Annotated in this window: 63 protein-coding genes (1 of these 63 running past the window's edge); 32 read left to right on the plus strand and 31 right to left on the minus strand. The window is 38.0% G+C overall.

Annotation, left to right across the window (positions count from 1 at the left end):
• From VB691_RS09865 to folB, 3 genes are all read right to left on the minus strand, one after another.
• Positions 1-203 carry the start of a DUF3318 domain-containing protein gene (locus VB691_RS09865; protein WP_323291318.1) on the minus strand. It extends 409 nt beyond the left edge of the window, so the window shows 203 of its 612 coding nt (coding positions 1-203); the start codon lies at positions 201-203; its stop codon lies off the left edge, out of view.
• A gap of 27 nt (positions 204-230) precedes the next feature.
• The gene (locus VB691_RS09870) at positions 231-413 is read right to left on the minus strand and encodes a hypothetical protein (RefSeq protein WP_323291319.1); all 183 of its coding nucleotides are present in this window, start codon (positions 411-413) and stop codon (positions 231-233) included.
• A 409-nt stretch (positions 414-822) separates the two neighbouring features.
• Entirely contained in the window at positions 823-1,179 is a 357-nt protein-coding gene (gene folB / locus VB691_RS09875) for a dihydroneopterin aldolase (RefSeq protein WP_323291320.1), read from the minus strand.
• Between the two features lie 150 nt (positions 1,180-1,329).
• Between folB and VB691_RS09880 the strand changes: the two genes are divergently transcribed.
• The 3 genes from VB691_RS09880 (at position 1,330) to VB691_RS09890 (ending at position 4,801) form a co-directional block, all read left to right on the plus strand.
• Entirely contained in the window at positions 1,330-2,013 is a 684-nt protein-coding gene (locus VB691_RS09880; protein ID WP_323291321.1) for a Crp/Fnr family transcriptional regulator, read from the plus strand.
• Positions 2,014-2,016: 3 nt separating this feature from the next.
• On the plus strand, positions 2,017-3,795 hold the full coding sequence (locus VB691_RS09885; protein WP_323291322.1) for a M61 family metallopeptidase: 1,779 nt from the start codon (positions 2,017-2,019) through the stop codon (positions 3,793-3,795).
• A gap of 91 nt (positions 3,796-3,886) precedes the next feature.
• Entirely contained in the window at positions 3,887-4,801 is a 915-nt protein-coding gene (locus VB691_RS09890) for a branched-chain amino acid transaminase (RefSeq protein WP_323291323.1), read from the plus strand.
• Between the two features lie 12 nt (positions 4,802-4,813).
• On the opposite strand, the gene VB691_RS09895 is transcribed toward VB691_RS09890, so the two are convergent.
• Positions 4,814-5,494 (minus strand): TIGR04283 family arsenosugar biosynthesis glycosyltransferase, encoded by a 681-nt coding sequence (locus VB691_RS09895; RefSeq protein WP_323291324.1) that lies wholly within the window; start codon positions 5,492-5,494, stop codon positions 4,814-4,816.
• Between the two features lie 182 nt (positions 5,495-5,676).
• Between VB691_RS09895 and ccsB the strand changes: the two genes are divergently transcribed.
• Complete coding sequence (gene ccsB, locus VB691_RS09900; protein WP_323291325.1) at positions 5,677-6,693, plus strand: c-type cytochrome biogenesis protein CcsB; 1,017 nt, start codon at positions 5,677-5,679, stop codon at positions 6,691-6,693.
• Positions 6,694-6,790: 97 nt separating this feature from the next.
• Here the strand turns inward: ccsB and VB691_RS25830 are convergent, their stop codons facing one another.
• Positions 6,791-7,225 (minus strand): type II toxin-antitoxin system HicA family toxin, encoded by a 435-nt coding sequence (locus VB691_RS25830; RefSeq protein ID WP_416244938.1) that lies wholly within the window; start codon positions 7,223-7,225, stop codon positions 6,791-6,793.
• A complete protein-coding gene (locus VB691_RS09910; protein ID WP_323291326.1) occupies positions 7,218-7,448 on the minus strand; it encodes a type II toxin-antitoxin system HicB family antitoxin in 231 nt (76 codons plus the stop codon). Before VB691_RS09910 ends, VB691_RS25830 begins: the two co-directional genes overlap by 8 nt.
• Before the next feature lie 81 nt (positions 7,449-7,529).
• Between VB691_RS09910 and VB691_RS09915 the strand changes: the two genes are divergently transcribed.
• The 10 genes from VB691_RS09915 to VB691_RS25835 all read left to right on the plus strand — a co-directional run bounded on the left by VB691_RS09915 (position 7,530) and on the right by VB691_RS25835 (position 12,443).
• Positions 7,530-7,796, plus strand: a complete 267-nt coding sequence (locus VB691_RS09915; RefSeq protein WP_323291327.1) for a hypothetical protein — start codon at positions 7,530-7,532, stop codon at positions 7,794-7,796.
• Positions 7,797-7,829: 33 nt separating this feature from the next.
• Positions 7,830-8,048: a type II toxin-antitoxin system HicA family toxin gene (locus tag VB691_RS09920; protein WP_323291328.1), complete on the plus strand. Its 219-nt coding sequence runs from the start codon at positions 7,830-7,832 to the stop codon at positions 8,046-8,048.
• Entirely contained in the window at positions 8,035-8,259 is a 225-nt protein-coding gene (locus tag VB691_RS09925; protein ID WP_323291329.1) for a type II toxin-antitoxin system HicB family antitoxin, read from the plus strand. The genes VB691_RS09920 and VB691_RS09925 overlap by 14 nt, the downstream gene beginning before the upstream one ends.
• Before the next feature lie 81 nt (positions 8,260-8,340).
• Entirely contained in the window at positions 8,341-9,891 is a 1,551-nt protein-coding gene (locus VB691_RS09930; protein ID WP_323291330.1) for a caspase family protein, read from the plus strand.
• Positions 9,892-10,670: 779 nt separating this feature from the next.
• Entirely contained in the window at positions 10,671-11,063 is a 393-nt protein-coding gene (locus tag VB691_RS09935; protein WP_323291331.1) for a type II toxin-antitoxin system RelE/ParE family toxin, read from the plus strand.
• Complete coding sequence (locus VB691_RS09940) at positions 11,056-11,346, plus strand: transcriptional regulator (RefSeq protein WP_323291332.1); 291 nt, start codon at positions 11,056-11,058, stop codon at positions 11,344-11,346. Before VB691_RS09935 ends, VB691_RS09940 begins: the two co-directional genes overlap by 8 nt.
• Before the next feature lie 32 nt (positions 11,347-11,378).
• Complete coding sequence (locus VB691_RS09945) at positions 11,379-11,633, plus strand: BrnA antitoxin family protein (RefSeq protein ID WP_323291333.1); 255 nt, start codon at positions 11,379-11,381, stop codon at positions 11,631-11,633.
• A gap of 169 nt (positions 11,634-11,802) precedes the next feature.
• Positions 11,803-11,982 (plus strand): hypothetical protein, encoded by a 180-nt coding sequence (locus VB691_RS09950; RefSeq protein ID WP_323291334.1) that lies wholly within the window; start codon positions 11,803-11,805, stop codon positions 11,980-11,982.
• 2 nt (positions 11,983-11,984) lie between these two features.
• On the plus strand, positions 11,985-12,254 hold the full coding sequence (locus VB691_RS09955) for a hypothetical protein (RefSeq protein ID WP_323291335.1): 270 nt from the start codon (positions 11,985-11,987) through the stop codon (positions 12,252-12,254).
• Between the two features lie 21 nt (positions 12,255-12,275).
• Complete coding sequence (locus tag VB691_RS25835) at positions 12,276-12,443, plus strand: DUF6888 family protein (protein WP_416244943.1); 168 nt, start codon at positions 12,276-12,278, stop codon at positions 12,441-12,443.
• Positions 12,444-12,535: 92 nt separating this feature from the next.
• Here the strand turns inward: VB691_RS25835 and sixA are convergent, their stop codons facing one another.
• Complete coding sequence (sixA, locus tag VB691_RS09960) at positions 12,536-13,033, minus strand: phosphohistidine phosphatase SixA (RefSeq protein WP_323291336.1); 498 nt, start codon at positions 13,031-13,033, stop codon at positions 12,536-12,538.
• Positions 13,034-13,069: 36 nt separating this feature from the next.
• Between sixA and VB691_RS09965 the strand changes: the two genes are divergently transcribed.
• The 3 genes from VB691_RS09965 to VB691_RS09975 all read left to right on the plus strand — a co-directional run bounded on the left by VB691_RS09965 (position 13,070) and on the right by VB691_RS09975 (position 15,290).
• Entirely contained in the window at positions 13,070-13,957 is an 888-nt protein-coding gene (locus VB691_RS09965) for a hypothetical protein (RefSeq protein ID WP_323291337.1), read from the plus strand.
• A 190-nt stretch (positions 13,958-14,147) separates the two neighbouring features.
• Complete coding sequence (locus VB691_RS09970) at positions 14,148-14,813, plus strand: rubrerythrin family protein (RefSeq protein ID WP_323291338.1); 666 nt, start codon at positions 14,148-14,150, stop codon at positions 14,811-14,813.
• Positions 14,814-14,843: 30 nt separating this feature from the next.
• Positions 14,844-15,290 carry a ubiquinol-cytochrome c reductase iron-sulfur subunit gene (locus tag VB691_RS09975; protein ID WP_323291339.1) on the plus strand — a complete coding sequence of 149 codons (447 nt, stop codon included), beginning with the start codon at positions 14,844-14,846 and terminating at the stop codon, positions 15,288-15,290.
• Here VB691_RS09975 and VB691_RS09980 read toward each other — a convergent pair.
• Positions 15,287-16,117: a phosphoadenylyl-sulfate reductase gene (locus VB691_RS09980; RefSeq protein ID WP_323291340.1), complete on the minus strand. Its 831-nt coding sequence runs from the start codon at positions 16,115-16,117 to the stop codon at positions 15,287-15,289. The genes VB691_RS09975 and VB691_RS09980 overlap by 4 nt on opposite strands.
• Before the next feature lie 622 nt (positions 16,118-16,739).
• Between VB691_RS09980 and VB691_RS09985 the strand changes: the two genes are divergently transcribed.
• On the plus strand, positions 16,740-17,303 hold the full coding sequence (locus tag VB691_RS09985; RefSeq protein WP_323291341.1) for a TIGR04376 family protein: 564 nt from the start codon (positions 16,740-16,742) through the stop codon (positions 17,301-17,303).
• A 9-nt stretch (positions 17,304-17,312) separates the two neighbouring features.
• Here VB691_RS09985 and VB691_RS09990 read toward each other — a convergent pair whose 3' ends face one another.
• The 5 genes from VB691_RS09990 to VB691_RS10010 all read right to left on the minus strand — a co-directional run bounded on the left by VB691_RS09990 (position 17,313) and on the right by VB691_RS10010 (position 22,029).
• On the minus strand, positions 17,313-18,008 hold the full coding sequence (locus tag VB691_RS09990) for a response regulator transcription factor (protein WP_323291342.1): 696 nt from the start codon (positions 18,006-18,008) through the stop codon (positions 17,313-17,315).
• 30 nt (positions 18,009-18,038) lie between these two features.
• Entirely contained in the window at positions 18,039-18,335 is a 297-nt protein-coding gene (locus VB691_RS09995; protein ID WP_323291343.1) for a YkvA family protein, read from the minus strand.
• A gap of 174 nt (positions 18,336-18,509) precedes the next feature.
• Positions 18,510-19,553: an adenosine deaminase gene (locus VB691_RS10000; RefSeq protein WP_323291344.1), complete on the minus strand. Its 1,044-nt coding sequence runs from the start codon at positions 19,551-19,553 to the stop codon at positions 18,510-18,512.
• Positions 19,554-19,637: 84 nt separating this feature from the next.
• Positions 19,638-21,287: a BRCT domain-containing protein gene (locus VB691_RS10005; protein WP_323291345.1), complete on the minus strand. Its 1,650-nt coding sequence runs from the start codon at positions 21,285-21,287 to the stop codon at positions 19,638-19,640.
• A gap of 205 nt (positions 21,288-21,492) precedes the next feature.
• A complete protein-coding gene (locus tag VB691_RS10010) occupies positions 21,493-22,029 on the minus strand; it encodes a gamma carbonic anhydrase family protein (protein WP_323291346.1) in 537 nt (178 codons plus the stop codon).
• A 118-nt stretch (positions 22,030-22,147) separates the two neighbouring features.
• Here VB691_RS10010 and VB691_RS10015 point away from each other — a divergent pair, with 118 nt between their 5' ends.
• On the plus strand, positions 22,148-22,651 hold the full coding sequence (locus VB691_RS10015) for a TIGR02652 family protein (protein ID WP_323291347.1): 504 nt from the start codon (positions 22,148-22,150) through the stop codon (positions 22,649-22,651).
• A gap of 22 nt (positions 22,652-22,673) precedes the next feature.
• A complete protein-coding gene (locus VB691_RS10020) occupies positions 22,674-23,111 on the plus strand; it encodes a VOC family protein (RefSeq protein ID WP_323291348.1) in 438 nt (145 codons plus the stop codon).
• 10 nt (positions 23,112-23,121) lie between these two features.
• On the opposite strand, the gene VB691_RS10025 is transcribed toward VB691_RS10020, so the two are convergent.
• The 4 genes from VB691_RS10025 to VB691_RS10040 form a co-directional block, all read right to left on the minus strand.
• Positions 23,122-23,247: a MarC family protein gene (locus tag VB691_RS10025; protein WP_323291349.1), complete on the minus strand. Its 126-nt coding sequence runs from the start codon at positions 23,245-23,247 to the stop codon at positions 23,122-23,124.
• A gap of 103 nt (positions 23,248-23,350) precedes the next feature.
• The gene (locus tag VB691_RS10030; RefSeq protein WP_323291350.1) at positions 23,351-24,586 is read right to left on the minus strand and encodes an LL-diaminopimelate aminotransferase; all 1,236 of its coding nucleotides are present in this window, start codon (positions 24,584-24,586) and stop codon (positions 23,351-23,353) included.
• A gap of 92 nt (positions 24,587-24,678) precedes the next feature.
• Positions 24,679-25,086 (minus strand): putative toxin-antitoxin system toxin component, PIN family, encoded by a 408-nt coding sequence (locus VB691_RS10035; RefSeq protein ID WP_323291351.1) that lies wholly within the window; start codon positions 25,084-25,086, stop codon positions 24,679-24,681.
• Between the two features lie 2 nt (positions 25,087-25,088).
• A complete protein-coding gene (locus VB691_RS10040) occupies positions 25,089-25,328 on the minus strand; it encodes a hypothetical protein (protein WP_323291352.1) in 240 nt (79 codons plus the stop codon).
• 195 nt (positions 25,329-25,523) lie between these two features.
• Between VB691_RS10040 and VB691_RS10045 the strand changes: the two genes are divergently transcribed.
• Positions 25,524-26,213 (plus strand): hypothetical protein, encoded by a 690-nt coding sequence (locus VB691_RS10045; protein ID WP_323291353.1) that lies wholly within the window; start codon positions 25,524-25,526, stop codon positions 26,211-26,213.
• A 251-nt stretch (positions 26,214-26,464) separates the two neighbouring features.
• A complete protein-coding gene (locus VB691_RS10050) occupies positions 26,465-28,225 on the plus strand; it encodes an ABC transporter ATP-binding protein (RefSeq protein WP_323291354.1) in 1,761 nt (586 codons plus the stop codon).
• On the opposite strand, the gene VB691_RS10055 is transcribed toward VB691_RS10050, so the two are convergent.
• From VB691_RS10055 to VB691_RS10075, 5 genes are all read right to left on the minus strand, one after another.
• The gene (locus VB691_RS10055; RefSeq protein ID WP_323291355.1) at positions 28,218-28,889 is read right to left on the minus strand and encodes a response regulator transcription factor; all 672 of its coding nucleotides are present in this window, start codon (positions 28,887-28,889) and stop codon (positions 28,218-28,220) included. The two genes, VB691_RS10050 and VB691_RS10055, sit on opposite strands and share 8 nt — an antisense overlap.
• A gap of 181 nt (positions 28,890-29,070) precedes the next feature.
• Positions 29,071-29,574, minus strand: coding sequence for a GNAT family N-acetyltransferase (locus tag VB691_RS10060; protein ID WP_323291356.1), 504 nt, complete (start codon positions 29,572-29,574; stop codon positions 29,071-29,073).
• Positions 29,561-29,848 (minus strand): DUF1778 domain-containing protein, encoded by a 288-nt coding sequence (locus VB691_RS10065; protein ID WP_323291357.1) that lies wholly within the window; start codon positions 29,846-29,848, stop codon positions 29,561-29,563. Before VB691_RS10065 ends, VB691_RS10060 begins: the two co-directional genes overlap by 14 nt.
• 421 nt (positions 29,849-30,269) lie before the next feature.
• Positions 30,270-30,719: a YlqD family protein gene (locus VB691_RS10070; RefSeq protein WP_323291358.1), complete on the minus strand. Its 450-nt coding sequence runs from the start codon at positions 30,717-30,719 to the stop codon at positions 30,270-30,272.
• A 60-nt stretch (positions 30,720-30,779) separates the two neighbouring features.
• Positions 30,780-32,696: a long-chain fatty acid--CoA ligase gene (locus VB691_RS10075; RefSeq protein WP_323291359.1), complete on the minus strand. Its 1,917-nt coding sequence runs from the start codon at positions 32,694-32,696 to the stop codon at positions 30,780-30,782.
• Positions 32,697-32,967: 271 nt separating this feature from the next.
• Between VB691_RS10075 and VB691_RS10080 the strand changes: the two genes are divergently transcribed.
• On the plus strand, positions 32,968-34,413 hold the full coding sequence (locus VB691_RS10080) for a bifunctional orotidine-5'-phosphate decarboxylase/orotate phosphoribosyltransferase (RefSeq protein ID WP_323291360.1): 1,446 nt from the start codon (positions 32,968-32,970) through the stop codon (positions 34,411-34,413).
• Here the strand turns inward: VB691_RS10080 and VB691_RS10085 are convergent.
• The 3 genes from VB691_RS10085 to VB691_RS10095 all read right to left on the minus strand — a co-directional run bounded on the left by VB691_RS10085 (position 34,410) and on the right by VB691_RS10095 (position 37,906).
• Positions 34,410-34,937 carry a hypothetical protein gene (locus VB691_RS10085; RefSeq protein WP_323291361.1) on the minus strand — a complete coding sequence of 176 codons (528 nt, stop codon included), beginning with the start codon at positions 34,935-34,937 and terminating at the stop codon, positions 34,410-34,412. The genes VB691_RS10080 and VB691_RS10085 overlap by 4 nt on opposite strands.
• Before the next feature lie 83 nt (positions 34,938-35,020).
• The gene (locus VB691_RS10090) at positions 35,021-35,965 is read right to left on the minus strand and encodes a bestrophin family protein (RefSeq protein ID WP_323291362.1); all 945 of its coding nucleotides are present in this window, start codon (positions 35,963-35,965) and stop codon (positions 35,021-35,023) included.
• A gap of 9 nt (positions 35,966-35,974) precedes the next feature.
• On the minus strand, positions 35,975-37,906 hold the full coding sequence (locus VB691_RS10095) for a penicillin-binding protein 1A (protein WP_323291363.1): 1,932 nt from the start codon (positions 37,904-37,906) through the stop codon (positions 35,975-35,977).
• A gap of 637 nt (positions 37,907-38,543) precedes the next feature.
• On the opposite strand from VB691_RS10095, the gene VB691_RS10100 reads away from it, so the two are divergent.
• Positions 38,544-39,125, plus strand: coding sequence for a PEP-CTERM sorting domain-containing protein (locus VB691_RS10100; RefSeq protein WP_323291364.1), 582 nt, complete (start codon positions 38,544-38,546; stop codon positions 39,123-39,125).
• An 80-nt stretch (positions 39,126-39,205) separates the two neighbouring features.
• A complete protein-coding gene (locus tag VB691_RS10105) occupies positions 39,206-39,772 on the plus strand; it encodes a PEP-CTERM sorting domain-containing protein (RefSeq protein WP_323291365.1) in 567 nt (188 codons plus the stop codon).
• A 186-nt stretch (positions 39,773-39,958) separates the two neighbouring features.
• Here the strand turns inward: VB691_RS10105 and VB691_RS10110 are convergent, their stop codons facing one another.
• The gene (locus VB691_RS10110) at positions 39,959-41,305 is read right to left on the minus strand and encodes a histidine phosphatase family protein (RefSeq protein WP_323291366.1); all 1,347 of its coding nucleotides are present in this window, start codon (positions 41,303-41,305) and stop codon (positions 39,959-39,961) included.
• Positions 41,306-41,442: 137 nt separating this feature from the next.
• Here VB691_RS10110 and VB691_RS10115 point away from each other — a divergent pair, with 137 nt between their 5' ends.
• The 4 genes from VB691_RS10115 (at position 41,443) to VB691_RS10130 (ending at position 47,049) form a co-directional block, all read left to right on the plus strand.
• Complete coding sequence (locus tag VB691_RS10115; RefSeq protein ID WP_323291367.1) at positions 41,443-42,996, plus strand: hypothetical protein; 1,554 nt, start codon at positions 41,443-41,445, stop codon at positions 42,994-42,996.
• Positions 42,989-44,551: a glycosyltransferase family 39 protein gene (locus tag VB691_RS10120; protein ID WP_323291368.1), complete on the plus strand. Its 1,563-nt coding sequence runs from the start codon at positions 42,989-42,991 to the stop codon at positions 44,549-44,551. The genes VB691_RS10115 and VB691_RS10120 overlap by 8 nt, the downstream gene beginning before the upstream one ends.
• 18 nt (positions 44,552-44,569) lie before the next feature.
• Positions 44,570-46,141 carry a CPBP family intramembrane glutamic endopeptidase gene (locus VB691_RS10125; protein ID WP_323291369.1) on the plus strand — a complete coding sequence of 524 codons (1,572 nt, stop codon included), beginning with the start codon at positions 44,570-44,572 and terminating at the stop codon, positions 46,139-46,141.
• Between the two features lie 101 nt (positions 46,142-46,242).
• Complete coding sequence (locus tag VB691_RS10130; RefSeq protein WP_323291370.1) at positions 46,243-47,049, plus strand: hypothetical protein; 807 nt, start codon at positions 46,243-46,245, stop codon at positions 47,047-47,049.
• A 94-nt stretch (positions 47,050-47,143) separates the two neighbouring features.
• Here the strand turns inward: VB691_RS10130 and VB691_RS10135 are convergent, their stop codons facing one another.
• Both VB691_RS10135 and mnmG read right to left on the minus strand, forming a co-directional pair.
• Positions 47,144-47,419, minus strand: a complete 276-nt coding sequence (locus tag VB691_RS10135; RefSeq protein ID WP_323291371.1) for a type II toxin-antitoxin system HicB family antitoxin — start codon at positions 47,417-47,419, stop codon at positions 47,144-47,146.
• A 61-nt stretch (positions 47,420-47,480) separates the two neighbouring features.
• The gene (gene mnmG, locus VB691_RS10140) at positions 47,481-49,400 is read right to left on the minus strand and encodes a tRNA uridine-5-carboxymethylaminomethyl(34) synthesis enzyme MnmG (RefSeq protein ID WP_323291372.1); all 1,920 of its coding nucleotides are present in this window, start codon (positions 49,398-49,400) and stop codon (positions 47,481-47,483) included.
• Between the two features lie 190 nt (positions 49,401-49,590).
• Between mnmG and VB691_RS10145 the strand changes: the two genes are divergently transcribed.
• Both VB691_RS10145 and VB691_RS10150 read left to right on the plus strand, forming a co-directional pair.
• A complete protein-coding gene (locus tag VB691_RS10145; protein WP_323291373.1) occupies positions 49,591-49,977 on the plus strand; it encodes a GxxExxY protein in 387 nt (128 codons plus the stop codon).
• A gap of 468 nt (positions 49,978-50,445) precedes the next feature.
• On the plus strand, positions 50,446-52,695 hold the full coding sequence (locus VB691_RS10150; RefSeq protein ID WP_323291374.1) for a glycoside hydrolase: 2,250 nt from the start codon (positions 50,446-50,448) through the stop codon (positions 52,693-52,695).
• Positions 52,696-52,834: 139 nt separating this feature from the next.
• Here VB691_RS10150 and VB691_RS10155 read toward each other — a convergent pair whose 3' ends face one another.
• A complete protein-coding gene (locus VB691_RS10155; RefSeq protein WP_323291375.1) occupies positions 52,835-53,287 on the minus strand; it encodes a hypothetical protein in 453 nt (150 codons plus the stop codon).
• Between the two features lie 200 nt (positions 53,288-53,487).
• A complete protein-coding gene (moeB, locus tag VB691_RS10160; RefSeq protein ID WP_323291376.1) occupies positions 53,488-54,660 on the minus strand; it encodes a molybdopterin-synthase adenylyltransferase MoeB in 1,173 nt (390 codons plus the stop codon).
• A gap of 132 nt (positions 54,661-54,792) precedes the next feature.
• Here moeB and VB691_RS10165 point away from each other — a divergent pair, with 132 nt between their 5' ends.
• Positions 54,793-56,181: an MFS transporter gene (locus VB691_RS10165; RefSeq protein ID WP_323291377.1), complete on the plus strand. Its 1,389-nt coding sequence runs from the start codon at positions 54,793-54,795 to the stop codon at positions 56,179-56,181.
• A 50-nt stretch (positions 56,182-56,231) separates the two neighbouring features.
• On the opposite strand, the gene VB691_RS10170 is transcribed toward VB691_RS10165, so the two are convergent.
• Positions 56,232-56,762 carry a hypothetical protein gene (locus VB691_RS10170; RefSeq protein ID WP_323291378.1) on the minus strand — a complete coding sequence of 177 codons (531 nt, stop codon included), beginning with the start codon at positions 56,760-56,762 and terminating at the stop codon, positions 56,232-56,234.
• Between the last annotated feature and the right edge of the window lie 30 nt (positions 56,763-56,792).

Below are 56,792 nucleotides of genomic sequence, written 5' to 3' on the forward strand. Positions count from 1 at the left end.
ATCAATAAATCTCGTTGTCCTCTTGATAGCCGTCGCCATAAATCAAAGTTAATATAAATAGGACGACTATCTCGATTCCAAGGGGGCGAAAATGGTGCATCAATTACCTTTGATTGTTGCGGTTTGCTAACAATTTTTGTTAACATCCTGCCCGAAGCTGGCATTACATCTAATAAACGGCTAATCTCAGCATCAATACTCATAGACCAACAGCAGAAAAAATAACTCTCTTATTGAGTATAATGACTTTGGGACGTACTGTCTTTATGTAAGCAGTTTTCTAAGAGTTGAATTTTATATAAATACCAAAAACGATTAACTTCCCAAATCGTGGGACTATTGGCATTAAAAAGGGGTTGGTTAAGATATAACCAGATAGCACCCCCAATATGTCTAAATTTCCATAAATTCATGTTAGGCATCCTTGTTCTAAAATCCCTGATTATTGTTCAATCAAAAACACTGAGTTTTTTTTTGAGAATTGTCGGTGGTTCTTATTTCATAACCTTCCTATTATTAATGTGACAGATCAGGGGACTTTTTAACTTGGTGGGAATTGCGGAATCTTTTGCTAAAATTTACTTAAACTAAGTATTTTCAGGGTATTTTCTCCTCAAAATAGCCCTAAAAAATTGTTGCAATCCTTGATATAAAAGCATCCTATGTCTTAACAAGATAGAATCTTTTCTGAAGTTCTTTCCTCTAAAAACAGGAAGATAGGGGCGAATAATGCCGTAAATATACTCAGTATTCCCCAATCTACTGATTCTTATTTCTTGTCTTAATATTTTGTAATATTGAAGGTTAATTGAGTACAAATAACTAGGAGTAGCGAGTAATATCGATGGTAATTTTCCCACCAAAATCAGGAATGGGGGCCGTTGGTTTAGTCAGACGGACTCTCACCTGTTGAATTTTGTCTAAGGTTAAGATATCCTGAGCGATAACTTCAGCTAAACGCTCAATCAGAGCAAATTTAGCTGTAGCGATCTGAGCTTTAACCATGGCGATCGCCTGACGATAATCTGAGGTATCTTGAATATTATCGCTGGTTCCTGCCCTTGTTAAATCAACTCCAAGAATCAGATCCACTTCAAACCACTGTCCTAAGACTTGTTCTTCGGGTAAGTATCCCACATAGCCATAACAACGAATTCCTGTAATGTAAATCCAATCCATCGGGGAACCCAGATATTCAACAACAAGCAAACCTCAATCTAACATAAAAATCCTTGGGGCTTCCGAGGGTAGTGGTAACTTGTAGAATAACAATTAATCTTTATAATATTCCTTAGCCCCCTTATTCAGTGTCATACTGAAACGCCTTTAATGGAGACTCCAGCAATTACCGAGCTATTCCCCTTGTTCAATACAGCTAACCCAGAGACATTAGAATGGATGCTATCTGTCGTAGATGAAGAAACTTACGCCCAGGATGAAGAAGTTGTCAAAGAGGATGATTGGGGAAAAGCCGTTTATTTTATCGTTTCTGGTTGGGTTAAAGTTCGTTCTCGCTATTCCTATCAAGAAACTACCCTAGAAATTCTAAGCAGAGGTGATTTTTTTGGGGAAATGGAAGTGCTTGATGAATCCCTAAAATATGTGGATGTCATCGCCCTTTCTGATGTTGAATTACTTAGTATTTCAGCCCAACGTTTTCTACAAATGCTGTTTAAAGATCCCCAATTACATCATCGGATGTTGCAATTGAGTGTCAGAAGGGTTCGGAGACTTTATCGTCGTTTTCAATTACATCAACAATCACCTAAAATAAAGCTAACTAAAACCTTAATTAAATTAGCAGAAAATTATGGTAGATTAACCGAAAAGGGTTCAGAAATTTTACAGATTCCAGCACAAGACTTAGCTGATATTGCTGATGTTTCTTTAGAAGATTGTCAACAAATTCTCAGCCAACTACAAAACCAAAATTGTCTTGATCTTGAGCCATCTCGTCAAATTTTATCTCTAACAAATCTAAAACAACTGCATCATCTTTCTAAACAACTGTAAATAATGACTAAAGCTACCCTCATTGAACCCAACCAAATAACCAAAACTTCGCCAAAGATTAGTTATCAAGTGGCGATGTCTCAGCCTAATTCCCATCTTTTTGAAGTTACCCTAGCCCTGCAAAATTGGTCAGATGAAGTTCTAAATTTAAAGTTACCTGTCTGGACACCTGGCTCATATTTAGTGCGGGAATATGCTAGACATATACAGGATTTTAGAGCTTTCTCTAGCCAGAACAAGAAAAAACTTCTTAGCCAAAAAGTAGGTAAGAATCATTGGGAAGTTGAGACAAAAGAAAACAGTGATATTATCATTAAGTATCGGGTATTTGCCAATGAATTAACCGTCAGAACTAATCATCTAGATAGTACCCATGGTTATTTTAATGGGGCGGCTTTATTCTATTTTATTCCAGGCCTAGAAAAACAGCCAATTACTGTAGAAATTATTCCCCCTAATTCTAACTGGAAAGTGAGGACAGCTTTACCATCTATTCCTGGAAAATTCAATCAATTTGAAGCCCAGGATTTTAACACCTTAGTAGACAGTCCCTTTGAAATTGGCATTCATGAAACCTACGAGTTTGAAGTTTTAGGAAAACCTCATCAATATGTGATTTGGGGCAAAGGAAATATTAAACCAAATCAATTAATTGAAGATACCAAAAAAATCATTGAAAGCGAAGCTAAACTTTATGGAGGTTTACCCTACGATAATTACCTATTTATTCTCCATCTCACTAATAATGGGTTTGGCGGGTTAGAACATAAAAATTCTTGCTCGCTTATTTATTCCCGTTTTGGGTTTCGAGATAAACAAAAATATAATCGATTTTTGCAATTAGTAGCTCATGAATTCTTTCATTTGTGGAATGTAAAACGAATGAGGCCGAAAGAGTTAGAAACCTTTGATTATGAACAGGAAAATTATACGCGATCACTCTGGTTTTCTGAGGGAACGACAAGCTATTATGATCTGGTAATTCCTCTAAAAGCAGGCATTTATAATAGGCCGAAGTTTTTAGAGATGTTAGGGAAAGAAATCACCCGTTTTTTGGCAATTCCAGGACGGAAAGTGCAACCCCTAAACGAATCAAGTTTTGATGCTTGGATTAAATTATATCGTCGAGATCTTAATAGTGATAATAGTCAGATTTCCTATTATCTCAAAGGGGAATTAGTCTCCCTTTTATTAGACTTATTAATTAGGGCCAAACATGAGAATCAGCGTTCTTTAGACGATGTAATGGTTCAGATGTGGGAACAATTTGGTCAACCTGAAATTGGCTTTACCCCACAACAATTACAACAGGTAATTGAATCCGTCGCTGATATGGATTTACAAAGCTTTTTTAATCGTTATCTTGATACCACAGAAGAATTACCTTTTGATGAATATTTAGCGCCCTTTGGATTAACCCTTAAACCCGTAATGGAAGCAGAAACAACTCCCTATTTAGGGATGCGAGTTCAGTCAGAAAATAATAAAGAAATGATTAAATTTGTTGAAGCAGGATCACCGGCCGGGTTAGGGGGAATTGATGCAGATGACGAATTATTAGCCATTGATGGAATTCGCGTGAGTGCGGACCAATTAACGGAACGGCTCAAAGATTATCAAACAGGTGATATGATCGAAATAACAGTCTTTCATCAGGACAGACTCAAGACTCTTTCTGTTGCTTTAGCAGACCCCAAACCCAGTCACTATGAAGTAGTCTTAGTTGAAAATCCCTCAACGCTACAAACACAAAATTTAGTGGGTTGGTTAGGGAAAAATTAAAGAAAATTGTTGCTGAATTTATGGGTATAATGAAAATTCAGGACAGAGGAAGCCCTCACGAATTGAAGGATAACTGATAACGGAACTAAAGATGCACACTTTTCTGCCAATTGCTTACTTTGAAAACCAATTCATCCCGTTTGAAAACGCCAAAATTTCTATAGCGACTCATGCACTACATTACGGGACAGCGGCCTTTGGTGGAATGCGTGGAATTCCAGATCCAGGAAATCCCAATCAAGTTTTATTATTTCGTTTAGAGCGTCATTGTCAGCGATTAAGTCAAAGTGCGAAGTTTCTCAATTATGATTTACCTGCTGATAAACTACAACAAATTATTATTGATTTTGTCAAAAAAAATAAACCGTCTAAATCATTTTATATGCGGCCTTTAGTTTACACTTCTGGGTTGGGAGTTGCTCCCCGACTTCATAACATTGAAAAGGATTTCTTTGTTTATGGTTTGGAAATGGGAGATTATCTGTCTCCTGATGGGATTAGTTGTCGGATTAGTTCTTGGACTCGTCAAGAAGATCGTAGTTTCCCCTTAAGAGGAAAAATTAGTGCAGCTTATATTACTTCTGCATTAGCGAAAACGGAAGCGGTAGAATCAGGGTTTGATGAAGCGATTTTAATGAATTCCCAAGGGAAGGTTTGTGAAGCGACGGGGATGAACCTTTTTATTGTGAGAAATGGTCACTTAATTACTCCTGGATTTGAACAAGATATCCTAGAAGGAATCACGAGAGATAGTATTCTGACTTTAGCAAAAAATTTCGGAATTCCTACTATTGAACGGCCAATTGATAAATCAGAATTATTTATTGCTGATGAAGTTTTCTTGTGCGGAACCGCGGCTAAAATTTCCCCTGTGAAACAAATTGAAACCTTTAAACTGCCGGAAACTCGTCCCATTACTGAACAATTAAAAGAAAAATTATCAGCGATTACGGAAAATAAAGATCCAGACTATAAGGAATGGATTTCTGTTATTCCTTTAGAATAAATAAATTAATTATTATTTTCTTCCATATAAACGCGCTAATTGATCAGGAGAAACCCCTAAATAATAACCGATAATAATTAATTGATTAATTATGGTAGTTTTCCATACCCCTAATTTTTGCCAGCGACGACTAGAAGTGGTAACTTTAGCTGAAGCAATGGCAATTTTACCCCGTTTTTTTAGCCGTTGAATTAACTCAAAATCCTCCATAATGGGAAGATAAGGAAACCCCCCTATCTCTCGAAATATGGAGGTTTTGAGAAAAATTGCTTGATCACCATAGGGAAGGGAAAAAAAATGCGATCGCCAATTAACTAACCTTTCAATCAAACGAAAAGAAAGCTGTTGACTATCAATGCCTAATTCAAACGCTCCCGCAAGAGTTTGGGGATCTGATAAGACATTTTTAATAATTGTTGGATAATTGTTAGGTAAGATCGTGTCAGCATGAAGAAATAAAAGAATATCTCCGGTAGCAATAGACGCACCTTGATTCATTTGATAAGCACGACCTTTTTGAGTACAAAAAACAACCTTAACTCCCATATTTTGAGCAATGAGAATAGTTTGATCTTGACTTCCCCCATCAGCCAAAATTATCTCTATCCCAGAGCTATGTTTGAGTCGGAGTAGGTTTTGTTTAATAACTTCTTCTTCATTTAAAACGGGGATAATAATGCTGATTGTTTCCATAAAATCTAGAACTATACTATCTACCCATTGCAGCACAATTGAAACCCTGGGAAAATTTTAAGATTTAGTTTATAATAAGGTTTGTCTAAGAAAGAGAAAACCGATCATAGCAATCTTTAGAATTCACTTACCTAAAGGCGAGTGGAGAAAGTCAACTTAAATCACTAGAGACGGAACTCAATATGGATTTAATCAGCTTACAGAATTTCCTCGATAACAGTTCATTTTTAATCCTATTCCTGACCATGCTTATTTATTGGTCAGGGGCAGCCTTTCCTAGTTTAACCTGGTTGCCTCCCTTGGGAACCGCTGGAGTGGCGATCGCTAATTTATCCATGGCCACCCTATTAGGGGCCCGTTGGATAGAAGGGGGCTATTTTCCCTTAAGTAACCTCTATGAGTCCCTATTTTTCTTAGCTTGGGGAATAACAGCAGTTCATCTCCTGGCCGAAAAAATGAGTCGCAGTCCCTTAGTCGGTGTCGTAACAACCCCTGTGGCCATGGGTATTACCGCCTTTGCGGCCTTATCCTTACCCACCGAAATGCAGCATTCTGAACCCTTAGTTCCTGCCCTTAAGTCTAACTGGTTAATGATGCACGTTAGCGTGATGATGCTCAGTTATGCAACATTGATGGTAGGGGCCGTATTGGCGATCGCCTTTCTCGTTGTAACCCGTGGTCAAAATGTGGAACTCAAAGGGAGTTCCGTGGGAACTGGAGGTTATCGGGATAAGTTAGGGCGACAACTGCTTAATAATAACCACAAAAACCCAACCGTTGCCGTAGCTGAAAGCAATGGTAGTGGCGGGACAGCCGTGTTAAATGCGGTTGCTACTTCAACAATGACCACTAATGAAGTTATTCTTTCGCCTCAACGCCTCAGTTTAGCCGATACCTTGGATAATATTAGTTATCGCATCATTGGGTTAGGATTTCCCTTATTAACTATTGGTATCATTGCGGGAGGAGTTTGGGCCAATGAAGCTTGGGGATCTTATTGGAGTTGGGACCCTAAAGAAACCTGGGCCTTGATTACATGGTTAGTATTTGCTGCTTATCTTCATTCCCGTATTACCAAAGGTTGGCAAGGAAGAAAACCTGCTATCTTAGCTGCTAGTGGGTTTGTTGTGGTTTGGGTTTGTTATTTAGGAGTGAATTTATTGGGTAAGGGTTTACATTCTTACGGGTGGTTTTTTTAGTTAAGTAGGGTGGGCATTGCCCACCTAATATATATACTTTTTATCACATTTAGGTAAACGGGCTGAAATTAGTTTATTGAGTTTATAAACAATATTATTATTCTGAATTATTATATAAGTTTTGATCACCAATAATACGAAAATCTGACGGATCACCTAAAGAGTTTAATTTTCGTCCTAGTGCTGCATTTTCCTCTTTTATAGCAACAGTAACAACAGGCAGTGTTGAACTATCATTAACTGCATCTCTCCAAGCATCTCTATCACCTTGCCAATAAGCTAATATAAATAGGACGATTAATACCAAAAAAACAATGACTAATTCATCTAATAAAGAAACAATAAATTTAAGTAAATTGACTTGAGGCAGTGTTCCTTTAGCAATGGTTCGATGATTAGGAATAGTAACTTGAGTTGATGGATTTTCTCTAACTAAAGTAATATGACTGCCGCGCTGTCGATAAACAAAAAAGTTGATTTTTTTTAATGCTTTGATACATTCTTCACCAGAAATAGCGGGTAATTTACTCATATACAATGGCAGTCACTTCAATGTTATCTTCAGGAATTAATTCGCCCCTTTCTCGTAATACTTCAATATGAAGATTGATAGCTTCTTGAATATTTTCTAAAGCTTCTTTCTTCGTTTCTCCCTGACTAATACAACCAGGTAAACTAGGAACTTCAGCAATAATATAGCCATCTTCATCAGGATAGAGTAAGATGGTACGTTTATGAGAAATTGGGGTTAACATAGTAGTTTTAGGTTACATTAATAGTCTACTTTTCTTAAGTATAGTATAATTTGTTTAAAAATCAAGGTTAAAGTCAAAAATATGAAATTTCTTCTATTCGGTTTAACTCTCTCAGTAATGATTATCTTATCGGTTACAGGACTAATAGTAAATGCGAACACTTCCCCTAACCAAGAAATAGCCCAAAATTCAACCATTACTAAACAAAGAAATCCGCTTAATTTAGATAGTTTGAGTGAGGAAGGATACAGTAGATTTATAAAAAATGCGAGTAAAAATAATGGAATAAAAATGATAATTTTTGATTCACAAAAAAAAATCACAGTCAAAATTCAGGAAGTAAATTGATGATATAATAAAGAATCGTGTTATCGATTAGTAATGCCGAAGAAAATTCGAGAACTCAAACAAATGTTACAACAAGCGGGCTTTATTTCTCGTACTGGCAAAGGTAGTCATTCAAACTGGTTTCACCCTTTGTATGCTGGTAGAATTACTATTTCAGGAAAAGATGGTTCAGATGCCAGAGAATACTTAGAGAAAGAAGTTTTAAAGGCAATTCAAGAAGTTAAAAAGAGAGGCAAAAATGGACAAACTTAAATATCAAATGATTATCCAATGGTCAGACAAAGATAATTGTTATTTAGTAGGATTACCAGACTTTCCAGGACAACAGTGGAGAACTCATGGCGATACCTACAATGAAGCAGTAGCTAATGGAGTAGAAGTTCTAGAATTATTAATTGAAGATTACAAATTAGCAGGAGAATCTTTACCCATACCTACCACTTATTCTACTGAAGCTGCTTAGATTAATTGACCCGAAAAAATCACAGTCAAAATTCAGGAAATCGACTAAACTGTACTCAAGTAAAATTACCCTAAATTTCCCATGTTTCCCCTGAAACAGTTATATCCTGTCTCTATTCTTGCTGGTTTAGGTTTCATTACCTTTACCGTTGCTGTTTCTCAAGCGACGACTCATCAAAGTCTTATCCCTGTTGGGTTTCGTTCCTCAAACGCCACTTCCTCTATTTGGGGAAACCCCAAGACCGGAGTGGCTCCCCAACCTACTCATAATAATACTTTAATTGCTCAAAAACAGTCTAAAATCGCTCTAGTGATTGGTAATGCTGACTATGATGAGAACGCATTAGCGAATCCTGTCAATGATGCAACGGATATGGCTAAGGCGTTGCAAAAATTAGGTTTTGAGGTGACATTGCTGAAAAATCAAGATTTACGGACGATGGAGACAGCAATAGACGATTTTAGCCTAAAATTGCGACAGGGTGGGGTAGGTTTGTTTTATTATGCGGGACATGGGGTACAGGTGGAGGGAGAAAATTATTTAATTCCTCTCAAAGCGAAACTGCTACATGAGAAAAATGCGCGTTATGAGGCGTTAGCTTTAGGAAAGGTTATAAATGCGATGCAAGCGGCGGAAACTCAGGTAAATATCGTTATTATTGATGCTTGTCGAGATAATCCTTTTTATCGTCGCTGGCGTTCTAGTCGTCGTGGTTCATCAGTACGGGGTTTAGCACAAGAGATACCCCCCGAAGGAACAGTTATTGCTTTTGCGACTGCACCAGGGGAATATGCGCAGGACGGAAAAGGACGAAATTCGCCGTTTACTTCCCATCTATTGCGCTATATTAAAGAACCTAATTTAGATGTGGTGTTAATGTTTAGGAGGGTACGCGCTGAGGTTTTGCGAGAGACGGACAGAAAACAAGAACCTTGGTATCAGGAATCCTTAGTAGGTTCATTTTCCTTTAATTCTGTCGATAATTCGCCATCCCCTCAACCTAATCCTACCCCAGTAGTTACGATTCCCACCCCTAAACCTAGTCCTAGTCCCACTGTTGCTGCTGTACCAAAACCAAAACCCCCACCCTCAACCCCTTCTAGTCAACAAAGAAGTACCCTTATTTCTTCAACAACAGGAACAGACTATACACCGCTTCGGGAACTTTTAGCACAGAAAAAATGGAAAGAAGCTGATCAAACAACCTGGGATTTAATGTTAGCTGCTGCTAAGCGACAAAAAGAAGAAAGGTTAGACTACAAATCAATTAAAAAATTTTCCTGCGAGGATTTGCGAATGATTGATCAAGAATGGTTAAAGGCTTCAGGAGGAAAATTTGGCTTTTCTGTACAATTGCGGATTTTTAAGCAGACAGGGAATACTCCCGGAAGCTATAATGACGAAACCTATAGACGTTTTGGAGATGAAGTGGGCTGGCGAAAGAACGGAAGTTGGCAAGACTATCCAGATTTAAGCTGGAGTACCAATGCACAATTGGTCGCACCCCAGGGACATCTTCCTACTGCGGAGTACACGAGGGGAGTAGTTGCTTGGGTGTCAGGGCATGATTTATCTGGAGGGTTTTTGAGTCCGAGTGTAGGGGGTTTTATCTTCTCGCAGTGCGGCTTGTAAATTGTAACCTATAAGGTGTTTCGGAGTTGTTGCAGAATCTTACAATTAGAGAATAGTAATATTAGTAGGGGTTTAACACCGTTAAACCCTCTTAAAACCATCAACTTATTATTGCCATGCCCCTACAAATTGATACGGTAGGGGCATGGCATTAGTAACCTTACTCTTAAGACCATTAACTTATTATTGCCATGCCCCTACAAATTAATGGTGTATTCCAAAAAGTTGCAAACTGCTGTATTTAGGAAACAAAAAGGTTGAGGGCTTAATAGTATTAAGCCCCTACAATGGGTTAAATTAACATTATGATTCTGTAGGGGTTTAACACTGTTAAACCCTCTTAAATCCAGGTTAAATCGAGGATTTAGTTAATAATACAGCAGATTACGAGTTAGTATGATATTAAACGGTAAGGGCATGGCATTAGTAATCTTACTCTTAAAACCATCAACTTATTATTGCCATGCCCCTACAAATTAATGGTGTATTCCAAAAAATTGCAAACTGCTGTAGTTAGGAAACAAAAAAGTTAGGGCTTAATGGTATTAAGCCCCTACAATGGGTTAAATTAACATTATGATTCTGTAGGGGTTTAACACCGTTAAACCCTCTTAAATTCAGGTTAAATTGAGGATTTATTCAATAATAGTTAGGAAACAAAAAGGTTTAGGGCTTAATGGTATTAAGCCCCTACAATGGGTTAAATTAACATTATGATCCCGTAGGGGTTTAACACCGTTAAACCCTCTTAAATTCAGGTTAAATCGAGGATAGGGAATGTGCCGAAAACCAAAATCATCTTTTATCAAGAAACAGAAGGCATCTCTCCCGTCATTGAGTGGCTTCAAAAGTTACTAAAAACTGATAGAAAAGGATTTGCTAAATGTGTTGCCAGAATTGAACAGCTTGCCTCACAGGGACATAAATTACGCCGTCCTACTGCCGATTATCTAAGAGATGATATTTGGGAATTAAGAGCAAAACAAGGAACCGTTCAGTATCGAATTTTCTACTTTTATTATGGTCAGAATGTAGCCATTATTGGTCATGCTATTATTAAAAAAAGTTCCGCAGTTCCCCCTCAAGATATTGAGAGAGTTATAGATAGAAAAATCAGATTTGCACACGATCCACAATTACATACTTATCAAGGAGAAATAAACGATGTCTAAAACAACTGATGCAGTAAAAATTATTAACCAAATGATTGCAGATGATCCTTCAATACAAGAACTAATTGCTATAGAATCCCTCAATATAGAAGTCTCACAACTTATTTATGAATCTCGCATAAAAGCAGGATTAACTCAACAGCAACTCGCAGATTTAGTCGGTGTTAAATATGACATTATTGTAAGTCTTGAAGATGCTGATTATGAAGGAAATTCTCTCGTAATGTTACAAAAAATTGCCACAGCACTCAATCAACGAATTAAAGTTAGTTTTGTTAGCTAAAAATTGAACATCAACAATATGAAGGATAAATCATGAAGGATCAATACGATTTTAGCAAAGGAAAAAGAGGAGCAATAGATCATATTCCCAAAGGAAAAACTCAGATTACGCTATGTCTTGATGATGAGATTATTGACTGGTTTCGTGAGTCTGTAAATGCCCAAAATGGAGGCAACTATCAAACTTTGATTAATGAGGTTTTGCGAGAATACATAAAGCATAAAGATGAATCTTTAGAAGCTTTATTACGTCGTGTTTTGCGGGAAGAATTAACACCTAAAAATTAGGAACTAAAATTAAGTCGGAAATAGTTAGGAAACAAAAAGGTTGAGGGCTTAATAGTATTAAGCCCCTACAATGGGTTAAATTAACATTATGATACCGTAGGGGTTTAACACCGTTAAACCCTGTTAAATTGATAACATTCTCTCGACAACCCAACCTATCACAAATCAAGTGGAACCAACAGAAGAACAGTATCTTATTTTGAATGCGCTGGAAACTTTGGGACTTTTAACCTTTAAAGTCTATGATGAAGATAATGGAGCCTGGCTACTTATCACTTCCAGTTTAACACTGCCTCAATCATACTTATTACCCAACGGCGAAATTGTCCCCTTAGAATGGATGCTTTAACCATGAAAAAACCGACAAAGCTTCAACAACACCAGTCCGAAAGAATTAGCGAAATTACAGCGAAAGGAAGACAGCGTTATTTAGAAGCGGGAGGGGACCCAAAACGTTGTCCTAGCGGAAGAAAAGGCAATGATTATTTAACAGATGAAGAACGCCAAGAAATTTTAGAATTATCTCGTCAGATTTTTGGAGTTCAGATTAAAGATAATCAGGTTGACTGTCAAGGAAGAACTTGGGAATTATCTAATAAAATAGAAATAACTCAAGCATGAAATATTTGTTCCTTTTATAAGATGATACAAGGAGTGAATAATTCATTGCCTACCGATCAACAGAAAAATACTGCAATCTTTATTTGTCAGCTACTCTCAAATCTTTATCAACCCATCAACCTATTCCGTAGGGGTTTAACACTGTTAAACCTTGTTAAATTCAGGTTAAATGGAGGATTTAGTCAATAATAGTTAGTAAACAAAAAGGTTTAGGGCTTAATAGTATTAAGCCCCTACAACTGTAATTCTAAAATATAAATTAGTCATCGACAATTTTTTGATTAAATTAACCATTTAGGAGAGGTTAATAAAAACAATTCTCCCTGACCTATTGGTGTTACTTGATCAGGTAAATTAATACCAATAATTCCCGCTTTTTTGACCACCAATTTACCATAATTATTTCCCCAAACTAAGATCTCTGCCCAATCTCCTAAATCGGGTTGATGCCCTACTAAAGCCAAACAACTTTCAGGTTTATTATAGTGCGAATTTGCCCACCAATCGGCCCAAGAATCAATGTCTCCTCCCGGTGCAAGAAAGCTAAATTCTTCTAATTTGTCACTTAAACCCACCGTTTGTAAAATTTCAGCCGTTTGACGCGCTCTGACCAAAGAACTTGTTAAAATAAGATCAAAATTAATTCCCATTGCTCGTAATCGTTGAGCAACTTTTAGGGTTTTTTCCCGCCCAATTTCAGTCAAAGGACGGGCTTTATCATCCATATCGTTTTCTCTTTCAACGGCAATGCCATGACGAATTAAATAAAGTTGTGTCATTGATTTATCCTTTCATCCTAACTAGAGGTAACTATTGTGAGCAAACCAATTTATGAATTAGTGAACGAATTACCAACCGATAATATGACGGTGAAGGTATTACGAACTCTTGATTTTGTTGTTCCTGGAGAATGGGATAATCTCATAGGTTTTGAGAATACTATCCGTAAAGTAACGGGAGAAACCGATGAGGAAATGATACAACAAATCGGCGATCGCGCGGTTCATTTATTTAATGATAAATCCCAAGGGTATCAACGAGCATTATGGTTATATCAAACCGTTGATCGTAGTGATAGCGCGTTAGGAGCAGCCGCTTTAGCCAATAAAATTGGGGAAAAAGTCTCTTTTCTAGGATTTTTAAACAACATTACTCCTAACCCAGATAAAGCGCAATCTATCGATTTATCCTTAAAATTAGTGGTCGAATTAGTGGCTTTTTGTCAAATTAATGGCATTCCAGGGGATAGTATTGGAGATTTTGTTGCTTCTTTAGGAGAGTATAGTGGAGAATCTTTAATGCGGATGGCTGCCTTAGTTTGTTTAGATGGTTTAATTCCCTTGGGGCCTGATTTTATCTTAAAAGTTCAATCGAGTTTAAACAATCTTTCTCCCAAAGAATTAGATAATAATGGCACCTTTGGCAATATCAAAAAGCTGATTCCTGGGAATAACACCAGTAGTCAACTAGATTTTATTGGCAATAGTTTTGATTCCGTTAAAGGTTGGATGTCAGGGTTTGTCGCTGAAAGAGATTTAACGCCTCAACAACTTTTTAAGAAGTTGGGGAGTTTTATTGAGTATTCAGAGGACAAATTAGATTATTTAGCCGCTTTTCTCGATATGGCAACCAATTATTATGAACATACAGGGACTCAAACCCTAGCCAGAAGGTTAATTGAACGGGCAGTGGCAGAAATTTAATAATTGACTGTGTGGGCATAATATTATTATGCCCCTAACCTTAAAATTCAAAGCTAAGAGCTTATTTATAGACAAAATTTTCATAAAATCATCATTCAAAAAAATCAACTCGATTTCTTTACCTTTTTTGGCTAGAGTTAAGACGTAGTAATCTTAAAACTTCTAAATTTTTTAAGTAGGAAATTGAACCATGAAACGCACCCTAATTCTTTCCATAGCGACTTTAAGTATTCTCCCCTTGGTGGGATGTGTTGAACAACCATCGTCAACCACAGTAGAATCCATAAAACCCACCACAGAAGTCGCTACCAATGATCCTAAGTCCCTCACCCTCAAAAATCTACAATCAGCTTACAATGGGGAAGCAAACGCCCATCAAATGTATCTTTCCTATAGCCAAAAAGCAGACCAAGAAGGATATAAAGGGGTGGCGAGTCTCTTTCGTTCCGCAGCAGGGGCCGAAGCAATTCACCGTGATAATCATGGTGTCGTGATCCAATCTATGGGAGGCACCCCCGAAGCCAAAATCGCCGAACCCCAGGTTAAATCAACCCAGGAAAATCTAGAAACAGCGATTAAAGGCGAGTCTTATGAACGGGACACCATGTATCCTGAGTTTATCGGCCAAGCCAAAAATGCAGGAAATGCAGCCGCTGTTCAGACATTTACCTACGCTGGCGAAGCGGAAGGTGAACACGCTAAACTCTACACAGAAGCCTTAAAAAATTTGGACGGCTGGAAAACACCCAAAGCCTTTTATGTTTGTCAATCTTCTGGACAGACTTCAATGAAGGTTAGTGACATGGGAAATTGCCCAAAAAGCAATACAAAAGAGCAATTTGCAAAAATTCTCTAATCCTTGATTAAATCAGGAGTTATCTGTACAATGATGAACCGTCGTGAATTTATGGGTTGGGTTGGAGTCGGAGGAATTGCCAGTTTTCTCCCTGTGGCGATCGCCGCCTGTTCTCCTCAAACAAAATCCCCTGCTACTGCCCCCACATCGTCCTCAACGGGCGAATTTCAAACGGTTGGGACTTTGACTGAATTAAAAGAAAAAGGTCAAATTCTCAACGAAAAATTCCCTGGTGGTGCCGTTTTGGTGGTGGAAAATGGTACTGATGCCAATGGGTTGATGGTAGTTAACCCTACCTGTACTCATGCAGGATGTACCGTGACTTGGGAAGCTGATAACAAAATTTTTGATTGTCCCTGTCATGGGTCTAAATTTGGGGCAGATGGTAAAGTAGTCGAAGGGCCAGCGAAAGATCCCCTCAGTACCTATCAATCTAAGCTAGAAGGAGATCAGATTTTAATTAAAGCCAAGGCTTAAAGGGTACTAGAATCCAAACTTTGGGCCGCTTCTGGGGTGAGGGGCAAATGTAAGCCACATTCTTGTTTAAGCCCGTGAAAACGGCTATCCCGTTCATTTTCATCTCCGGCCATCACGGGACGACTCGAATGCCAATCACCCACTGACACATAACCTTTGTCAAAATAGGGATGATAGGGAAGATCATAGGCCGTTAAATAATGGTAAATATCGCGGGAATTCCAGGTCAAAATGGGATGAACTTTGTAGTATTCTCCCTGTTGAGCGACTTTATCCAAGGATTTCCGATGATTTGTTTGGTCACTGCGGAGGCCCGCTAACCAAGCGGTTGCCTTGAGTTCTTTTAAGGCCCGTTGCATGGGTTCTACTTTACGAATCAAATCATAGCGGTTGAGAGACTCAACATCTTGCTGACTCCAGAGTTTGCCGTAAAGGGCCTCCATTCTTGCTGGAGTGAGGGAAGATTGATAAACTTTTAAATTGAGGTTGAGGCGTTCAGTTAATTCTTGAGCAAAATGATAGGTTTCAGCAGGTAGATAGCCCGTATCCACCCAAATTACCGGAATATCAGGAATCACTTGGGTGACTAAATGAAGCATAATCGCGGCTTGAATGCCAAAACTGGTACTCATCACCAGTCCTTCCCCAAAGGTGTCTGCTGCCCATTCTACCAACTGTTGAGCATTGACATTTTTTAGGGTTTGGTTGACTTCTTCTAAGGATAAATCGGGTTTCTGGGGTTGATAAAAGCTGGTATTGTGGCGATGCTCAGAAACCTGATGGTTATCTACATGGGAGTTGACGAGATGTAGATTGGATTGGGGCATACTGTAACTTTTCCCTTACGTTCAGTAATCTGGATAATAATATTGACTATCACTAATCCTATGTTGATTGTATCCTGGTTTAATTGAAGAAATCGTATCAATTAAGGGATTTTTATCGTAAAATCACTATAAGACAGAAATGATTCTTCAGGACATATTATGCCAAAATGTTAGCGCAAGCCAGAGGGCGCAAGCATTGCGCCCCTACAAGCGGACAAATTGGAAAGTAGGGGCGTATGGCATACGCCCTCTCTTTGATAAGTAATAGTTTAGCATAATATGTCCTGAAGAACCGAAATTATCAATGGACAATGGACAATGGACAATTGACAATTGGTTAATTTGGTTTAAAACCTCCTCTTTTAAGGGGAGAAATTAAAAAATTTTTCCTTATTTTCAATCCTCTACCTAAAAGGTAGAGGTAATTGTCAATTGTCCATTGTTCATTGTCAATTGTTGAACCCATAGTATTTAAAAGAAGTGAAAGTATTCGGACGAAATAAAACAATAAAAGCCTTTAGAAACTTGGTAAAGGAACAAGATAAAACCGTTGACACTCTTGAATATTTATCAAAAGTATTTCACAATAAAGATTAAATAAATCCCCTTACCTCTATTCTCCATGAGCTTATTTGATGATTTTAGCCAATTTCTAGAAACCAGACTGGAAGAATTTCTTCGCAATAATCCCCATCTGGAGTTACAAGCACTCTTAGAACAACTCAGAGAGCAAGAACAACAGGCCATTAAACTCATTTTAGACAAAGAAACACAGAAAAAACGCCTAGAAAGTGAAATTTTGACCTTAGCTGAGGAGATTCAAACCTGGCATAAAAGAATTGCTAAGGCCAAAGCTGCTAACCGCTTAGATTTAGCCCAGCCCGCCCAGGAAAGGGAAGCGGCCTTACTGCGTCAGGGAAATCAACTTTGGGGACAGATGGAAGGGGCTAAACAGCAAATTGCTCAAACCCAAACCCTATTAAGTCAAATTCGGCAACGCAAACAAGAAGTTCAAACCCAAGCGACACAAGCAAAAACCAGCCAAGCTAGTCCGAATTCGGATACAACGGGTTGGAATCAAGGGATGAATTATCAAACTTATCGTAATGCAAATGATCCCTTGGAAGCTGAATTTAAACGCTGGGAATTAGATGATGAATTAGAACAGTTAAAACGCAATTTATAAAGAAGATTGTCAGTCTGTTAGTCCATGTTTAAGGGCAAAACGCACTAATTCAGTGCGACTATTTGTTCCAGTTTTACTAAACAAACGACTTACATATTTTTCAACATTTCTGACACTTGTATTTAACCGGGCCGCAATTTCTTTATTCATTAACCCTTCTGCCACTAAATCTAACACGCTTTGTTCCCTCGGAGTTAAATCAATTTTCATCGGGGGTGGCGTTGTAATTAAGTGAGGTTGTTGCCCAAGTTTTTCCTTTAATTCTCGGATTTCTTGGGCAATTTCTTCTAATTTTGCTGACTCACTATTGGCTTGAATATTGACCTTACGACGTTCTAATAAATTTTTAACAATCGCTTCTAATTCTTCAGGATCAAAGGGTTTTGATAAATAAGCATCACATCCTGTATGATAACCTTGAATGCGATCAGATGTCATACCTCTTGCCGTTAGAAAAACCAGAGGAATCGCTTGAAAACGGCGATCATTCCGCAGTTTTTCCAAAAATTGATAGCCGTCTACTTGGGGCATCATAATATCAGAAATAATTAAATCAGGAATTGCTTTTTCAAGCTGTTCCCATGCTTCCGTTGCGTTACTTGCTACCTCAACCTTTAAGTCTCCACTGTACTCTAAATAAGCTTGTACAGATTCACGCACCCCAGGTTCATCATCAACCAGTAAAATTGTAGCAGGATCAGACATAATTTTTGCCTAATATAGTTAGTTTAATACTTAGGATTCATCAATAGAAACCGCCTTAACCTCTATTGTCTCACCTTCAGGAGATTCTTCCACAATTATTTCAGAATTATTTTGAAAACGTTCAATAATCATTTGAAAGATTTCAGTCATCAATAGAGTAATGAGAACAAAATCATCAATTTGTCCCGCAATGGGAAAGACATCAGGAGAAATATCAAGGGGACTAATAAAATAAACTAATGTGCCTAAAATTACCCACCAGCGATATTGAGGGTGACGAATAGCATTACGATACCAATCATAAATAAATTGTAGAGGAAATTTCATTGACCGGGGTTTCCTAACTGATTTGATGACTATTTCTATTTTACCTTAGATGATTTGGAATTAGTTAGGTACGGATAACCGATAAATCATCCTAACTATTTTATTTTCCTATTATTACTGATTTTTGAATTAGCTGCAGAGACGTTTTAAAAGCGTCTCTACAGTCAGACTAATTTACACAGATAATAATGCTTCTTCAGGGGAATTATCTTTAAGTAATCCCATTAACAAAGAAGCAGGTGGTTCTTTATAAGGCCAAGCAAAAGCATGGCGAAATGCCGCATCTTGACAAGCTTGTAACTGATGAAAATCAATCACATCTTTTGTCAAAAGGTTTTCGTATTCAAAGGGTAAACGGACATTATGTAATCCTGCATTATCGGTACAAATGGCAATATCAACCCCTGCCTCAAAACAGCGATCAAAAACTACTTTTAATGCCGATAAGTCCTCTAAAGTTCCTGTCTTCAAATAAGTGGTCGGACACACTTCTAAACACTGTTTAGCTTGGGCAATTTCTGGCAATAATTCAGGATATTTCAAAGGAATTTGGATGCCGTGACCAATTCGCATTAAATAGGGGAGTAATTCGGGATAGCAACCGTCGGGGGTTTCATAGAGATGGCCCGTTGTTTTTAGTCCTAGCGATCGCGCGTATTTATACAGACTAATAAACTCATCTAACCGTTCCCGATAATGGGAGTCACCCCCCGCAACATCAATAGCACAAACATAGTCTTTCTTATCAGCAGCTAAGTCTACAATTGCCTTATTTACTTCATAGGGTAAACGAGAATGGGTGCAAAGAATTTGACTAATAATGATCGGATATTCTGAGACTTGACTCGCTTTTCCCACAATTTCAACAATATTAGTCATGGCCTCAATTCTTTGGGATTGATTGAGGTGTTCTGGGGTGCGAAGATAGGGAGTGTAACGCAATTCTAAATAGGCCAAATTCTCGAAAATATAGGCCCCACGAATTAAGCGATAAATGAAATAAGGAAGGGTTTGTTCCGTTTGCACACTTTCCACTAAGGTGTGTAATTCTAAATACTCATCTAGGGTGTTCCGTTTGCGGGTGTAAAATTCCTCAAAACCAGGATATTTGGGGAACCGTTGCGCCATCTCTTCGTTATGACGCTTAAAATACCGCCAGAGAACGCGGGGAACCACAGATCCCCCTAAATGGCGATGTAAGTCCGCATATAGTGCCACAGAAACCTCCTGATGTTGTATGTTAAGTTTTATTTTAGAAGGTATTGGAAAGTGTGGGGAGAATTAATCGTAATCTTGAGGGTTCTATGCTTTCTCAGGAATTGTTACCCCCGCTATTTCTAATGCTTCGATAAACTGCGCCTCTGATAGCTGAGAAATGCCTAATTTTTGCGCTTTTTTTGATTTATCCCCTGGTTCTTTTCCAACTACGATATAGTTGGTTTTTGAACTGAGGGAACTGATAATTGTTCCCCCTGCTTGTTGAACAAAAATCTTTGCTTCTTCCCGATTTAAGTGAGCAAGACTGCCAGCAATTACTATCTTTTTGCCTGATAAAATATTCTCAGGTTTTATTTTTTCTTTGCTTTCTTCTTCTTTTTTTTTCTCCTCCTTGGGAGAACTTTCTTTCTGATTTACTTCAGTTTTATCTTCAGCTTTCGGTTCAGTAGTTTTGAGATCGGTTAGCTGTTTTGTTAGCTGTTCTTTTTCTTGAGTTAAGGCGGTGATTTGTTGCTGTAGCTGACTCTCTAATGTAGTTTTTTCCTGTTCTACTGTTTGCAGTTGCTTTTCTAGAGTTGAAACTTTTTCTTGTTGTTTCTCTAGTTTTTTATCTAGGGTTTCATTGCCCTTCGTAACTTTTTTAGCTTCTTTGAGTTCTGTTTCTAGAATCTCTTTTTCTGTTGCGATCGCTTCGAGTTGCTTTTCTATAGTTTCTTTTTGCTGAATGACTGTGGTTATTTGCTTTTGCAATTCACTTTCTAACGTTAGTTTTTCTTGTTCAATTGTCTGTAATTTCTTAGTTACAGATGATGTTTGTTCTTGTTGTTTTTCAAGATTCTTTTCTAATTCATCTTTTTCTTTGGTGATGTTTGTAATTTGCTGTTGCCACTGAGTTTCTAAAGTTTCCTTTTGTTTTTCTAGGGTTTGCAATTGTTTTTCTAATTCATCTTTTTGCTGTAATTGACTTTCTAAGGTAACTTTTTCTTGCTCAATGGTTTGTAATTGTTCTTCTAAGGAAGTCACTTGTGATTGTTGCTTTTTCAGACTTGCTTCTAAAGTTTCTTTTTGTTGGGTTACTGTTGTAACTTGCTGTTGTAATTGACTTTCTAAGGTAACTTTTTCTTGCTCAATGGTTTGTAATTGTTCTTCTAAGGAAGTCACTTGTGATTGTTGCTTTTTCAGACTTGCTTCTAAAGTTTCTTTTTGTTGCTTAACCGTTGTTAATTCTCGCTGTACAGAAGCAGCCTTTTGAATTTCTTGTTGTAATTGAGTGGCCGTGTTTTCTTTTTCTTGACGTAAACTATCGAGTTGCTTTTCAAGAGAGGATAAATCTTGCTTATATTTGCCGTCTAACTGTTCTTTTTCTCTGGTTAAATCCTGAGCCGTTTTTTGCAAAGAATTTAACTTATCTTGCTCTTGCTCTAATTCATCGGATAAACGAATTTTTTCCTGATCTAATTCAGTAATGGTTACTTGCAGCTTGTTAATTTGTTGGGTTGCGTTACTAACATCTTGGGTTAGTTGCTGATTATTTTTGAGCAGAGATGAATTCGTTACTGCTAAATCATTCAGTTTTGCTTCTAAGGTTGCCTTTGCTTTGGTAATATCTTGTTGTTGTGCGAATAATTTCGCCTCTTTTTTCAGACGACTATTACGAAGCTGCCGATAGTTGAGACTAGAAGCACCCAAAACAAGCATTAAAGTAGCAATTTCGTAAACGATTTCATTAGTCATCTTTCTTACTCCTGATAAAAGCAGCAACTACCAAATTCTTATGTAGAGCTTATGTAGCGTAGAAACTGATAAGATTGTTCTATGATGTCTATCTTACCATTAAGGGGAAAATTTATCGCCTCCCTCGAAGTCAGAATTCAGCAGGAGCTTAATATGGCTTAATATTATTAAGCCCCTACTGAAGTCAGAAGTTTTGATAGGGAGTTTAGGAAAAGCCTAAATCTGTGCCTTTTCCTGCATGAACAAGGGCTAATTTCTCGTAACGTCGGGCGTGTTCTATAATTTTTTCGGCTTCTTGATCAGATAAATCTCTAACCTTGCGGGCCGGAACTCCGACAACTAGAGATCGCGGGGGAACATCTTTATTAACAATAGCACCCGCACCGATTAAACTTCCGCTTCCGATCCGAACTCCTTCTAAAATAACAGCCCCAATGCCAATCAGACAACCGCTTTCAATATGGGCCCCATGAATGACAGCCCGATGGCCAATCGTGACATAATCTTCTAAACAGGTCACTTTTCCAGGATCACCATGTAAAATGACTCCATCCTGAATATTCGTATAGGCTCCAATTTCGATGCTTTCGACATCACCCCGCAGCACAGCACCATACCAGACACTTGTTCCTGTCGCAAGGGATACCCTACCCACAATCACCGCATTGGGGGCAATAAATGAAGCTTGAGACAGATCGGGAGAGGGCCAATAAGTGGGAATGGGAAATAAGTTGTCTTGCATAAATCTAAGCCAAATCTAAAATCTCACGGTAGCATCTGGGCCCCAAGGATTTAGTCGATATAATATCTACTAGCAACTGGTCTAGACCACCAAATGCCCTATAGACAACTTAAAACAGATGACTCTAAGTTTACAATACCCCATTTATGGCCCAGACATTCAATGTCCTCATTGTCGTCAAGTGATTCCGGCCTTGACTTTGACGGATACATATCTATGTCAGCGTCATGGGGCCTTTGAGGCCGATCCCCATGCTAATGAATTAGTTCATTTACAATCGGGTAGGCATTGGCGACGCTGGGAAGGGGAATGGTATCGACAACATACCCATCCTGACGGAATTCGCTTTGAAATTCATGAAGCGTTAGATCGCCTTTATACTCAAGGATATCGCGCTACTAAGGTCATTATTGCTAGTCGTTATAAGGATTTAGTGAGTACCTATTTGGAGCGTAACACTTCTTGGCGGGACAATTCTGAATTGGTTCCTCGGTTGTATGGCCTTCCGGTGGAATTTAGCGCGGATTTTCAGTCAGATTCTTGTTGGAATGTCATTAATTTCGACTTAGAAAAGGAACCTGGAGTTCCCAAACGTTATCCTTATTTTCGTTTGTTTGAATAACTGGTTAAACTGAGTTAAATTCATGCACCATGCTTCCATTCGCACGGCTAATATCCATCACGCGATCGCCTTTTATGAATTGTTAGGATTTACGGTTCAGGAACGCTTTACGACGGGTTATACTTTAGCCTGTTGGATGGAAGGGTTAGGGGGCAGAATTGAGTTAATCCAAATTCCTGAACCCAAACCGGCCCCTGATGCTTTTGGAGATGAGCATTATGTGGGTTATTATCATCTCTCTTTTGATTTAAGCGATCGCGTTTCGGATCTTTCTGGTTGGTTGGGCCAACTTAAACTTAAGTTGCTTGAACTTTCTCAAGAAGATCCGACGCAATTTAATCCTTTGACAATTTTACTGGAACCTCATCAACAAATGATTGGCGATAAAGTTTATGAGGTGGCTTTTATTGCTGATACTGATGGTTTGCCCTTAGAATTTATTCGGGTGTTGAAATCCTAATACTGGCCAATTACTTCCAGCCAGGAAACAAAGAACTTAAGCCATCGGTCATAAATTCAACTGCGATCGCCATTGTAATTAATCCCATGATCCTACTGACAATATTCATCCCTGTTTTACCAAGTAAATAAGGCAATAAAGGTATTAAGATACTGGGAAAGTTCTGTCATGATTTTATTTCTTATTAAAAATTTCATAAACACGGGATTTTGTCTGTATCCCGTGCTGTTTATTGGAGGTTAAGCCTTAAACTGGGCTGTAATGCGTTTCATGGCTTCTTCTACATTGGCCCGACTATTAAACGCAGAAATGCGAAAATAGCCTTCTCCTGCGGCCCCAAACCCAGATCCTGGGGTTCCTACAACATTCGTAGTTTGTAATAATTTATCGAAGAAATCCCAACTAGAAAGGTTATTCGGGGTTTTTAGCCAAATATAGGGGGCATTTACCCCACCATATACCTCAAATCCGGCTGCTGTGAGTTGATTACAGATAATTTTGGCATTTTCGAGGTAAAAGCTGACTAAAGCCTTAACTTGGGCTTTTCCTGCCTCAGAATAGACGGCTTCTGCTCCCCGTTGCACTAGGTAGGAAACCCCGTTAAATTTGGTAGACTGACGACGGTTCCACAATTTCCATAATTCTACCTCAGAGCCGTCTGATGCTTGGGCTTTCAAGGTTTTGGGAACCACAGTTAAGGCGCAACGAGTCCCTGTAAACCCGGCATTTTTAGAAAAAGACCGAAATTCGATGGCGCAGTCTCTGGCCCCTTCAATTTCATAGATAGAATGGGGTAAGCTAGGATCAGTTATAAAGGCTTCGTAAGCGGCATCAAAGAAGATAATTGAACCGTTTGCCTTGGCGTAGCCTACCCAAGCTGTAAGGTACTCTTTTGTGGCGGTGGCCCCAGTCGGGTTGTTGGGGAAACAGAGATAAATGAGGTCAACTTTTTGACTGGGAATGGCTGCGGTAAAGTTGTTTTCGGTGGTGATCGGTAAGTATACTAAACCGTCATATTCTCCTTTTTCGTTCATGTCTCCCGTATGGCCCGCCATGACATTGGTATCAACATAAACGGGGTATACGGGGTCTGTTACCGCAATTTTGTTATTTTTGCCAAAAATATCGAGAATGTTGCCTGTATCGCATTTAGAGCCGTCTGAGATGAATATTTCTGAGGCATCTATATCACATCCTCTGGCTTGGAAGTCGTTGGCGGCGATTTTTTCCCGTAACCAGCCGTAACCTTGTTCGGGGCCATAGCCTTTAAAACTGTTGCGATCGCCCATTTCTTCTACAGCTTTAATCATAGCGGTACGGCAAGCTTCGGGCAAGGGTTCGGTTACGTCGCCTATGCCTAGTTTAATGATTTTAGCATCGGGGTTGGCTTCAATAAAGGCGTTTACTCGTCTTGCTATTTCGGGAAAGAGGTATCCTGCTTTGAGTTTGAGATAGTTATCGTTGATGGTTGCCATATTTTAATCGTTACAAATGCCTTTACTTAGCTTACTGCTAATGATTACCCCTTATCTACATTGGGGTTAAAAATAGTCTTAAGGATTATTCTTTAAGAAATTAAATTTTTAAATTCTGTAGCGTTAATAATAGTTATACCTTGATAATTCTTAAGGGGTAATAAATGTTTTTTGTCCCCTGTAATAATATAGTTAGCTTTTCCTATTATCCCACATTCTAAAATAACATCATCATCAGGATCATTCTCAATGACTTTTAGGGTTTTGTTAATTTTTATAATTCGACTAAAACTTATTAAATCAGCAATTGTTTCTATAATATAACGATCTGGAAACTTAAGTTTAACTTGCAATTTTTCAACAAGCTCATCTAGAATTTCTTGACAAGTAACAGATTCAATAATTCCTTGACGAGCTAATTCTACACAAAAATAAGGCGTGCCTTTCCAACCAATGGCTGATATTAAAATATTTGTATCAAACACAACAACCTTACTCATACTTACTTTTCATGAACTAAATCATCAATAAACAATTCTCTTTCTTCTTCAGTCATTTGTTCCCAGTTTAAGCCTTTTTCTTGAGAAATTTGTTTTAGCTGTTTCTCTGCATATTCCATTCTTTCTTGCCGTTGTTTGCTGGCTTCATGACTTAACTCTAATAATAATGAATATTGATTTTCAAGAGGTAATTGTTTAATTAATTCGATCACTTGTTGATTAGTCAGAGTCAGATTAGGCATTAGTTCTATTTAGATCTCTACTTCTATAAGTATAACAGCATCTTTTAAAAAGATTGGCAGAAAATAGCGGGAATGGGAGACACTTTAACTCATAAAGAAGAATCATAATATGATGGGCAATACCCACCCTACTGGCAAATTTTTGTTAAGAACTGTAACATAAAAAGAGTAAACCCCTTAATCTCAGTTGCAGTTATGGAACAGACTTCATTGAATTTAGTGGCGATCGCAGTCTTTGTGATGACTCTATCTGCGTTACTCAGTCCCGCGTTGAATATATCACCCTTCATTCCCGCAGGAACCACCTTGGGCATTTTAACACTAGCAACCCTCGATAGTGTCAGTTGGGGAGGGAGAGGGTTAACCATATTCTTAGACTTGTTTGCTACCCCGCAACAACGTCAACGAGTCATTCATCATGAAGCAGGACACTTTTTAGCCGCTTATTGTTTAGGAATTCCCATCACTAGCTATACTTTATCAGCTTGGGAAGCCTTTAAGCAAGGACAACCAGGGTTAGGGGGTGTACAATTTGATCTTACCCTTTTATCTGATACTAAAACTATCCAAAAAACCCCTTTAATTATTGAACGAACTTTAACGGTTTTAATGGCGGGAATAGCAGCAGAAATGATGATTTATGATAACGTAGAAGGAGGAGAAGAAGACAAGAAAAATTTACGGGCAATTATGAGAATTATGGGCATTTCTAACTCCCTTTATCAACAAAAAGAAAGTTGGGCCTTATTACAAGCCAAAAATTTAATTATTCGCAATCAAACCGCTTATGATGCTTTAATTGAAATGATGGAAAAACGGGCTTCTGTTGAAGCTTGTCAGTCCTTAATTCAGGAAAAAATCAATCAAATAGAAGTAATGACATAACTGCGATCGCTAACTCTGATGGCTCTCCCGACATCTTGGTATAAAATGTATAATCAGATACAATACTTAAGATGGTGGGTTACGACGCGGATTAAAACTTATTAGTTTTTCCTCAAAATCGTTGCCGCGTCTAACCCACCCTACGAATTATAAGCTTTACTTATCACCACAGGTACGGGAGAGCCACTCTGATTAGAGATTATACAGTAATCAATAACTAAACGTTTAATCAAATATTTGAAACTTATTTTATGGCAACTGCAAGACTCCGACAACTGGCCGCTTATCTTCGTCCCCATTGGCGAATTGTTACCCTAGGAATGGTATCTCTTTTGGTTGCTAATGGGTTAGGGGTTTATATTCCCTTATTAATTCGAGATAGTATTGATGATTTACGTGAAATTTTGAATTTCGGTTTTAATCAAGTTTTACGATCTGTGATCCTCATGTTTATTTTAGCTTCAATTATGTGGGGAATTCGGATGTTATCTCGTCTCTTAATTTTTGGCATTGGACGGGATGTAGAATTTGGTTTAAAACAACGAATCTTTGAGCATTTATTGACCCTAGAACCTGCCTATTTTGCCACTAATACCTCTGGAGATTTAATCAACCGCGCTACCAGTGATGTAGACAATATTCGCCGTTTGGTGGGGTTTGCTTTACTAAGTTTAGCGAATACCTTTTTTGCCTATGCTTTGACACTTCCAGTCATGTTATCTATTAATGTACATCTAAGTTTATTAGCGGTTGCTGTTTATCCTTTAATGTTAATTACGGTACAGGTATTTAGTGGAAAATTGCAAGAACAACAATTGAAAGTACAAGAAAAACTTTCAGAGATCAGTGAATTAATTCAAGAAGATATGAGTGGCATTGCTTTAATTAAAATTTATGCCCAAGAGGAGAACGAAAGACGAGCTTTTGCTCAGAAAAATAACCAGTTACTCACCGCTAATTTAACTTTAGCTAAAACCAGAAATTTTTTGTTTCCTTTAATTGAAGGATTGTCCTATATTAGTTTATTGTTATTGTTAATATTTGGGACATCAGCCATTAATCAAGGTATAATTAGTATTGGGGATTTTGTCGCCCTAATTATCTTAGTAGAAAGATTAGTTTTTCCCACAGCTTTATTAGGATTTACCATTACAGCTTATCAACGAGGAGAGGTTAGTGTTGATCGGGTAGAGGCAATTTTTTACGCAGAACCCAAGATTCAAAATACAAAAGAAAGTGAAATATTACCGAAACAAGTTGTTAACGGAGAAATCATCGCCCGTCATTTAAGTTATACTTATCCAGGGAGTAAAACTCCGGCATTAAACGATATTAACTTTACCATTTATCCAGGGGAAATGGTAGCAATTGTGGGAGAAATAGGCTCAGGAAAATCAACTTTAGCCAATGCGTTACCCCGTTTATTAGAAATAGAAAAAGGACAACTTTTTCTCGATGGTTATGATCTGACTCAGTTAGAATTAGAAGGGTTACGATCAGCTATAGCTTATGTTCCCCAAGACAGCTTTTTATTTAGCACAACTATTCTTAATAATCTTCGTTATGGTGATCCCATTAAAGAACAATTTGAAGTAGAATATGCAGCTAAACAAGCACAAATTCATGAAGAAATTTTAAACTTTCCTCAACAATATGAAACCCTAGTCGGAGAGAGAGGAATTACCTTATCAGGGGGACAAAGACAACGGACAGCATTAGGACGAGCTTTATTAATGAATGCTCCTGTGCTAATCTTAGATGATGCCCTTTCTAGTGTTGACAATAAAACGGCAACACAGATTTTAGAGAGTTTGTCAGGGGAGAAAAAAAGAACCGTGATTTTTATTTCCCATCAACTATCTGCTGCGGCCCAAGCTGATCGGATTTTGGTTATGGAGCAAGGTAAGATTGTTCAAATGGGAACCCATGCAACCCTATTAAATCAACAGGGAATCTATCAATCTTTATGGAAACAACATGAGTTAAAAGAAGTTCTCAATGACCCTATTTAATCAGATTATTATCCAAAGCAAAACGAACTAATTCAGCGCGGTTGCTGGTTTCTGTTTTTTGGAATAAACTACTCACATATTTCTCGATAGTTCGAGGACTCAGATGGAGTTTTTGACCAATTTCTCCGTTAGAAAGTCCGGTGCTTAGTAAGTCGAGAACCTCTTCTTCTCGTCGGGTTAATTGTAAAAAATCGAGTTCTGCTTGAATGGAAATTTTGGCTGCTTCTTCTCGCGCTAAATCTTTTTGATTTTGGGACTTTTGTTGAGAAAAACGCCATTCAGATTGAACAATTTGCGATCGCTCTAGTAAATTGCGAATAACTGCCTTTAATTCCTCCATTTCAAAAGGTTTAGGCAAATAAAGATCACATCCCACTTGATATCCTTGAATTCTTTCGTCTGTGGTGCTACATTCGGTTAAAAAGACCACAGGTAACAGGCGAAATTCGGGACGTTGTCGCAATTCCTTGACTAAGGTATAACCGTCCTTTTGGGGCATTTTTATATCGGACACCAATAGGTGAGGGCGATAAGTTTGGACGAGGGACAGGGCATCTTGTCCATTTTGGGCGGCAATTACCGCATAACCCTGGAGTTCTAGGTAATCTTTCACGGCAACACGAATTCCTAGGTCATCATCAGCAACTAAAATCAATAAAGGCATAGGTTGAGTCTATCTCACTACCCCTAGGATATCATTTTTTTGTCTTGCCTGGAGACTGTGATGGATTTAATCGCAATTATTATTAATTTTTGAAGTTAACCAGGTTTTTTCTTCTGGGGTTGATAGAATTTTAAGATGAGAAATTTTTATTATTCAGATAAAATGTGTTACAACATGGAAATCATTTAATATCAATAAAATCTTTCAAACCAGATAAAGGCAAAAATAATAGCAAAGGATTTTCCTTCGTTCCTTCAAATCCATAACGCTCATAATAAGCCTTAACCGCAACATCTTTGGCATCCACAAATAAGCCAATGACTCCCGCATTTTCGGCAATGACTAAAGCGCGTTTCATGGCTTCTACTAACAAAATTCCCCCAATGCCTTGCCTTTGCCAATTCAAAGATACCCCTAACCTAGCTAACTTCACCCCAGGAACAACCGAAGGATATTTCTTCGCCCAACGGGGAGGAAGACACTCAAGCTGTACCTCGCATAAAGATAAGGTGAAAAAGCCAATAATCAGTGATGGTTGCTCACTATCAACCAAAACAAAAGTACGAGACAACCCTTTCTGGATATGCTGTCGTGCTGTGCGCTGCAAAAACTGATTTAGGGCAACCTCACCACAGTCAAAGCTATCTCGTTCATGAGTTTTACTCAACAGTTCAATGCGTTTCACTGAAAAAAGCCTGATGTCGTGCGATCGCCTCCTTTAAATGGTCATTAGGGGCGGGAGGGTTCTCAATAAGACTAAAAATTTTATCCGCATCCGATGATGATAAGCTGATCACCTGTTGCTGCTTAATCACTTCTTGGGCTTCTTTGACTGCCGCGGCCACCAGAAATTGGTTTAAGGTTGCCCCTGTCAAGTCTGCCGCCTTTTCTAACGTTTCTTTGACTGATACAGGCACTCTAGCGGTGACACGGACATTATTAGGCAAGGGATTTGACATTTTTTTATCCGAAAACACCCTTTATTGTAACACAAACGGTGTCATTTTCTCACCAAATTTCCTTGTTTCTTAGAAGTGATTAAAGAAACACCGAAAATTAGGACATTTAATCCCAATTATTTATTCTTCAACTCGTCGTATAATGTTTTAATAAGTCTAGAAAGTTTATAGCTAACTCTCGAAAATGGATAACTAATGTAATCAGATGACAAAATAAAAAATTATTAGACAGACCTACGGCTATTGCGTAAAGTACAGTAGCTATAGTAAATAGCCATATTATTCCGTGCAGATTTCAGCGAAAACAATGAAGAATAATGGCGTTTTTCCCTTTATCTCATACTAAATGGTATTAATACTATTGTCACCAACAAAGATAAAAAGAAATGGCCACGCGCAGAAAGCAACGTGGCTATTTTAATTAAATGTCGCCGCGAATTTCTTCTACAACCCCATCCCGCAGGACAATTTCTACATTCAATTTTTTGACTAAATTATCTCCTTGTTCGAGACGGAAAAAGCTTTCCATTTGTGCTTGCACAACCTCTTGATCCAATTCTAATAATTGAACTTGTTGCATTTGTTGCAAAAATTGGTTTTTTCGTTCCAGAAACTCACTTTTTTTCTGGTTAACCTGAATTTGAATATTGTCAATTTGTTGAGAAACTTCGGGCCCTGGGGGAGAAATACTTTGTTTTTGAATTTCAGAGATCGCCCTCTGTCCTTGCATTTCTAATTGTTGCATTTGGCCATCAATTTGGGTAATCTGTGCTTGCAGTTGTTGCTGCATTTCATCTTTCCAGCGAGTCGTTACAATTACCTTGACATTGATTGGCCGTTTTAGCATTAAGGTGGTGTTTGCGTCTTCCATAATTCGTCTATCCTTTGGTTAACTTCGTTATTTTCTAATGATTTTGACCAGTTTAGTCATCTAGGAATTAAACATCCCGTCAATCATACCCTGATACCGTTCCGTCACCACAGGACGTTTGACTTTTAAAGTTTGGGTCATCATGCCATTTTCGGCGGTAAAAGGTTCTAAAATCAACTCAAATACCCTGATTTGGTCATCAGCGCGGTATCCTGGGCGATTTTTAACCTCTCGGTTCAATTCTTGACGGAATAAGTCTTGAACAGGTTTCCCAGACAGATCACTGTTAACAACCCCTTCCCTAGATGCTTCTTGAGGAGGTAAATTGAGGGTAATTTGTTGAGTTTTTCCCCAAGTTTGCAACGCATCTAAATTGGGAACAATTAATGCCCCTAATGCTTTTTGATCCTGTCCCACCAACATAATTTGGTCAATATAAGGACTTCTGATACAAGCGTCTTCAATGGGTTGAGGTTCGATATTTTCCCCATTACTTAAAACAATGGTATCTTTGGCCCGTCCGGTAATAACGAGATCATTCATAGGAGTGATCCATCCCAAGTCCCCACTATCAAACCATCCTTGGGGATCGATCGCTTTGGCCGTTGCTTCGGGTTTTTTATAGTATCCTTGCATTACTTGGGGGCCACGAATCAGAACAAGTCCGGTTTTCCCTTGGGGTAAGGGTTCGCGGGTATCAGGGTGAACAATGCTTATTTCTGTACCAGGAATGGGTTGACCAGAAGATCCCCGTAAGTTATGACTATGGGTGCGGGCATTGGTGACGGGAGAGGTTTCTGTCAGGCCATACCCAACTAAAACGGGAAGATTGACAATTTCGTAAAAGTTATCAAGATGTTTGGCCAAGGAACCTCCCCCACTGACTAAGGTTTCCATATTTCCCCCTACACCATCCCGAATTTTTTGATAGACTAATTTATCCCCCAAGGCGTGTAATGGGGCGAGAAAAGCTGCTTTAAGTTGCGCTGTGAACCGTTCTAGGGCAGAGGCATCAAAGTGATCTAAGCTTAAATTATTAGCAATGCGTCGTGACAGGATGAAGGTTTCTGAGATATTTAAGAAAAACTGCACAATTTTTTGTTGAGTGGGACTTTGATCCCTAAATTGCTTCTGAATACCTTCATAAAGAGAGTCCCAAAGACGGGGAACTCCCACCATGTGATGAGGTTTAAAACGTTTTAAATCGGTCTTAAAGTTGCGGATATTGGTATAAATGAGGGTGCATCCTTGAGACAAGAGAAAATATTCGCCACTGCGTTCGTAGGAATGCCAAGAGGGTAAAATACTGAGGGCGCGATCGCCTGTTTTGGGTTCAATAACGGCATCTATATTCTTGACCTGATGTAATAAGTTACCATGGGATAACATGGCTCCTTTGGGTTGTCCGGTGGTTCCAGAGGTATAGATTAAGGTAGCTAAATCTTGGCTATTTTTGGAGATAGGTTTTAAGCTATTTTCCGCCCCTACTTCCATCAATTGGCTATAGTTTAAGGTTTTGATGGGATCTTCTAGGTTAGGTTTTTCGTCACTCAATAGAATGATTAATTGTAGAGGAATTTCATCACAAAAGGCGCGAATTTTGGCTAAGGTTTTCAGGTTTTCAACAATGAGGACACGACTATCACTATCTCTCAGAATATAGGCGATTTCATTGCGATCGGCCTGTGACGATCTTACAGCATTAGCTGCACCTGCTAACATTGATCCTTGATCGGCAATAAACCAACGGGGACTATTATCAGCAATCAAGCTTATTTTATCATCTGCTGTGACTCCAAGAGCCTGTAATCCGGCGGCAAATTTTTCTAATTGTTGATATAACTGACTATAGGTAAGTTTAACTTCGGGCTTACTATGGGGGTCATGGAGTGCAACAGTATTAGGGAATTTTTTGGCTGCGATCGTCCAAATTTCAGGTAAGGATTTCAGGGTAGAATATTCAGGTATTGAGGTCATAGGATTTAAGCTAGTAATCTTTTCCTCTATAGACTAGGGAATCATGGGGTGAATGTTCCCATATTAACAAGTTAACCTTTCTGTTTCGGTTAGGTGGGGTGACAGTTTTTGATGATGAACAATGATTGGTTATTCGGGTTTAATAGATTATGATTACTCGAAATTTAAAACAGAACTTAAAACTAATTCATGGCAGTTGAATCCTAACTAATGGCAATTTAGAGGGAGATTGCTGCTACAATCGGTCATATTCTGAAGGTAACATCATTCCATGAGCTTTTTTGAAAAATTAACCCAAGCGATCGCCACCTATCAAACCTTACTCATCATTTGTCTTGATCCTAACCCAGAAATGATGCCTCAAGCTGAAAATTCAGGGGAAGGAGAAGAAGGTTTAATAATTCGCCTAGAAACTTGGTTAAAATCGGTGATTCAACAGACATCGGGTTTAGTCTGCGCTTACAAACCAACTTTAGGCTTTTATGAGGCGTTTGGGGGAGAAGGATTAGATTTATTATTGAGGGTAATTAAGGCAATTCCTGAAGATATTCCGATTATTTTAGATGCTAAACATGGGGATATTAATACCAGTACCATTTTTGCTCAGACGATTTTTGAAAAGTGGCAGGTAGATGCTGTAACGGTAAGTCCTTATGCGGGACAAGATCATGTTGCGCCGTTTTTAGTTTATCCCGATAAAGGGGTTTTTGTCTTGTGTCATACTTCTAATCCTGGGGCGGTTAATTTACAAGAATATCCGACTGATGAAGCTCCTTTTTATTTACAAGTAATTAAGGAAGCAAAAACTTGGGGAACCCTAGAACAATTATTTTTAGAAGTGGGAACAAGCAATTTAGATGTTATTCGTAAGATTCGAGGTGTTGCGTCGGAAAGATTTCTCTTACTGCGGAGTATTTGGAGTAAAGGCAATGATATTACTAGCATTTTAAAAGCGGGTTTAAATCAAGCAGGGGAAGGGGTATTGATTCCAGTTCCCCAAGATTTCTTGAAAAGTGATAATTTAAGAGAACAAGTGACAACTCTCAAGGGAGAAATTAATCAATTGAGAGAACAAATTATTCAAGAATCTCAAAGTTGTGAGCTTTGGAGTTCTAATGTTTGTTTATTAAGTCCTCACCCTTATCAAGATTTAATTTTACAACTTTATGATATAGGTTGTTTGTTATTTGGAGAGTATGTTCAAGCATCAGGAGCAACTTTTTCTTATTATGTTGATCTGAGGAAAATTATTTCTCAACCTCAACTTTTTCATCAAGTTTTAAGTGCTTATGGGGACATCTTAAAAAGATTAAATTTTGATCGCATTGCGGGTATTCCTTATGGAGCTTTACCCACAGCAACAGGTTTATCTTTAATGTTACACCATCCGATGATTTATCCGCGCAAAGAAGTTAAGGCCCATGGCACTCGTCGTTTAATTGAAGGAAATTTTCATCCAGGAGAAAAAGTTGTTGTAATTGATGATATTTTAATTACCGGAAAAAGTGTCAGGGAAGGGGCAGAAAAATTAAAATCTTCTGGTTTAATTGTTGAGGATATTGTGGTATTTATTGACCATGAGGAAGGGGTTCACGATAAACTAAAAGAGCATGGTTATCAGGCTTATTCTGTGTTGAAAATATCAGAAATTACAGAAACTTTATACAAAGCTGGAAGAATTAATGAGAAGCAATATCAAGGCTTAGCAAAACATTAATTAATGTTCATCTCTACTTGATTTTTAATAACTTTCTTTTGTTCCTCATCGTATCCCCATCGTTCTAAAAAAGGAGCATATTTGCCTGATCCTGTGACAATTGTTTCCTGTAATTGTTGCAATTTTTCTTGAATTAAACATAATTCAACTTGTTGAATTAATTTAGTGGTACGTTGACAAACTGTGTCTGATCCTTGGGCCATTTCTTCATCATTATTACGACGATGAGTAATGGCCATTGCGGAGGACATAGCTAAGTTTTTAACTAATAATTCACTGACAATTTCTGGGGAAGTTTTTAAGGCATTAATCACCTCTTTTGTTGGGGTATCAGCTAAATATTTATCACTCGTTAAATAGGTAACAAAAAAACCTCTAGCCCCATTTTCACTACTGACTAATGTGGTAATAATTTCTTGAATTTCAGTCTCTTTTAAGCTTTTGCTTTCCATACCTTCAAGGAAAATTTCACTTAACTGAAGCGCATCTTCAAAGGAGAGATTGTCAGGAACGTGCCAATTCATAATAAACTTAAGTGGTAATTAAGGACTATTTATTAGTTTAAAGCTTTTTGTCTTAAATAGTAATTTATTTTAGTCAATAATATCTATTCAATAAAATCATTCATGCGATCTTTCCAATGTCTGACACAAGGTGCTAGAGTAATCAAGTCTTCAATATTCCTTTCCATGGTTTGACAAATTGTATCTAAGGGTAAATCATTAGCATCATAGCCAAAAGGATTTTCAATTTCAATCCCTATTTCCTCAATACCAAACACAGTAAAGCTAATTAAAGCCACAATGGGGGGTGTTACCCATTTTACATCATCTACAAATTGAAAAGGAAGGGTTAAACAATATAATAATAATAACTGTTTTAAATGGATAGAATAGGCTAAAGGAATAGGGGTTTTAAGGATTCTTTCACAGGCACCAAGGACATCAACCATAGTATCTAAGAGTTTAAAGGTGGTCATCAGTTGATAAGAATCAATACATTTTTTTTCATATTGTTGTTGTAAATAATCCCCAATCCAAAAAGCAATTTCTAGAGGAGGATTATTCATGGTTTGTAATTTTTCATAGCTTTGTTGTGGCATAAATTTGACTAATTCCTCGTCAGGTGGTTCTAAACGTAAATGTAATTTAGTAGCGACAGCAAAAGCAACCAAAAGGCGGAGGATATCAATTTTTTCTTGATGATCTTTAATGCTATTTTCTTGAATCGTTACCCAAATTGTTCGGGCTAGATTTCGCACCGTATTAATTAAAGTTCCCCAGAGTTTTCGGCCTTCCCAATATCTTTCATAGGCAGTATTCGTCCGAAACACTAACAGTAAACCCAACACAATACTAGGCACTAACCCACTATCGATAGGTAAATCCAAATTAATCCCAGACTGATACAAAAGTGTGATTACCACACTAAAAGCCGCGCAGAACATAACACGGGGCAAAATGGCAGGAATAACTGAACCTTGCCATTGCAAAAGGAGACGAAACCACTGTCTACTTTCGACATTTTCTAATAACAATCGTCCCCTTTTCATATTGGCTAATTATTTGGCTTTAGGACGGGGAAATTTAGAAGCAGCATGAAATTGTTTAACGGGTTCATTTTTCAGTGCCTCCTGCATAAATTCCCGCCAAATAGGAGCAGCATTACCCCCACCTGTCACCCCTTTTCCTAAGACGCGGTTAGCATCATCACCGATCCAAACAGCAGTGGACAACTGAGGAACATAGCCCACAAACCAGACATTGCGTTCATTATCGGTGGTTCCAGTTTTTCCGGCGGCGGGACGGCCAAGATTAGCGGCCCTTCCCGTTCCCCCAGTAATCACCCCTTGTAAGACAGAGGTTAAGGAGGCAGTTGCCCAAGGATCAAGCACTAATTGGGGTTTCGGGGTATTGTCTAATAAAACATTGCCCCGACTATCAGTAACTTGTAAAATAATGGTCGGGTCAGCATACCAGCCATTGCTGGCAAAGGTAGCATAGGCGTTAGCCATTTCCAGAGGGGTCAGATCTCCCGCCCCCAAAGGTAGAGAGGTGACGGGTTGCATGGGACTTTTAATGCCGATACGACGACAAACTTCAATCACCTTATCAACTCCCACTTTGCGCCCAATAACCACCGCCGGAATATTACGGGACTGCATTAAAGCGGTACGGATGGACATGGCCCCAGAATAGCCGCCGCCGTAGTTTTTCGGGGTATAGAGGCCACTGCCATCACGGTAACTAACAGGACTATCATTGACCACAGACTCTGGGGTATATTTCCCACTGGCAAAGGCGGTATAGTAAACAAAGGGTTTAAAGGATGACCCTGGTTGACGATGGGCTTGAGTGGCTCGATTTAATTGACTTTTATCATAATCAACGCCCCCGACAATGGCTTTGATAAAGTGGGTACGGGGATCAACGGCGACTAAAGATACTTGTAACTCTCTGGCATAAATGCCCCGTCCCCGTAAATTATTATAGGCACGCTGAACCACTGCTTGGGCCTGCTTTTGCATCAAGTAATCAACAGTCGTTTGAATTCGCATCCCACCTTTCAGGGTTGCTTCTTTGCCAAACTTGTCCCCTAACTCCTGCATCACGGTATCCGTGACATAAGGTAGTTTGCTGCCTTGCCATGAGGTCGGTTTACCGATGCCTAAAGGGGCTTTACGGGCTGTTTCTGCTTCTTGGGGGGTGATCCAGCCTAAATCGGTCATACGGCTGAGAACAACCGCCTGGCGTTCTTTCGCTTTTTGATAGTCGTTAAAGGGACTATAGTTTTCTGGGGCTTGAATTAAACCAGCCATCATGGAAGCTTCCGCTAGGTTCAATTTAGAGGCTGGCTTATTAAAATAGCTTTGGGCCGCAGTTTGGGCCCCATAATTGTTGTGACCCCAATAGATGTTATTGAGGTACATTTCCATAATTTCGTCTTTGTCAAAAACCTGTTCAACCCGAATGGCCAAAACGGCTTCGGAGAGTTTGCGACTGACGGTGCGTTCACTGGAGAGGAAAATATTTTTGACTAACTGCATGGTGATGGTTGATGCTCCTTCTACCACACCGCCACTTTTCCAGTTAACCCAGATGGCCCGACCAATACTGTTGGGGTTGATGCCATGATGTAGGTAAAAATGACTGTCTTCAATGGCCATGACTGCCCGTTTCAGTTCAGGGGAAATGTGATCGAGGCTGACAACTTCTCGGTTGGCTTCTCCATGGAGTCGAGACAGCAGCCGGCCTTTGACATCATAAATATAACTGGTTTCTGTGGGGGCGTAGGTGTTCAGCATCCGTACATCAGGAAGGTTACGAAAGCTGATGGCCAGTCCGACGAGTCCTCCGGCGACAATAGAACTTGCTAATAAACTCAGACTGAGGACGGTTCCTCCAGCAACTCTGAGAACGCCTTGTTGAAATGAAGGCTCAGAAGAAGAAGGCTTCTTCCCTTTGGCCAGTTGTCGAATAGTGCTAAACGACACGATTTTTTTAGTTCCTCACTCCGAAAGATTAATAGAGATTTCAATAAACGGGGATCGATGATTTTAGGATTTTTTCATGTTGATGTTGATATAGTAGCTTACTAGAATTTGGCCGAGAGTCAAGCCATTTTCAATTTGAGATTGACGATTTTGCCTGGCCCCAGGATTAAATCTAAGGGTTTAACGCCTCCTATTATGGCCGTTTTTTCCACAAATTGGTAGTCTCTTCCTGAATTTACCCGACAGGGACTGTCTGTTGCTAAGTCCTGGCTGATAAATAATTGGCTAAAACCTTGTCAAATGAAGGATGTTCGGCGAACCCAGTCGAGCCGCAAAACTTTTTTGGAGCGGGGCGTAAATCCCCATTACAAAAACAAACTTTAATTTTTTGCCCAAGATCTACAGCAATTCTGGGACATAATGTCCAAAAATGTCAATTTTTATACAGGTTGCAGTCTTCTAGAACAGGAATGTTATCGAATTAAGTTATACAAAAAAATTAATAAAATATACATCGAACTCAGTTTCCTATGTTTAAATTGATTTGTGTGCTACAAGACTCGTAGTATTTTTGGGGCTAATCATGGACTTAAATCAATCCATTAGCTCACTTACCAATCGATAGTAGGTTAAAAAAATGAATTCTAAAAGTTTATTGATTCTGGGAATGAGTATTTTGGTTAACTCATTATGGGTGACTTCAGCTAAGGCTTCAACATTCTCTTTCTCAAGAGAATATGACTCCACGACACCAAATGGGTTACTTTCGGGTACCTTCCACGCAACCGACAACAATGATAACGGGTTTATCTCGGCTGATGAGGTTAACCTTTTTGAAGGGACTTTTAGTGATGGTATTTCTCTATTAGAAATAAAAGCATCAGAACCTAAAGTTTTTGCTAATTTTAGATATGAAATAGGAACTAATAACTTGACTTTCAATGTCAGAACCGATCAACCCATCCCAGATCCTACCCGTGACGAAAACATTGAGTTTAATGTTGATTTTGCCAGGAATTTTGATACGTTTAGAGACGGAGATGCTATCCTTGCACCAGAAGATTTTAATAAAACTGGAAGAGTTGAAGAAATACCAGACGAGGGAGTTGAGCCTCAAGCTACAGTTCCAGAACCTAATTCTAGTTTAGCTTTATTAATTTTAGGTGGCTTAGGGATTATATCAATAAGGAAAAAACACCAAATTAGTAAGGATCAATAGGTTTTGCTTAAAAAGTATACCAAAGTAATCTAGAGTTTACACAGCTTAAAACCCTTACCAATCGATAGTAGGTAAAAAAAATGAATTCTAAAAGTTTATTGATTTTGGGAATGAGTATTTTGGTTAACTCATTATGGGTGACTTCAGCTAAGGCTTCAACATTCATTTTTGAGAGACAATACGACTCCACGGAACCTAATTTTTTCCCTGAGAGTATGCTTTATGGTACCTTTCGCGCAACCGACAAGAATAAAGACGGGTTTATTTCGGCTAATGAGGTTAACCTTTTTGAAGGGACTTTTCGTCAGGATAATTTTCTATTAGAAATATCCGCATTAGAACCAAAAGTTATCGATCAATTTAGCTATGAAATAGGAACTAATAACTTGGCTTTCAATATCAGAAGCGATCGACCAAAGCCACCAGAACCCAATTTTGGTGTAGACACTATATTTAATGTTAATTTTGCAAGGGATGGAGATTTCTTTATTTTCACAGATATTGCCTTTGGAGCAGATGATTTGAATAAAACTGGAATAGTTATACTAGATCCTAATCCTAATACTCCAGTTCCCGAACCTAATTCTAGCCTAGCTTTATTAATTTTAGGTGGCTTAGGGATTATATCAATAAGCAAAAAACACTAATTTAGTAATGATCAATAAGTTTGTCCGAAAAAGTATACCAAAGTAATCTAGAGTTTACACAGCTTAAAATCCTTGTTTGGTATACTTTTTCATTTGATTCAGCAAGCCCTAAAAGTCAATCAATTTCCTTGCCAAATAAGAGATTTTTAAGACATTATCAAAACCCTCATCATTTGCGGAGAAATTTCATAAGGCCCCTGCTGCTGTTTTATCAAATACTCCAGCCCCTAAATGGGTGGTTAAATTGATAGCTTGTAAGACGGGAGGCCCGTCTATTCCTTGGGGATAGTCAATGACACTCACTCCACCATTGCCCTGTTTAATATTCCAAAAATTGGCAGGTTGTAACCCTAATAAATCACATAAAATTACTTTATTAATGGCATCATGGGCTACAACAATTCCGGTTTGAGGATGGGATGAATTGCTATAATCTTTGACAATTTCTTGCCAACAAGCAACCGCCCTATCCCACACTTGTTGTAGGTTTTCTCCTTCGGGCATTTGCACCGTTTCCGGGGCATCTTTCCATTCTTGCAGCAGTCCAGGAAATGCGGTTTCAATTTCGCTTTCTAGTTTTCCTTCCCACAGTCCATGACAAATTTCTGTCAATTGAGGACGCAAATCTAAGCTAAGATCAGGATGATATTGTAAGATGATTTCGGCGGTTTCTTTTGGTCTTAATAAGGGACTACTTACCCCAAAATTTAGAGTTACGTCTTTAAGAAAATCAGCGGCTTTTTGTCCCTGTTGTTTGCCATTATCATTGAGAGGAATATCTCGTATTCCTTGAAAGCGAGATTCTCGGTTCCATTGGGTTTCCCCATGACGAATAAATAATAACCTTAATCGATTATTTTCGGCACGAGTTGGAGGAATGGGAATGCCTAAATGAGAGGTTTGGTTAAGAGATTCGAGTTGGACAGTTTCGCCCCAATTACCCGTAAAATTTAACACATTAATACAACAATTAGATTGTTGAATCCGATGATAATGAGAGGGAGGAATACCAATGGCACTCATGATTAAACAGCGATTAATGCCATTATGAGCCACAATTAAAATGGTTTGTCCTGAATGTTTAGCTAGGAGATTTTGCCAAAATTCTTGGGCTTGTTTGTATAAGGAAATGACAGGAAAATGGTCTTTTTGTCCTTCAGGAGTTGCCATAACCATTTTAAATTCATCTGGTCTTTCTTTCCAGCATTGATAGTCTGTGGGAAATTTTTCAATGACTTCCTGTTTATGCAAATTTTCCCAGAGGGGAAGGTCAATTTCTTTAAGTTGCTCACTGGGGGATAAACTGGGTGGCTTAATAAAGCAGTTTTGGATAATCTCAGCAGTGGTTTTTGCCCGTTGCAAGGGACTACAATAAATAGCATCAATGGGAAGGGAACTGAGGGTATGACCAACGGCTTGAGCATCCTGACGACCTTTTTCTGTGACAACGGATTCATCACTACGACCTTGGATTCTCTTTTGAGCATTGTAGCTGCTTTGTCCATGACGCACTATAATAACGCGAGTAGCCAATCTTTCTATCCTCTCTAGGCTCTATTTAATTTCTAGATTACAGGTTATTGGGTCTTTCTCATCACTTGTTTTTTAAGTTGTTAGATTTTTCTTGATATTTGGAAAAATTAATGATTTTACAACAGCCAAAATTTTCTATGTTGTCTTATTTTAAACTCAAACATAATAAAAGTTTTGAACTAGGTGTTCTTGGTTTATTTGCCATTATTATTTTAATTGGAACTTTAAATCATGCCATGTGGCGTGATGAATTAAATGGTTGGTTAATTGCTAGAGATAGTGTTTCTTTTGTTGATTTTTTTCACAATATTAAGTATGAAGGACATCCTCTGCTTTGGTATCTTTGTCTATTAATACTTAATCAATTAACTCCTAATCCCGTCGCAATGCAGCTTTTTCATTGGTTAATTTCAACGGGGGCTTTTGGTTTATTTATTCTATTTTCTCCTTTTAAAAGAATCCAAAAAGTTTTGTTTATTTTTGGCTATCTTCCCCTCTATGAATATTCTTTGATTAGTCGTAATTACTCCATTGGTATTTTATTTGTATTTCTTTTTTGCATCTTTTTTCCTAGTCGTCATAAAAGTTATTTACCTTTAGCTTTCATTCTGGCTTTAATGGCGAATACGAATGCTTATTGTTTGCTGATTTCACTGGCATTAGCATTGACATTGATGATTGAGTATGCTTTTAAAAATAAGCTAAATTATGAGACTAAGGCTAATATTTATAATCTTGTTTATGCTTTGCTATTATTGGGTATAGGCATTATTATATCTGTATTTATGTTATTACCTCCTGGAGATAGTACCTTACAAGGTGGTGCCGATCAATGGTTATTTCAGTTTGATTTTAATCGACTTACCCAAACTATTACAAGAATTTGGAGAAGCTATATTTTAGTGATTATTCCGAGTGATTCTAAACCAACTGATCTTGTTCTTTTTTCTTTTCTTTCTTTAGGTTTATTCGGATTTGCAATTACTATCCTTATAAAAAAACCAATTGCTTTATGTTTTTATCTCATGGGAAGTTTACAAATTCTTCTCTTTACATACCTTAAATTTTTAGGATCTCAGAGACATTATGGACATTTATATATTATCTTAATTACTGCTCTTTGGATCGCTTATTATTATCCTGAATCTGATGTAATTGTTAAATATTTATCTAAACTTCCTGCCCAATTTTCAAGACTTTGGCTAAAATGGTTTAAATTTGTTGAGCTTCATAAACAGACTTTGATTATGATAATATTATGGTTACAAGTCATCGCAGGAATTGTGGCCTTTAGTCGAGATTTAATTACGCCTTACTCAGCAAGTAAAGCAACGGCAAAATTCATCCAAGAAAACAACTTAACAACCAATTTAATGATCGGAACTGAAGATTTTGCTGTGTCTCCTATTAGTGGTTATCTTAATCAAAAAATCTACTATCCAGAAACTCAAAACTTAGGCAGTTATGTCTTATTTAGTCAAGAGAGAAAATTGATCAGTGATGCTGATTTAATGCTACAGATAAATCAATTAATTGCCAAACAGAATAAACCTATTTTATTAATCATAAATAGAGAATTTAATCAACCCATTTCCGAGCTAAATATGCAATTATTGGCAAGTTTCAGGAAAGCATTTATTTACAATGAGAAATATTATCTTTACTTCATTACTCAAAAAAATAATGACTAAATTTGATTTAAGTTATCAGTTTAAAAACCCCTATTTCTGTTTCTTTGTCTTATTGATTTTAGCATTATTTCTCTGGTTTATTGGCTTAGGAAATTTACCCTTAAGAGACTGGGATGAAGGTTACTATGGGACAGTTACTAAGGATATGTTTAAAACAGGAAATTGGCTTTATTTAACTTATTATGGTCAACCTTTTCTCTTAAAACCTCCCTTAATTATTTGGTTAATCAACCTCAGCTATCAATTAGGAGGAATTAGTGAATTTACTACTCGTTTTCCCTGTGCATTACTAACAGCTTTAGGGGTTCCTCTGTTATATTTAGTAGGAAAAAATCTCTTTTCTCAGCAGCTACCAGCCATTTTAAGTAGTTTAGTTTATCTAACATTATTACCTATTATTCGTCATGGACGCTTAGGGATGATAGATGGAATAATTAACACATTTTTTATCTTTTCTATCCTCTGTTTATTAAAATCTCGAAAACACCCTAAATGGGCAATTGGTTATGGTATTGGGTTAGGATTAATTGCTTTGAGTAAAGGCACTTTAGTCATTGCTTTAGCTGCCATTCTAGGGGTATATATACTCTTAGATAAACCAGTAAATTATCTTAAAAATCCTGCTTTATGGTTAGGAATATTCCTCGGATTTATGCCAGTGTTTATTTGGTATTTTATCCAAATTAATCATTATGGACATATCTTTATTCAAGTTCACTTTCAACAACAAAATTTTGATCGTCTTGCAACTGCAGTGGAAGGAAATAGCGGTTCATTTTGGTATTATGGACTTGAATTGATTAAATATAGTTTTCCTTGGTTACTCTTTTTACCTGGAAGTTTAATGTTAGCTTGGCAACAAAAAAAAGAATCTTGGGGAAAATTAGTGTTAACAGTATTTTGTCTATTTTTGGCAATAATAACTCTCATGGGAACTAAACTTCCTTGGTATATTATGCCAATTTATCCTTTTTTTGCTCTAGGAATTGGTGCTTATTTATCTCAATTTTGGGAACCTCATAAATCTACACCTAAAATGTTGTCCTATAGCTTTTTAATGGGAAGTATTGCTGCGTTAATTGGTGTAATTTACTTCTTAATGGAAGGGAAAGAAATCAATTTAATTGTTACTGGTTTAATTCTTTTCTTGACTTTTTTATTGTCTTGGCAAAAAATTCGACAAACTTCTCCCAATTTTGTTATAATTTTGATCATAGGTTTATATATGAGTCTCGCAATATTCATGACCTCTGAATCATGGATTTGGGAATTAAATGAGGCATTTCCCGTGAAACCTGTCGCTACTTTAATTAGACAACACACTCCAGACAATACCATCATTTATACCTCATTTGCTTACAGTCGTCCTAGTTTAGATTTTTATAGCGATCGCCAAGTGCTTGCTCAAGATCAAACCGCATTAGAAAAATTAGCGTTAACATCTTCTTATCTCCTACTCGATCAAAATAGTTTCAAAAATTTACCCCTATCTAATGCTAAAATATTAGGGAAAGCAGAAGGATTTATTTTGGTTCTAACCTCTGAAAATAACTAGCAAAACCGAGGATTTTTAATGACAACAAAGCGATTAATTCTAATAGTCATCACTATTGTTTCAGTGATTCCTTTATTATTCTCAATTATTGGGAGTATTAGTCAACCACAAATTCAATCAAACTTACAACTCTATCAAACAAATTTAGTCCTTCAAGCATCAGAATTATCTGGAGATAATCTAGCTGAATTTAACGAAGTAAGACAAGCTTTATTGGGAAAAAATACTGATAAATTAGCCCTAAGTCAATATCAAGAAGCGCGTGAACTTTCCCAAAAGAATTTAGATAGATTAGAATCTAATTTCAACAGTCTAAATTCTCCATCACTAACTTTAGAAAAAGATGTTAACAACAATCTAAACTCTATTCTCCCTCTGTCTGCTGATCAAAAACAAATACAACAAGAAATCCAAAAACAAGCTGAGGAAATCAATAAATTAGCATTAAAAATTGGTCTACTTGAAGCCCATCAAAAAAATGTTGAAGCTGCCTTAAAAACCTGGAAAAATATAGCCTCAAATCAGTTACAAAATAACTCTAGTGTTTCTCCCCAAATGTTAACTGATGTCCTAATTAATTTATGGAGTCCTCAACCCCAAATATTAGACAATTCAGAAACAATAATTAAAGATGAATTAACCGGGTGGTTTCGTGATTATGCCTTAACTAAACTTTATCAGCTTCAAGATAGTCAAGCTAATTTAATAAGCTTACAAACTCAACAACAAGAAGTCGCTAGTCAAGCCATTATTAAACTAACTTTAGTTGCCATTATTCCCATCTTAGGGGGATTAATTGGCTTTGGGCTATTGATATTTCTTTTAATTCAGTTATTTCTTCCGAAAGGAAATGCTATTTTAGCCATTGATCAACAATTTAATTGGCAAACACCTTGGACAGCAGAAACCTTTTGGCAAGTTTTAGTTGTTGGTTTCTTTTTTGTAGGACAAATTGTCCTTCCCATTATATTTAGTTTCCTAAATATTGATCTGACTAATGCTGACTTACGGGGAAAAGCCATCTATGTATTAGTAAGTTATTTAGCAATGGCTTTAGGTGGACTTGGGGTACTATATTTTTCAATTAAACCCTTTTTTCCCTTACCGAAAGATTGGTTTAAATTTAAGTTGTTTAGTAACTGGATAGTGTGGGGAGTTTCTGGTTATTTAGTCGCCTTACCATTAGTGGTAATTGTTTCCTTAATTAATCAACAAATTTGGCAGGGACAAGGAGGCAGCAACCCCTTACTTTCTCTCGCCTTAGAAGCACAAGATAATGTAGTTTTAGGTATTTTCTACTTTACCGCAGCGATCGCAGCCCCTGTCTACGAAGAAATCATGTTTCGAGGCTTTTTATTACCTTCCTTAACTCGGTATTTTCCCGTATGGGGAGCGATTATTTTGAGTAGTTTAATCTTTGCGGTTGCTCACTTAAATTTATCAGAGGTGCTACCTTTAGCCATCTTAGGAATTGTCTTAGGAGTTGTTTATACGCGATCGCGGAATCTTCTTTCCTCGATGTTAGTCCATAGTCTTTGGAATAGTGGGACGCTGATTAGTCTATTTTTATTAGGGAGTGGTAGCCATTAAGAAAAGTTAACAAATTGTTGAGTAGGACAGACAATGAAGGGTTGATTAAGCTAGGATAGGATTGATGATCTTAATCCTAGTCTTACTCCCAGAAATTATCAATGAAGCTGCAATTGCCACCACAACAGTTAGGAAAAATGATAGGAACCTTAGCCATCATTTCCTTGAGTTTAACGGGGGTTATTTGGCTACAAAAATACCGCCTTAACCCCAACCAAGCCAAGTTAACTACCGCCGAATATAAAAAACAAGAACAACTGGAAAAAGTTCAATTGGATGTTTATAAAGGGGTTCCGAATATTGGGTTTAATAATTTGTTAGCTGATTGGTTTTACTTGCGTTTTATTCAATATTTTGGTGATGGAGAAGCCCGTGGTGAGACAGGATATTCTTTAAGTCCTGATTATTTGGAATTAGTGGTTGATCGAGATCCTCGTTTTGTTGATGCCACTCTTAAAATTTCGGTGTCTACTTCTATTTTTGCGGGGCAACCTGATAAAACTGTGGCCTATCTAGAAAAAAGTTTAAAAGAGACACCGAGTAAAGTCATCTCTCCTGTGTATCCTCCCTATTATCTCTGGATTTATAAAGGGATAGATGAGTTATTATTTTTAGGAGATGTTGAAGCTGCCAAAAACTCAAATACAATGGCAGCTAATTGGGCTGAAACTTATCCAGATGAAGGCAGTCAAAATACTGCTAAACGCAGACGAGAAACGGTTAAATTTTTAGAAAAAAATCCCCAGAGTAAAGTTGCTCAAATTGGTGCTTGGACACAGGTTTTATCGGGATCAGTTGATGCGAAAACCCAAGAAAGGGCCATAACAGAAATTAAAGCATTAGGAGGCGAGATCATTGTCACTCCTGAAGGCCGTGTTAGTATTCGTGTGCCAGAGGGAATTGATTAATGAAATTCAACTAATTTATTGAACATAAACGGATAAATCAGGATGTAATTAATGATTAATTTCCTCAAAAATATGGTTCTTTAAGTTTGATTGTTTATCTTGGTGATAGTTGACGGGAAACTGGAATTGAAATAAAAGTCAAATAAAATTCTTCTCCTTCTGAATCTTGTAATGCTTCTAAATAAGAATCAATTCCTCGTGCTTGAGGTAATTCTTCCATATCTGATAAATGTAATGCTAAGGCAGATTCCATTTCTTTAGTGGTTTCTTCCAAGGTTTCACCTGTAGCAATACACCCTAATATATCAGGTGAATAAGCAGAAAATCCAGTTTCACTTTTTTCGAGAACAATCAAATATTTGTTGATCATTTTAATCCTGCTTGTCTAAGAATACTAGCTATAGAAAATATAACTTCTATAGCTAGTCTCTTTATTCTGATAAAGCTGATAGGGACTGATAACGTGATCGCATTTCTAAATAGACTAATAAAGCGTTAATATCTGCGGGGTTGACTCCTCCAATACGAGACGCTTGGCCAAGGGTTAAGGGACGAATTTTAGTTAATTTCTCCCTAGCTTCCATAGAGAGGGTTTCAATGGTCATATAATCAAGATCTGGGGGTAAATTTCGGTTACTATGACGACTAATTTGTTCAATTTGAATTTGTTGACGTTTTAAGTAACCGGAATATTTAAGCTCAATTTCGACCCCTTCTTTTTCAACAGTAGTTAATTGCTCATTTCCGAGGCCATAATGTTCTAAATTACTATAATGAAATTGAGGACGACGTAACAAGTCTGCTAGGGTAACTGAACCTTTTATTTTTTGTTGAATATCCTTAGCAATAATCATTCCGACTTCATCCCGTTCTTTTATTCTGGTTTCGTAAAGGCGTTCTTTTTCTGCGACAATATTAGCCTGTTTTTGTTGAAATAAAGACCAACGACGATCATCAATTAAGCCAATTTTTCGACCCAAAGGAGTCATTCTTTGATCTGCATTATCAGACCGTAAAATGAGACGATATTCAGACCGAGAAGTTAACATCCGATAGGGTTCTCGTAAATCTTTAGTACATAAATCATCAATTAATGTTCCCAGATAACTTTCTTCTCTGGAAAAGATAATCATCTCCTCATCTTTCACATATTTAACAGCATTAATTCCGGCCACAATACCCTGCGCTGCTGCTTCTTCATAACCCGTTGTTCCATTGACTTGGCCTGCACAAAATAACCCTGCAATTTTTTTCGTCATCAGGGTAGGATAACATTGGGTCGCGGGTAAAAAATCGTATTCCACTGCATAAGCAGGACGCAACATAATACAGTTTTCTAACCCAGGAAGGGTTCTTAACATAGCTAATTGAATATTCTCCGGTAAACCAGTAGAAAACCCTTGAATGTACAATTCAGGGATATTTCTTCCCTCCGGTTCAATAAAAATTTGATGACTTTCTTTATCAGAAAACCGAACAATTTTATCTTCAATAGAAGGACAATAACGGGGCCCTTTTGAGTCAATAAACCCGCCATAAATAGGAGACAAATGTAAATTATCTCTGATTAATTGATGGGTTTGAGCAGTGGTATGAGTTAAATAACAATTCATTTGTTCTCGTTCGACCCAAAGATCCGGGTCAAAACTGAACCAACGCACCTCCTCATCAGGGGGTTGGGGTTCCAGGTTAGTATAGTCTACCGATCGCCTGTCTACCCGTGCAGGAGTCCCTGTTTTAAGTCGTCCCGTCTCAAACCCCAACTGGTTAAGGGTATCCGTTAACCCAACGGCCGCAAATTCTCCTGCCCGGCCTGCTTCCATCGATTTATTACCGATCCAGATTTTTCCCCCTAAAAAGGTTCCAGTGGTCAAAATAACTGCTTTGGCCCCGAAACAAGTTCCAAAGTACGTTTGTATTCCTATTACTTCATCATTGTTCCCCAAAACTAAATCTGTGACCATCCCTTCACGAATGCTCAAATTATCTTGATTTTCGACAATTTCCTTCATCACTGCCGAATATTCCCGTTTATCCGTCTGGGCCCGTAAGGCCCAAACTGCGGGGCCCCGTGAGCTATTGAGAACCCGTTTTTGTAAGTAGGTGCGATCAGCCATTTTGCCGATTTCTCCCCCTAATGCGTCCACTTCATGGGTTAATTGGGACTTTGCTGGGCCACCCACTGCGGGGTTACAGGGTTGCCAGGCAATGCGATCGAGGTTGAGGGTTAACATGAGGGTACGACACCCTAAACGGGCTGCTGCCAGGGCGGCTTCACATCCCGAATGGCCAGCACCCACAACAATGACATCAAATTTATCTTGGAAGTCAACGGGAGTGGTAAGGGGCATGATTTTTGAGTATGAGCAATGGGGGATATTATTTTATTTTATCGGTTAATTGCCAGGATCAGGATTTTGAAGATGATAGGATGAACAGGATTAGGTTATCGATAAGAGGATGAGATTGTTAGAGAATGCTTCCACTTAATCCTGTAAATCTTATAATCCTGATTAATCCTGATACTTATGGGGGAAGGATATGAAACTAGAAGACATCACCTATAAAATTATCGGTTGCTCAATGAAGATTCATAACACATTAGGCAATGGGTTTCAAGAGGTCATTTATCAAAGATGTTTAGTCATTGAACTGCAAAAAACAGGACTGACTTTTGCTAGGGAAAAAGAACAAGCTATCTATTATGAAGGAATACAAGTCGGGATAAGACGAGCAGATTTCATCGTAGAAGATAATGTTATTGTTGAACTCAAAGCTGTTATTAATTTAGAAAATGTCCATCTTGCACAAGCTAAAAATTATGTCGTTGCTTATGATTTTCCTATTGGACTTTTAATTAATTTTGGTGCTACCAGTTTACAGTATAAAAAAGTCTTTAATCCTAAGTTTAATGACCAAAAAGATTAATTATTTACTATTGATTAAGTTATTTTATGGCTTTTGTCAATACCATCATTCTTTTCAATCAAACTACTAACTTTACAAAACTTAATCAATGATCTATTTTCCCTGATTTTGCCTGAATTTGACCCATAATCGGATTTTGGCAATTTTCAGAATTAAGTGTTAGTATTATACAATAGGCTTATTTTATAGACAAATATTAAAAAAGTCCCCTCAATCCTAGTAAACTCAAAAACTTGTCAAGAAACCCTGACCAATAATCACCAAAAATCAGAAGGTTTCGGGTGACTATTATTAAAAATTGTGAAGCATATTATCAATATTTATAAACTGAGCTTGACAAAAAAGATACTTTGTGTATGTGGATGGAGCAAAAAATGTGAACAAGTAAGGACAAAAGGACAAAGAAAGGGAAATTTCGCGTTAATCTAAATAGGTAAGTGACCTCAAAAAAGAGATTAAATATTAATAATGGCCCATCCTCTATACGTTGCATTTATCTGGCATCAACACCAACCCTTATATAAATCCCGTGAAGCTATTGCCGATCCCAATGGACAATATCGGATGCCTTGGGCGCGGTTACATGGTGTCAAAGATTATTTGGATCTGGTTCTCGTTTTAGAAGAATATCCTCAATTACATCAGACTGTAAATTTAGTCCCGTCCTTAATCTTGCAACTAGAGGATTATAGTGAGGGAACAGCCATTGATCCTTATATGGCCTTGACTTTAACTCCAGAAGAACAACTCACCGAAACACAAAAACAAGCTATTATTAAACACTTTTTTGATGCTCACCATCGTACTTTAATTGATCCTCATCCTCGTTATGCCAAACTTTATGAACAACGACAGGAAACAGGCATCAGATGGTGTTTAGAAAACTGGACAGATCGAGATTATAGTGACTTATTAGCTTGGCATAATTTAGCTTGGATCGATCCAATTTTTCGGGAAAAAGATCCCGATATTGCCGCTTGGTTTGAACAAGGAAAAGGCTTTACTTTAAGCGATCGCCAGAGAATCATTGCCAAACATCGGGAGATTATCAGTCAAATTATCCCCCAACATAAAAAGATGCAAGATGCGGGGCAATTAGAGGTAACGACAACCCCCTATAGTCATCCGATCTTACCCTTACTCGCGGATACTAATGCTGGACTCGTGGCTATTCCTCAGATGGAATTACCCGAAAAACGGTTTCAGTATCCCCAGGACATTCCCCGTCACCTGCGGAAAGCGAGAGAGGTGTATTATGAGCGTTTTGGTAGAGAAGCGAGAGGACTCTGGCCCTCAGAACAGTCCGTGAGTCCTGCGATTTTGCCCTATATTGCCCAAGCAAAATTTAAGTGGATCTGTTCCGATGAAGCGGTATTAGGATGGAGTCTTAAGCACTTTTTCCATCGAGATGAGACAGGAAATGTCTATGAACCTGAATTAATTTATCGTCCCTATCGCTTAGAAACCCTCTATGGTGATGTTTCTATTGTGTTTCGAGATCACCGTTTATCGGACTTAATTGGGTTTACCTATGGGGGAATGGATGTCCGTCATGCGGTTTCTGATTTAACCGGCCATTTAGAAGCAATTTCTCGTTCTTTAATTGAACGACAAGAAGGAGAAGAAACCAGTCTACAACAACCTTGGTTAGTTACTATAGCCCTAGATGGGGAAAATTGTTGGGAATTCTATCAAGATGATGGTTTACCCTTCTTAAGAGAGTTATATAAACGGTTAAGTCAGGATGAAGACATCAAACTGGTGACAGTTTCCGAATTTTTAGACAAATTTCCGGCAACAGAAACGATTCCTGCTGAAAAGTTACATAGTGGATCATGGGTAGATGGAAGCTTTAGCACTTGGATCGGTGATCCGGTGAAAAATAAAGCTTGGGACTTACTCACCGAAACCCGTAAGATGATGGCCAAACATCCTGAAGCAACGGAAGAAACTAACCCCAATGCTTGGGAAGCTTTATATGCAGCGGAAGGATCTGACTGGTTTTGGTGGTTTGGGGATGGTCATTCTTCTAATGATGATGCCCTGTTTGATGAATTATTTCGGGAACATTTACGGGGGGTTTATCATAGCCTCAATGAACCTGTTCCGTCCAAATTATATCAACCCTTAGAAGATCATGTCCGAAAAGGCGATCGCCGTCCTCAAGGGTTTATTCAACCGATTATTGATGGTTATGGGGATGAACAGGACTGGGCAAAAGCAGGACGTATTGAAATTGGTGGGGCCATGGGAACCATGCACAAAGCGAGTACAGTGCAACGGTTGTTTTATGGGTTAGATCACCTCAATTTTTATCTGCGGTTTGATTTGAAAATGGGGGTAAAACCTGGCAAAGATTTACCCAATGAGTTACATTTGCTTTGGTATTATGCAGATTCTCCTGTTTATAATAGTCCTGCCCCTTTAGCTGAATTGCCCGATCAAGCTCCTTTAAATTATCATTTTCATCATCATGTAGGCATTAATTTGATTACCCAGTCGTTCTGGTTACAACAGGCCTGGGATAATCATGAATGGCATCCTAAACATAGTCGGGTTGAGGTGGCTTTTAATCAGTGTTTAGAATTAGCGGTTCCTTGGGCCGACTTACATCGGGAACCGGATGCTTGGTTACATTTGGTTGCTGTGTTTGCAGATCATGGTAAGTTTCGTAGCTATTTACCGGAAAATAATTTAGTTTCCTTACAAATTCCTTAAACTTCTGTGGTTTTAACCCTAAGAGTGGGCAAGGCGAAAGTATGAATATTTCCTATCAGTAGATAAAACTTCTTGATGCCTTGCCCCTACCACTTATTACTTGTGAAAGAGCATGACTTTACAAACATACTCCCAATACCTAAACCCCCGAACTTCTCAATTCCTGCACTTCTGAACTTCTCCTACTTGGGTGATATTTCATCCATTGGAAAGATACAATATTGAGTAGTAACCCAATGACAAAAAGAATGACCATTAAGGCAATTTGAAACCAAGCAATGGGAGTGACAAATAAATCAGCCGTAATATGACTAAAGTTGAGGAAAGAGTAAATTACCGTTAACCAAAAATGCCCAACACGAAAAGATTTAGACTGGGTAAAAACTGTTGCAATCATGGCAAACATGGGTAAGATAAAAAAGCCTAACATTAGCCATAAAACCCAACTAATATCACTGGTATCATGAGAATGGGCAATATCTTGTCCATGAAATAGAGGCATTAAACCCAGTTGAGTATGGAATAAAGTTCCTAAAAGAAAAGTTGCCCAAAGAGTATTAATTTTACTTTGATAATTTGTTATTGTATTCATAATGCTCGCCCTCCTGATCTTATTGTAGAAGATACTTTTGAGAATGCGATCGCTGATCATAATGATCAAATCCTGTAACTTAGCCAAGAATGGGGTTAACAGATTGTTAATTTTAACTTACCCGTTTCGGGGTTTATTTGCTGGTCGTAATTCATCTCCCGTTCAAACCGATAGGCTTAACCGGAGATGAATTGCTTCATTTAATATTGAGGAACATTGGGATCAATTTCTTGACTCCAAGCGGTAATACCTCCTTTCACATTAGTTCCTTCAATGCCAGCATTTTTGAGAATGCCTAATGCTTTGGCCGATCGCCCTCCCATCTTACAATGGGCAATGACACGATGTTCCTTAGCTAATTCTCGCACTTTTTCAATGCCAGGCCCTTCTTCAATGTCTGGTAAGGGAACTAACACAGACCCAGGAATGCGGGCAATTTCGTACTCATTGACATTGCGAACATCAATTAGTACAAAAGCATCTGCCCCATGCTCCATTAATTCCTTCAAGTCCTTAACGCTAATTTCGGGAATAGCAGACTTTTCTTGTGCTTCTGCTGCTTGCGCTTGGGGAATGCCGCAAAATTGCTCATAATCAATCAATTTTTCAATCACTGGCCGTTCTGGGTTGGGCCGTAACTTCAGTTCCCGAAACACCATATCCCAGGCATTGTAAAGCAATAAACGCCCACTAAGGGTATTTTTTGCCCCCAGAATGATTTTAATGGTTTCCGTGGCTTGAATGGTGCCAATGATGCCAGGAAGTACCCCTAAGACACCTCCTTCTGCACAGGAGGGGACCATTCCTGGTGGTGGGGGTTCGGGATATAAGTCCCGGTAGTTGGGGCCACCTTGATAGTTAAAGACGGTTGCTTGACCTTCAAAGCGGAAAATTGACCCGTAAACGTTGGGTTTATTGAGCAACACACAAGCATCATTGGTAAGATACCTGGTGGGGAAATTATCTGTCCCGTCAATGATCACGTCATAGGGTTTCATGATCTCTAGGGCATTTTCGGAAGAAATACGAGTTTCGTACAAATCCACTTGACAGTAGGGATTTATCTCTAAAATTCGGTCTTTAGCTGACTCAATCTTCGGTTTTCCTACCCAGGAAGTCCCATGAATGATCTGACGCTGTAAATTGGAACTATCAACAATGTCAAAGTCCACAATGCCAATGCGTCCAATTCCGGCGGCGGTTAGGTACAGTAGAAGGGGTGAGCCGAGGCCTCCGGTACCAATACAGAGAACACTGGCAGCTTTTAGGCGTTTTTGACCGTCTAGCCCCACTTCTGGCAAAATAATGTGACGAGAGTATCTTTGGAATTCCTCTCTATTGAGTTCGATGGTTTCCAAATTAGGATTTAGCATAGGTGTTGTTTTACCTAAGTAAACGCACGATTTTTGAGGGGCGTGGACTATTTATTGTAGCAGATTTATTTTACTGTTTATCAATGAATAATTATTCATTATTCATTACTCATTATTAATTAAAGAGTTAAAATGTCATCTTTTGAAAGCTTTGAACGCCAAACTAAACTAAAATTTTCAACTAAGTTAGCTTATGGTATCGGAGAGTTAAGTGGTTCCCTACCTAGTAATATTTTAGTTTTCTTTTTTCTCTTTTTTTTGACGGATGTTGTCGGTTTAAATCCCAGTTTAGCTGGCATGATTATCATGGTGGGCAAAATTTGGGATGCTATAAATGATCCGTTAATTGGGTGGTTAAGCGATCGCACTCGTTCTCGTTTTGGTAGACGCTATCCTTGGATGATTTTAGGTTCCATTCCTTTAGGTTTAAGTTGTTTTTTATTGTGGACAATTCCCCCAACTAATAATCAAACATTGCTCATTATTTATTATACGATAATTGCTTTAATTTTTTATGCTGCATTTACAACAGTTTTGCTGCCCTATAGTGCCTTATCTGCTGAACTAACTCAAGATTATGATGAGCGGACTAATTTAATTAGTTTTCGTTCTGCTTTTAGTATTGGAGGGAGTATTTTTTCTTTGGTTTTAGCTGAACTAATTTTTTCCAGGGTTGATAATAAACAACAACAATATTTAATCTTAGGATTATTCGCGGGAATTATAGCCATTATTGCCATTTTTATTAGTGTTTGGGGAACTTATAAAAGGTATCATCAGGTAGAACAAAAACCTGGCAATTACCATCAAGCATCACCCTCATCTTTGTGGCAAAAAATACAAGTAATCTTGACAAATTTTCCTTTTTTATGTGTGATGGGAATTTATCTTTGTTCTTGGTTAAGTGTTCAAACAATTGCGGCAATTTTGCCCTATTTTGTGATTAATTGTATGAAGTTATCTGAGGAACATTTTACCCGCATGGCAATTACGGTTCAAGGAACAGCATTAATGATGATGATTCTGTGGAATTTTCTTAGTCATCGTCTAGGTAAAAAAGCGATTTATTTAATGGGTATTCCCTTTACAATTGTAGCAGTAATTGGCTTATTTTTCTTACAACCAGGGCAAGTAATCTTAATGTATGTCATTGCTATTATGGCCGGAATTGGCATTGCAACAGCTTATATTGTACCTTGGTCAATGTTGCCTGATGTTGTAGATTTAGATCAATTAAAAACAGGGGAAAGACGGGAAGGAATATTTTTTGCTTTAGTCGTACAATTACAAAAAATTGGCATTGCTTTAGCCTTATTTCTAGTTGGTAAACTATTAGATAGTGCTGGTTATATTCCTGGAAGTACCGGACAACAACCAGATACAGCTTTATGGGCCATTCGGATGATTATTGGCCCATTACCCACCTTGTTATTAATAATTAGTTTAGTTTTAGCTTACTTTTATCCTATTACCCGACAAGTTCACCAAGAGATTTTATTACAGCTTTATCACAAAAAATAAATCCCCCATGACTGAGGGAACTAAAATTAAATCTTGTTTAATTAATGTTTTTATTGTTTCTTTAAGGAAGACTTAGCAACTGCTGCTAAACCCAAACCAACAAATGCTAAGGTAGCAGAAGGTTCAGGAACACGAGGTTTTTCTGCTAACGTCCAACGACTCGATTCAAAGGTTTCAAAATCATTGCCAAAATCCGCAGTTGTACTAAAAAATTCACCACTTCCAAATCCTAAATCACCGATAAAAATACCACTATTACAACTCGTATCAGTACAAGCTCCTAAGTTCATTGTTAAACCATTTAAAGAAACAATTCCCAGAGAACCTAAAACACCAGAACTACTACGAACAATAGGAGTCTCAGGGAGAGAACTCCCATTTAATTGACTCATCATAACAGAAGTGACATTAATAGTGTTTCCATTTGATTGAATATTCCCATCAAGCATTCCCGTATAGATACTCCCTCCTGCTGTGGTGTAAGACCAATTAAAGGAAGCCGCAGATGCTGCTGTATTGCCCATAAGCAAAGTTAAGGTTGTTCCGGTAAAGAACCCTAAAAATGTTGTGATTTTTTTCATCAATTTATCCAGTTAAAGAACAATCACTGA

Origin of the sequence: Crocosphaera sp. XPORK-15E (genome assembly GCF_034931425.1) — a bacterium.
Taxonomy (GTDB): Bacteria; Cyanobacteriota; Cyanobacteriia; order Cyanobacteriales; family Microcystaceae; genus UHCC-0190.

Excerpts from the sequence above, each read along its gene's own strand:
- VB691_RS09870 (WP_323291319.1), bottom strand. The coding sequence starts at position 413 with ATGAATTTATGGAAATTTAGACATATTGGGGGTGCTATCTGGTTATAT.
- folB (WP_323291320.1), bottom strand. The coding sequence starts at position 1,179 with ATGGATTGGATTTACATTACAGGAATTCGTTGTTATGGCTATGTGGGA.
- VB691_RS09880 (WP_323291321.1), top strand. The coding sequence starts at position 1,330 with ATGGAGACTCCAGCAATTACCGAGCTATTCCCCTTGTTCAATACAGCT.
- VB691_RS09885 (WP_323291322.1), top strand. The coding sequence starts at position 2,017 with ATGACTAAAGCTACCCTCATTGAACCCAACCAAATAACCAAAACTTCG.
- VB691_RS09890 (WP_323291323.1), top strand. The coding sequence starts at position 3,887 with ATGCACACTTTTCTGCCAATTGCTTACTTTGAAAACCAATTCATCCCG.
- VB691_RS09895 (WP_323291324.1), bottom strand. The coding sequence starts at position 5,494 with ATGGAAACAATCAGCATTATTATCCCCGTTTTAAATGAAGAAGAAGTT.
- ccsB (WP_323291325.1), top strand. The coding sequence starts at position 5,677 with ATGGATTTAATCAGCTTACAGAATTTCCTCGATAACAGTTCATTTTTA.
- VB691_RS25830 (WP_416244938.1), bottom strand. The coding sequence starts at position 7,225 with ATGAGTAAATTACCCGCTATTTCTGGTGAAGAATGTATCAAAGCATTA.
- VB691_RS09910 (WP_323291326.1), bottom strand. The coding sequence starts at position 7,448 with ATGTTAACCCCAATTTCTCATAAACGTACCATCTTACTCTATCCTGAT.
- VB691_RS09915 (WP_323291327.1), top strand. The coding sequence starts at position 7,530 with ATGAAATTTCTTCTATTCGGTTTAACTCTCTCAGTAATGATTATCTTA.
- VB691_RS09920 (WP_323291328.1), top strand. The coding sequence starts at position 7,830 with ATGCCGAAGAAAATTCGAGAACTCAAACAAATGTTACAACAAGCGGGC.
- VB691_RS09925 (WP_323291329.1), top strand. The coding sequence starts at position 8,035 with ATGGACAAACTTAAATATCAAATGATTATCCAATGGTCAGACAAAGAT.
- VB691_RS09930 (WP_323291330.1), top strand. The coding sequence starts at position 8,341 with ATGTTTCCCCTGAAACAGTTATATCCTGTCTCTATTCTTGCTGGTTTA.
- VB691_RS09940 (WP_323291332.1), top strand. The coding sequence starts at position 11,056 with ATGTCTAAAACAACTGATGCAGTAAAAATTATTAACCAAATGATTGCA.
- VB691_RS09945 (WP_323291333.1), top strand. The coding sequence starts at position 11,379 with ATGAAGGATCAATACGATTTTAGCAAAGGAAAAAGAGGAGCAATAGAT.
- VB691_RS09955 (WP_323291335.1), top strand. The coding sequence starts at position 11,985 with ATGAAAAAACCGACAAAGCTTCAACAACACCAGTCCGAAAGAATTAGC.
- VB691_RS25835 (WP_416244943.1), top strand. The coding sequence starts at position 12,276 with ATGATACAAGGAGTGAATAATTCATTGCCTACCGATCAACAGAAAAAT.
- sixA (WP_323291336.1), bottom strand. The coding sequence starts at position 13,033 with ATGACACAACTTTATTTAATTCGTCATGGCATTGCCGTTGAAAGAGAA.
- VB691_RS09970 (WP_323291338.1), top strand. The coding sequence starts at position 14,148 with ATGAAACGCACCCTAATTCTTTCCATAGCGACTTTAAGTATTCTCCCC.
- VB691_RS09975 (WP_323291339.1), top strand. The coding sequence starts at position 14,844 with ATGATGAACCGTCGTGAATTTATGGGTTGGGTTGGAGTCGGAGGAATT.
- VB691_RS09980 (WP_323291340.1), bottom strand. The coding sequence starts at position 16,117 with ATGCCCCAATCCAATCTACATCTCGTCAACTCCCATGTAGATAACCAT.
- VB691_RS09985 (WP_323291341.1), top strand. The coding sequence starts at position 16,740 with ATGAGCTTATTTGATGATTTTAGCCAATTTCTAGAAACCAGACTGGAA.
- VB691_RS09990 (WP_323291342.1), bottom strand. The coding sequence starts at position 18,008 with ATGTCTGATCCTGCTACAATTTTACTGGTTGATGATGAACCTGGGGTG.
- VB691_RS09995 (WP_323291343.1), bottom strand. The coding sequence starts at position 18,335 with ATGAAATTTCCTCTACAATTTATTTATGATTGGTATCGTAATGCTATT.
- VB691_RS10005 (WP_323291345.1), bottom strand. The coding sequence starts at position 21,287 with ATGACTAATGAAATCGTTTACGAAATTGCTACTTTAATGCTTGTTTTG.
- VB691_RS10010 (WP_323291346.1), bottom strand. The coding sequence starts at position 22,029 with ATGCAAGACAACTTATTTCCCATTCCCACTTATTGGCCCTCTCCCGAT.
- VB691_RS10015 (WP_323291347.1), top strand. The coding sequence starts at position 22,148 with ATGACTCTAAGTTTACAATACCCCATTTATGGCCCAGACATTCAATGT.
- VB691_RS10020 (WP_323291348.1), top strand. The coding sequence starts at position 22,674 with ATGCACCATGCTTCCATTCGCACGGCTAATATCCATCACGCGATCGCC.
- VB691_RS10030 (WP_323291350.1), bottom strand. The coding sequence starts at position 24,586 with ATGGCAACCATCAACGATAACTATCTCAAACTCAAAGCAGGATACCTC.
- VB691_RS10035 (WP_323291351.1), bottom strand. The coding sequence starts at position 25,086 with ATGAGTAAGGTTGTTGTGTTTGATACAAATATTTTAATATCAGCCATT.
- VB691_RS10040 (WP_323291352.1), bottom strand. The coding sequence starts at position 25,328 with ATGCCTAATCTGACTCTGACTAATCAACAAGTGATCGAATTAATTAAA.
- VB691_RS10045 (WP_323291353.1), top strand. The coding sequence starts at position 25,524 with ATGGAACAGACTTCATTGAATTTAGTGGCGATCGCAGTCTTTGTGATG.
- VB691_RS10050 (WP_323291354.1), top strand. The coding sequence starts at position 26,465 with ATGGCAACTGCAAGACTCCGACAACTGGCCGCTTATCTTCGTCCCCAT.
- VB691_RS10055 (WP_323291355.1), bottom strand. The coding sequence starts at position 28,889 with ATGCCTTTATTGATTTTAGTTGCTGATGATGACCTAGGAATTCGTGTT.
- VB691_RS10065 (WP_323291357.1), bottom strand. The coding sequence starts at position 29,848 with ATGTCAAATCCCTTGCCTAATAATGTCCGTGTCACCGCTAGAGTGCCT.
- VB691_RS10070 (WP_323291358.1), bottom strand. The coding sequence starts at position 30,719 with ATGGAAGACGCAAACACCACCTTAATGCTAAAACGGCCAATCAATGTC.
- VB691_RS10075 (WP_323291359.1), bottom strand. The coding sequence starts at position 32,696 with ATGACCTCAATACCTGAATATTCTACCCTGAAATCCTTACCTGAAATT.
- VB691_RS10080 (WP_323291360.1), top strand. The coding sequence starts at position 32,968 with ATGAGCTTTTTTGAAAAATTAACCCAAGCGATCGCCACCTATCAAACC.
- VB691_RS10085 (WP_323291361.1), bottom strand. The coding sequence starts at position 34,937 with ATGAATTGGCACGTTCCTGACAATCTCTCCTTTGAAGATGCGCTTCAG.
- VB691_RS10090 (WP_323291362.1), bottom strand. The coding sequence starts at position 35,965 with ATGAAAAGGGGACGATTGTTATTAGAAAATGTCGAAAGTAGACAGTGG.
- VB691_RS10100 (WP_323291364.1), top strand. The coding sequence starts at position 38,544 with ATGAATTCTAAAAGTTTATTGATTCTGGGAATGAGTATTTTGGTTAAC.
- VB691_RS10105 (WP_323291365.1), top strand. The coding sequence starts at position 39,206 with ATGAATTCTAAAAGTTTATTGATTTTGGGAATGAGTATTTTGGTTAAC.
- VB691_RS10115 (WP_323291367.1), top strand. The coding sequence starts at position 41,443 with ATGTTGTCTTATTTTAAACTCAAACATAATAAAAGTTTTGAACTAGGT.
- VB691_RS10120 (WP_323291368.1), top strand. The coding sequence starts at position 42,989 with ATGACTAAATTTGATTTAAGTTATCAGTTTAAAAACCCCTATTTCTGT.
- VB691_RS10125 (WP_323291369.1), top strand. The coding sequence starts at position 44,570 with ATGACAACAAAGCGATTAATTCTAATAGTCATCACTATTGTTTCAGTG.
- VB691_RS10130 (WP_323291370.1), top strand. The coding sequence starts at position 46,243 with ATGAAGCTGCAATTGCCACCACAACAGTTAGGAAAAATGATAGGAACC.
- VB691_RS10135 (WP_323291371.1), bottom strand. The coding sequence starts at position 47,419 with ATGATCAACAAATATTTGATTGTTCTCGAAAAAAGTGAAACTGGATTT.
- mnmG (WP_323291372.1), bottom strand. The coding sequence starts at position 49,400 with ATGCCCCTTACCACTCCCGTTGACTTCCAAGATAAATTTGATGTCATT.
- VB691_RS10145 (WP_323291373.1), top strand. The coding sequence starts at position 49,591 with ATGAAACTAGAAGACATCACCTATAAAATTATCGGTTGCTCAATGAAG.
- VB691_RS10150 (WP_323291374.1), top strand. The coding sequence starts at position 50,446 with ATGGCCCATCCTCTATACGTTGCATTTATCTGGCATCAACACCAACCC.
- VB691_RS10155 (WP_323291375.1), bottom strand. The coding sequence starts at position 53,287 with ATGAATACAATAACAAATTATCAAAGTAAAATTAATACTCTTTGGGCA.
- moeB (WP_323291376.1), bottom strand. The coding sequence starts at position 54,660 with ATGCTAAATCCTAATTTGGAAACCATCGAACTCAATAGAGAGGAATTC.
- VB691_RS10165 (WP_323291377.1), top strand. The coding sequence starts at position 54,793 with ATGTCATCTTTTGAAAGCTTTGAACGCCAAACTAAACTAAAATTTTCA.
- VB691_RS10170 (WP_323291378.1), bottom strand. The coding sequence starts at position 56,762 with ATGAAAAAAATCACAACATTTTTAGGGTTCTTTACCGGAACAACCTTA.